Annotated in this window: 54 protein-coding genes, 12 tRNA genes, 3 rRNA genes and 1 pseudogene (2 of these 70 only partly in view); 15 read left to right on the top strand and 55 right to left on the bottom strand. The window is 38.6% G+C overall.

Going from position 1 to position 57,671, the window contains the following annotated elements; genetic code table 11:
* The 8 genes from MKY17_RS01815 to MKY17_RS01780 all read right to left on the bottom strand — a co-directional run.
* Nucleotides 1-427, bottom strand: the 5' end (the start) of a protein-coding gene (locus tag MKY17_RS01815; protein ID WP_098373495.1) for a hypothetical protein. Its footprint begins 1,058 nt before the window's first position; 427 of the gene's 1,485 nt are visible here — the first part of the coding sequence; the start codon lies at nt 425-427; its stop codon lies off the left edge, out of view.
* A 91-nt stretch (nt 428-518) separates the two neighbouring features.
* A complete protein-coding gene (locus tag MKY17_RS01810; protein ID WP_098373494.1) occupies nt 519-1,439 on the bottom strand; it encodes an FTR1 family protein in 921 nt (306 codons plus the stop codon).
* Between the two features lie 56 nt (nt 1,440-1,495).
* Nucleotides 1,496-2,251, bottom strand: coding sequence for a hypothetical protein (locus tag MKY17_RS01805; RefSeq protein ID WP_098373545.1), 756 nt, complete (start codon nt 2,249-2,251; stop codon nt 1,496-1,498).
* A 49-nt stretch (nt 2,252-2,300) separates the two neighbouring features.
* Entirely contained in the window at nt 2,301-3,101 is an 801-nt protein-coding gene (locus MKY17_RS01800) for a glycosyltransferase family 2 protein (protein WP_057219526.1), read from the bottom strand.
* On the bottom strand, nt 3,098-4,564 hold the full coding sequence (locus MKY17_RS01795; protein ID WP_098373493.1) for an alkaline phosphatase family protein: 1,467 nt from the start codon (nt 4,562-4,564) through the stop codon (nt 3,098-3,100). Before MKY17_RS01795 ends, MKY17_RS01800 begins: the two co-directional genes overlap by 4 nt.
* On the bottom strand, nt 4,561-5,490 hold the full coding sequence (locus tag MKY17_RS01790) for a lysylphosphatidylglycerol synthase transmembrane domain-containing protein (RefSeq protein WP_098373492.1): 930 nt from the start codon (nt 5,488-5,490) through the stop codon (nt 4,561-4,563). Before MKY17_RS01790 ends, MKY17_RS01795 begins: the two co-directional genes overlap by 4 nt.
* Entirely contained in the window at nt 5,474-6,421 is a 948-nt protein-coding gene (locus MKY17_RS01785) for an NAD-dependent epimerase/dehydratase family protein (RefSeq protein ID WP_098373491.1), read from the bottom strand. The genes MKY17_RS01790 and MKY17_RS01785 overlap by 17 nt, the downstream gene beginning before the upstream one ends.
* Before the next feature lie 105 nt (nt 6,422-6,526).
* Nucleotides 6,527-7,678 (bottom strand): hypothetical protein, encoded by a 1,152-nt coding sequence (locus MKY17_RS01780; RefSeq protein ID WP_098373544.1) that lies wholly within the window; start codon nt 7,676-7,678, stop codon nt 6,527-6,529.
* 268 nt (nt 7,679-7,946) lie between these two features.
* On the opposite strand from MKY17_RS01780, the gene MKY17_RS01775 reads away from it, so the two are divergent.
* Nucleotides 7,947-9,281, top strand: coding sequence for a UDP-glucose/GDP-mannose dehydrogenase family protein (locus MKY17_RS01775; RefSeq protein ID WP_098373490.1), 1,335 nt, complete (start codon nt 7,947-7,949; stop codon nt 9,279-9,281).
* 451 nt (nt 9,282-9,732) lie between these two features.
* On the opposite strand, the gene MKY17_RS01770 is transcribed toward MKY17_RS01775, so the two are convergent.
* Both MKY17_RS01770 and MKY17_RS01765 read right to left on the bottom strand, forming a co-directional pair.
* Nucleotides 9,733-10,272 (bottom strand): DoxX family protein, encoded by a 540-nt coding sequence (locus MKY17_RS01770; RefSeq protein ID WP_098373489.1) that lies wholly within the window; start codon nt 10,270-10,272, stop codon nt 9,733-9,735.
* Between the two features lie 66 nt (nt 10,273-10,338).
* A complete protein-coding gene (locus MKY17_RS01765) occupies nt 10,339-10,941 on the bottom strand; it encodes an iron transporter (RefSeq protein WP_098373488.1) in 603 nt (200 codons plus the stop codon).
* Between the two features lie 627 nt (nt 10,942-11,568).
* Here MKY17_RS01765 and MKY17_RS01760 point away from each other — a divergent pair.
* Complete coding sequence (locus MKY17_RS01760) at nt 11,569-12,243, top strand: response regulator transcription factor (RefSeq protein WP_098373487.1); 675 nt, start codon at nt 11,569-11,571, stop codon at nt 12,241-12,243.
* 6 nt (nt 12,244-12,249) lie between these two features.
* On the top strand, nt 12,250-13,647 hold the full coding sequence (locus tag MKY17_RS01755) for an ATP-binding protein (RefSeq protein ID WP_098373486.1): 1,398 nt from the start codon (nt 12,250-12,252) through the stop codon (nt 13,645-13,647).
* A 286-nt stretch (nt 13,648-13,933) separates the two neighbouring features.
* On the opposite strand, the gene MKY17_RS01750 is transcribed toward MKY17_RS01755, so the two are convergent.
* The 3 genes from MKY17_RS01750 to MKY17_RS01740 form a co-directional block, all read right to left on the bottom strand.
* Nucleotides 13,934-14,617 (bottom strand): excalibur calcium-binding domain-containing protein, encoded by a 684-nt coding sequence (locus tag MKY17_RS01750; protein ID WP_339201262.1) that lies wholly within the window; start codon nt 14,615-14,617, stop codon nt 13,934-13,936.
* Nucleotides 14,618-14,627: 10 nt separating this feature from the next.
* Entirely contained in the window at nt 14,628-15,347 is a 720-nt protein-coding gene (locus MKY17_RS01745; RefSeq protein ID WP_098373484.1) for an SHOCT domain-containing protein, read from the bottom strand.
* A gap of 864 nt (nt 15,348-16,211) precedes the next feature.
* Nucleotides 16,212-16,481: a YolD-like family protein gene (locus MKY17_RS01740; protein ID WP_339201261.1), complete on the bottom strand. Its 270-nt coding sequence runs from the start codon at nt 16,479-16,481 to the stop codon at nt 16,212-16,214.
* A 502-nt stretch (nt 16,482-16,983) separates the two neighbouring features.
* Between MKY17_RS01740 and MKY17_RS01735 the strand changes: the two genes are divergently transcribed.
* Together MKY17_RS01735 and MKY17_RS01730 are read left to right on the top strand one after the other, a co-directional pair.
* Nucleotides 16,984-17,136 (top strand): hypothetical protein, encoded by a 153-nt coding sequence (locus tag MKY17_RS01735; RefSeq protein ID WP_176432013.1) that lies wholly within the window; start codon nt 16,984-16,986, stop codon nt 17,134-17,136.
* A 180-nt stretch (nt 17,137-17,316) separates the two neighbouring features.
* A complete protein-coding gene (locus MKY17_RS01730; RefSeq protein ID WP_098373482.1) occupies nt 17,317-17,844 on the top strand; it encodes an acyl-CoA thioesterase in 528 nt (175 codons plus the stop codon).
* A gap of 392 nt (nt 17,845-18,236) precedes the next feature.
* Here the strand turns inward: MKY17_RS01730 and MKY17_RS01725 are convergent, their stop codons facing one another.
* Together MKY17_RS01725 and MKY17_RS01720 are read right to left on the bottom strand one after the other, a co-directional pair.
* On the bottom strand, nt 18,237-18,368 hold the full coding sequence (locus MKY17_RS01725) for a hypothetical protein (RefSeq protein WP_262871547.1): 132 nt from the start codon (nt 18,366-18,368) through the stop codon (nt 18,237-18,239).
* 639 nt (nt 18,369-19,007) lie between these two features.
* Nucleotides 19,008-19,658 (bottom strand): GntR family transcriptional regulator, encoded by a 651-nt coding sequence (locus MKY17_RS01720; RefSeq protein WP_098373481.1) that lies wholly within the window; start codon nt 19,656-19,658, stop codon nt 19,008-19,010.
* 196 nt (nt 19,659-19,854) lie between these two features.
* On the opposite strand from MKY17_RS01720, the gene MKY17_RS01715 reads away from it, so the two are divergent.
* The 5 genes from MKY17_RS01715 (at nt 19,855) to MKY17_RS01695 (ending at nt 26,585) form a co-directional block, all read left to right on the top strand.
* Nucleotides 19,855-20,571 (top strand): RraA family protein, encoded by a 717-nt coding sequence (locus MKY17_RS01715; RefSeq protein ID WP_339201254.1) that lies wholly within the window; start codon nt 19,855-19,857, stop codon nt 20,569-20,571.
* Nucleotides 20,572-20,671: 100 nt separating this feature from the next.
* Complete coding sequence (locus tag MKY17_RS01710; protein ID WP_098373479.1) at nt 20,672-21,988, top strand: MFS transporter; 1,317 nt, start codon at nt 20,672-20,674, stop codon at nt 21,986-21,988.
* Nucleotides 21,989-22,033: 45 nt separating this feature from the next.
* Nucleotides 22,034-23,215 carry an aminotransferase A gene (locus MKY17_RS01705; RefSeq protein WP_098373478.1) on the top strand — a complete coding sequence of 394 codons (1,182 nt, stop codon included), beginning with the start codon at nt 22,034-22,036 and terminating at the stop codon, nt 23,213-23,215.
* 27 nt (nt 23,216-23,242) lie between these two features.
* Nucleotides 23,243-24,919, top strand: coding sequence for a M20/M25/M40 family metallo-hydrolase (locus MKY17_RS01700; RefSeq protein ID WP_339201252.1), 1,677 nt, complete (start codon nt 23,243-23,245; stop codon nt 24,917-24,919).
* A 241-nt stretch (nt 24,920-25,160) separates the two neighbouring features.
* Complete coding sequence (locus tag MKY17_RS01695) at nt 25,161-26,585, top strand: amino acid permease (RefSeq protein ID WP_339201251.1); 1,425 nt, start codon at nt 25,161-25,163, stop codon at nt 26,583-26,585.
* 213 nt (nt 26,586-26,798) lie between these two features.
* Here MKY17_RS01695 and MKY17_RS01690 read toward each other — a convergent pair.
* The 7 genes and pseudogenes from MKY17_RS01690 to MKY17_RS01660 all read right to left on the bottom strand — a co-directional run.
* Nucleotides 26,799-27,173, bottom strand: a pseudogene (locus MKY17_RS01690) (Ger(x)C family spore germination C-terminal domain-containing protein); the annotation flags it as partial.
* A gap of 772 nt (nt 27,174-27,945) precedes the next feature.
* Nucleotides 27,946-28,551 (bottom strand): AAA family ATPase, encoded by a 606-nt coding sequence (locus MKY17_RS01685; RefSeq protein ID WP_098373475.1) that lies wholly within the window; start codon nt 28,549-28,551, stop codon nt 27,946-27,948.
* A gap of 113 nt (nt 28,552-28,664) precedes the next feature.
* Nucleotides 28,665-29,531, bottom strand: coding sequence for a class II fructose-bisphosphate aldolase (locus MKY17_RS01680; protein WP_098373474.1), 867 nt, complete (start codon nt 29,529-29,531; stop codon nt 28,665-28,667).
* 40 nt (nt 29,532-29,571) lie between these two features.
* Nucleotides 29,572-29,970 carry a tetratricopeptide repeat protein gene (locus tag MKY17_RS01675; protein WP_141993395.1) on the bottom strand — a complete coding sequence of 133 codons (399 nt, stop codon included), beginning with the start codon at nt 29,968-29,970 and terminating at the stop codon, nt 29,572-29,574.
* Nucleotides 29,971-30,000: 30 nt separating this feature from the next.
* Nucleotides 30,001-31,290, bottom strand: a complete 1,290-nt coding sequence (locus tag MKY17_RS01670) for a PTS sugar transporter subunit IIC (RefSeq protein WP_098373472.1) — start codon at nt 31,288-31,290, stop codon at nt 30,001-30,003.
* A 35-nt stretch (nt 31,291-31,325) separates the two neighbouring features.
* Complete coding sequence (locus MKY17_RS01665; protein WP_098373543.1) at nt 31,326-31,634, bottom strand: PTS sugar transporter subunit IIB; 309 nt, start codon at nt 31,632-31,634, stop codon at nt 31,326-31,328.
* A gap of 87 nt (nt 31,635-31,721) precedes the next feature.
* Nucleotides 31,722-33,830: a PTS sugar transporter subunit IIA gene (locus MKY17_RS01660; RefSeq protein ID WP_141993393.1), complete on the bottom strand. Its 2,109-nt coding sequence runs from the start codon at nt 33,828-33,830 to the stop codon at nt 31,722-31,724.
* A 324-nt stretch (nt 33,831-34,154) separates the two neighbouring features.
* Between MKY17_RS01660 and MKY17_RS01655 the strand changes: the two genes are divergently transcribed.
* A complete protein-coding gene (locus MKY17_RS01655; RefSeq protein ID WP_339201248.1) occupies nt 34,155-34,433 on the top strand; it encodes a hypothetical protein in 279 nt (92 codons plus the stop codon).
* 140 nt (nt 34,434-34,573) lie between these two features.
* Here MKY17_RS01655 and groL read toward each other — a convergent pair whose 3' ends face one another.
* The gene (gene groL, locus MKY17_RS01650; protein ID WP_098373469.1) at nt 34,574-36,211 is read right to left on the bottom strand and encodes a chaperonin GroEL; all 1,638 of its coding nucleotides are present in this window, start codon (nt 36,209-36,211) and stop codon (nt 34,574-34,576) included.
* A 59-nt stretch (nt 36,212-36,270) separates the two neighbouring features.
* The gene (gene groES, locus MKY17_RS01645; RefSeq protein ID WP_034306337.1) at nt 36,271-36,555 is read right to left on the bottom strand and encodes a co-chaperone GroES; all 285 of its coding nucleotides are present in this window, start codon (nt 36,553-36,555) and stop codon (nt 36,271-36,273) included.
* Nucleotides 36,556-36,889: 334 nt separating this feature from the next.
* Here groES and MKY17_RS01640 point away from each other — a divergent pair, with 334 nt between their 5' ends.
* Entirely contained in the window at nt 36,890-37,615 is a 726-nt protein-coding gene (locus tag MKY17_RS01640; protein WP_098373468.1) for a CPBP family intramembrane glutamic endopeptidase, read from the top strand.
* Nucleotides 37,612-37,824 carry a YdiK family protein gene (locus tag MKY17_RS01635; protein ID WP_034306342.1) on the top strand — a complete coding sequence of 71 codons (213 nt, stop codon included), beginning with the start codon at nt 37,612-37,614 and terminating at the stop codon, nt 37,822-37,824. Before MKY17_RS01640 ends, MKY17_RS01635 begins: the two co-directional genes overlap by 4 nt.
* A 28-nt stretch (nt 37,825-37,852) precedes the next feature.
* On the opposite strand, the gene MKY17_RS01630 is transcribed toward MKY17_RS01635, so the two are convergent.
* Nucleotides 37,853-38,512 (bottom strand): redox-sensing transcriptional repressor Rex, encoded by a 660-nt coding sequence (locus tag MKY17_RS01630; RefSeq protein ID WP_034306345.1) that lies wholly within the window; start codon nt 38,510-38,512, stop codon nt 37,853-37,855.
* A 33-nt stretch (nt 38,513-38,545) separates the two neighbouring features.
* Entirely contained in the window at nt 38,546-39,052 is a 507-nt protein-coding gene (moaC, locus tag MKY17_RS01625) for a cyclic pyranopterin monophosphate synthase MoaC (protein WP_098373467.1), read from the bottom strand.
* A gap of 133 nt (nt 39,053-39,185) precedes the next feature.
* Between moaC and MKY17_RS01620 the strand changes: the two genes are divergently transcribed.
* Nucleotides 39,186-41,105, top strand: coding sequence for an ATP-binding cassette domain-containing protein (locus MKY17_RS01620; protein WP_098373466.1), 1,920 nt, complete (start codon nt 39,186-39,188; stop codon nt 41,103-41,105).
* A gap of 279 nt (nt 41,106-41,384) precedes the next feature.
* Here MKY17_RS01620 and tsaD read toward each other — a convergent pair whose 3' ends face one another.
* The 20 genes from tsaD to MKY17_RS01520 form a co-directional block, all read right to left on the bottom strand.
* Nucleotides 41,385-42,398, bottom strand: coding sequence for a tRNA (adenosine(37)-N6)-threonylcarbamoyltransferase complex transferase subunit TsaD (tsaD, locus tag MKY17_RS01615; protein WP_076372381.1), 1,014 nt, complete (start codon nt 42,396-42,398; stop codon nt 41,385-41,387).
* The gene (rimI, locus tag MKY17_RS01610; protein ID WP_098373465.1) at nt 42,395-42,847 is read right to left on the bottom strand and encodes a ribosomal protein S18-alanine N-acetyltransferase; all 453 of its coding nucleotides are present in this window, start codon (nt 42,845-42,847) and stop codon (nt 42,395-42,397) included. The genes tsaD and rimI overlap by 4 nt, the downstream gene beginning before the upstream one ends.
* 22 nt (nt 42,848-42,869) lie before the next feature.
* Nucleotides 42,870-43,562 carry a tRNA (adenosine(37)-N6)-threonylcarbamoyltransferase complex dimerization subunit type 1 TsaB gene (gene tsaB, locus MKY17_RS01605; RefSeq protein ID WP_098373464.1) on the bottom strand — a complete coding sequence of 231 codons (693 nt, stop codon included), beginning with the start codon at nt 43,560-43,562 and terminating at the stop codon, nt 42,870-42,872.
* The gene (gene tsaE / locus MKY17_RS01600; RefSeq protein ID WP_098373463.1) at nt 43,562-44,014 is read right to left on the bottom strand and encodes a tRNA (adenosine(37)-N6)-threonylcarbamoyltransferase complex ATPase subunit type 1 TsaE; all 453 of its coding nucleotides are present in this window, start codon (nt 44,012-44,014) and stop codon (nt 43,562-43,564) included. Before tsaE ends, tsaB begins: the two co-directional genes overlap by 1 nt.
* Before the next feature lie 198 nt (nt 44,015-44,212).
* Nucleotides 44,213-44,286: transfer RNA gene (locus tag MKY17_RS01595), tRNA-Met, on the bottom strand.
* A 66-nt stretch (nt 44,287-44,352) separates the two neighbouring features.
* Nucleotides 44,353-44,468 (bottom strand): 5S ribosomal RNA (rrf, locus tag MKY17_RS01590).
* A 118-nt stretch (nt 44,469-44,586) separates the two neighbouring features.
* A 23S ribosomal RNA gene (locus MKY17_RS01585) occupies nt 44,587-47,519 on the bottom strand.
* A gap of 175 nt (nt 47,520-47,694) precedes the next feature.
* Nucleotides 47,695-49,245, bottom strand: a 16S ribosomal RNA gene (locus tag MKY17_RS01580).
* Together the 16S, 23S and 5S rRNA genes with 12 tRNA genes alongside form the textbook arrangement of a ribosomal RNA operon.
* 96 nt (nt 49,246-49,341) lie before the next feature.
* Nucleotides 49,342-49,415: transfer RNA gene (locus MKY17_RS01575), tRNA-Gly, on the bottom strand.
* A 29-nt stretch (nt 49,416-49,444) separates the two neighbouring features.
* A tRNA-Pro gene (locus tag MKY17_RS01570) sits at nt 49,445-49,521 on the bottom strand.
* A gap of 7 nt (nt 49,522-49,528) precedes the next feature.
* Nucleotides 49,529-49,605: transfer RNA gene (locus MKY17_RS01565), tRNA-Arg, on the bottom strand.
* Nucleotides 49,606-49,623: 18 nt separating this feature from the next.
* Nucleotides 49,624-49,709, bottom strand: a tRNA-Leu gene (locus tag MKY17_RS01560).
* A gap of 58 nt (nt 49,710-49,767) precedes the next feature.
* Nucleotides 49,768-49,849: transfer RNA gene (locus tag MKY17_RS01555), tRNA-Leu, on the bottom strand.
* A 9-nt stretch (nt 49,850-49,858) separates the two neighbouring features.
* A tRNA-Lys gene (locus tag MKY17_RS01550) sits at nt 49,859-49,934 on the bottom strand.
* Between the two features lie 9 nt (nt 49,935-49,943).
* Nucleotides 49,944-50,018, bottom strand: a tRNA-Gln gene (locus MKY17_RS01545).
* A 77-nt stretch (nt 50,019-50,095) separates the two neighbouring features.
* A tRNA-Asp gene (locus MKY17_RS01540) sits at nt 50,096-50,171 on the bottom strand.
* 25 nt (nt 50,172-50,196) lie between these two features.
* Nucleotides 50,197-50,268, bottom strand: a tRNA-Glu gene (locus MKY17_RS01535).
* Between the two features lie 18 nt (nt 50,269-50,286).
* Nucleotides 50,287-50,377, bottom strand: a tRNA-Ser gene (locus tag MKY17_RS01530).
* A gap of 7 nt (nt 50,378-50,384) precedes the next feature.
* Nucleotides 50,385-50,459: transfer RNA gene (locus tag MKY17_RS01525), tRNA-Asn, on the bottom strand.
* A 146-nt stretch (nt 50,460-50,605) separates the two neighbouring features.
* Nucleotides 50,606-51,070, bottom strand: coding sequence for a SprT family protein (locus MKY17_RS01520; RefSeq protein WP_098372180.1), 465 nt, complete (start codon nt 51,068-51,070; stop codon nt 50,606-50,608).
* 83 nt (nt 51,071-51,153) lie between these two features.
* On the opposite strand from MKY17_RS01520, the gene cmpA reads away from it, so the two are divergent.
* Nucleotides 51,154-51,273 (top strand): cortex morphogenetic protein CmpA, encoded by a 120-nt coding sequence (cmpA, locus tag MKY17_RS01515; protein ID WP_098372179.1) that lies wholly within the window; start codon nt 51,154-51,156, stop codon nt 51,271-51,273.
* Nucleotides 51,274-51,347: 74 nt separating this feature from the next.
* Here the strand turns inward: cmpA and MKY17_RS01510 are convergent, their stop codons facing one another.
* The 9 genes from MKY17_RS01510 to MKY17_RS01470 all read right to left on the bottom strand — a co-directional run.
* The gene (locus tag MKY17_RS01510) at nt 51,348-53,531 is read right to left on the bottom strand and encodes a Tex family protein (RefSeq protein ID WP_098372178.1); all 2,184 of its coding nucleotides are present in this window, start codon (nt 53,529-53,531) and stop codon (nt 51,348-51,350) included.
* A 92-nt stretch (nt 53,532-53,623) separates the two neighbouring features.
* Nucleotides 53,624-54,235 carry a PP2C family serine/threonine-protein phosphatase gene (locus MKY17_RS01505; RefSeq protein ID WP_286177109.1) on the bottom strand — a complete coding sequence of 204 codons (612 nt, stop codon included), beginning with the start codon at nt 54,233-54,235 and terminating at the stop codon, nt 53,624-53,626.
* Entirely contained in the window at nt 54,232-55,020 is a 789-nt protein-coding gene (gene sigB, locus MKY17_RS01500; protein ID WP_034306363.1) for an RNA polymerase sigma factor SigB, read from the bottom strand. The genes MKY17_RS01505 and sigB overlap by 4 nt, the downstream gene beginning before the upstream one ends.
* Complete coding sequence (rsbW, locus tag MKY17_RS01495; protein ID WP_098372177.1) at nt 54,998-55,471, bottom strand: anti-sigma B factor RsbW; 474 nt, start codon at nt 55,469-55,471, stop codon at nt 54,998-55,000. The genes sigB and rsbW overlap by 23 nt, the downstream gene beginning before the upstream one ends.
* Nucleotides 55,468-55,800 carry an anti-sigma factor antagonist gene (locus MKY17_RS01490; protein WP_098372176.1) on the bottom strand — a complete coding sequence of 111 codons (333 nt, stop codon included), beginning with the start codon at nt 55,798-55,800 and terminating at the stop codon, nt 55,468-55,470. Before MKY17_RS01490 ends, rsbW begins: the two co-directional genes overlap by 4 nt.
* A 59-nt stretch (nt 55,801-55,859) precedes the next feature.
* Nucleotides 55,860-56,870: a PP2C family protein-serine/threonine phosphatase gene (locus MKY17_RS01485; protein ID WP_098372175.1), complete on the bottom strand. Its 1,011-nt coding sequence runs from the start codon at nt 56,868-56,870 to the stop codon at nt 55,860-55,862.
* Nucleotides 56,871-56,879: 9 nt separating this feature from the next.
* A complete protein-coding gene (locus MKY17_RS01480) occupies nt 56,880-57,281 on the bottom strand; it encodes an anti-sigma regulatory factor (RefSeq protein ID WP_048682056.1) in 402 nt (133 codons plus the stop codon).
* 3 nt (nt 57,282-57,284) lie between these two features.
* Nucleotides 57,285-57,641, bottom strand: a complete 357-nt coding sequence (locus MKY17_RS01475) for an STAS domain-containing protein (RefSeq protein ID WP_076373142.1) — start codon at nt 57,639-57,641, stop codon at nt 57,285-57,287.
* Between the two features lie 2 nt (nt 57,642-57,643).
* Nucleotides 57,644-57,671 carry the 3' end of an RsbT co-antagonist protein RsbRA gene (locus MKY17_RS01470; protein WP_048682050.1) on the bottom strand. Its footprint extends 800 nt past the window's final position, so the window shows 28 of its 828 coding nt (coding positions 801-828); its start codon lies beyond the right edge, outside the window — the gene reads right to left on this strand; the stop codon is at nt 57,644-57,646.

Genomic DNA, 57,671 nt, shown 5'->3' with positions numbered 1-57,671 from the left:
CGGCGCCTTCTGATATTGGTTGATTTACTATCACCATAACATAGGTCGAGGAGTATACTATTGAAATAATCCCTAAACTATATGATCTTGAAACATAATGCCTAGCCAATTTATACATTGGAAACAAAGCACTAAAGTAAAACAAAATATTAAAAGTAGTCAGTGAAGACACCTTATTATCGACAAATTGATGAATAAAATAACCGCCTAAAATAAAATAAGGGTACCCTGGGAAATGCGGTTGCATAGCCATCAAATCATATCGATCTAATGCAAGCGCATAATCCACCTGATCCCATGTAGAAGCAAAAGAATTGACATGAGTTAATTGAGTCCAAAATAGAAACATTATCGAAAATATGCTAATAAGAGCAATACCTATATTGAATATTTTAATTGGTGTAACCAGTTGATCTTTCCTTTTCATACTCAATCACCATTTTCTAATTAATTAGCCTTCACATGGAAAAAGCACAAGGAAAAAACCTTGTACTTTTTTATCAGAGGAGAAAAATAATTTATTTTGCCTGTGCTTTTAATTCTTTTTCCTGTTCGATCTTGTTGGTACTCTCATTGTTCCCATTTGACTTAAATGAAGTTAATAGATAGATACCAACAAAGTAACCAATATAGGCAATAACCTCTTCTAAAGATGGCATAGAAGAATATCCGAATAATGCTTTAAGGAAAATTCCAATATCTCCTGACAAAATGGGAGCCGTCCCGTGATCACGCAAATAGTGATCATAATCAATTGGATGTTCTGGAAGAAACCAAGTCAAATCATACAAATGCGGTATAACACTTCCAATAATATTTAAATCTTGCATTATCGAAATCGCTTGAACTAAAAGACCTGCCGCAATCAATATGATAAAAATGCCAGTTACTTTAAAGAACGTTTTAAGAGAAACCTTCATAGTTCCTTTAAAGAAGATATAAGAAACAATGGCAGCAATAATTACTCCAGTAATGGCACCCCAGCCTTTCATGGCAGCGCCAATATCTCCACCAGTAATTGCCGCAAAGAAGAAAACTGTCTCAACCCCCTCACGAAGGACAACCAGAAATGAGTGAATCACCATACCGACTACATTGCCCGTTGTAATAAAACGTTCCATCTTTCCTTCCATATTACCTTTCATATCTCTGCTGTGCTTAGACATCCAAAAAACCATTTGCGTTAACAACATAGCAGAAACCAGCATAATCCCTATCTTCAAATACATCTCGCTGCCCATTGAAGCAAAGCCTGTAAGTACAATCTGGAATAGCATCGCTACACCTACACTAGCAAGTACAGCAAGACCTGCCCCTAACCATACATACTTTGTAAAATGGTTTTGGCCCATTCTTTTTAGATACGTTGTAATGATACCAACAATGAGCAACGCTTCCAAGACTTCACGGAAGGTAATTAATAAAGCTTGTATCTCCACAGATTATTCTCCTCTCCCCATATAAGAAAATCTAAAGCGTTCTTAATAAACCTTTATTATTTGATTTTCTTTTTGCGAATCGTATAAATTACAACAGCTCCAATGATTACAACAATTATCATTAGCGGAAGCCAATTTCGTAAATTGGAGATATCTGTCCAATCCTTTTTTTTGGTACTAGTATTAGCGGAATCCCCTGTAAAATGTCCAACCTTCAAACTCTTTAAGTTAAATTCTTTTTTTAGTAAAGAAAATATTTTATCTTTACTCGCATCAAAGGCCTTCTTATCAGCCTCTTTTTGGCCAACGCCAAAAAGTCCTGGATTTCCTAATGAATTTAGAGCTATATCAAATTCTGATCTAATCTCTTTATCCATTTCAGGATTTCTTGCTTCAACTTTTGGTGATAAAGCTTCATATGTAGCAAATCCCTTTGCTAATAAACGCTTGCTTGTTTCGTACTCCGAGAAGTTTTCATCGATATTTTCCAAACGTCTTGCGATATTTAATACAAGGAGTTTATCCATATTATTAATCACTTGTTCTTTATCATTATTTTCAAGATTTTGAAGAATAACTTTTGTCGGCTCTGATCCCATATGCATGTCGACTTCTTCTTTGACTGTATTAAAATGATTTTCCGCTGTGACATAGTCTGGAGGATTTTTGTCTAGTTCAATAAGCATTTTTTTATATACTTCTGCCAATGCCTCTTCATTTGGGTCTCCATATGTATAGGCTTTGGCGGAAATTGGAAATGATTGAGTAAGAACAAATATTAACATAAAACAATAAATTAATAGTTTTTTCATATATAATCCTCCTACATGATAATAATGGTATTTATTATCATTTATTTTGTCAATTTCTATTTGCAATGAATACATTTCCCCATTTATCTTCCTCTAATTTATATGTATTCATATTCTTCAACTGATGAGCATTTACATCTATCTTTACTTTTTGAACCGGTCTTTTTACTTCTTTCCAAATGGCCGGAATCACGGATGATAGGTAGCCTCTGAAAGTAATGAATGATTCTCCCGTCGAACGAACTTGATATTGAATCGGGACTTCCTTCACTCGAAAACCCTTTCTGACGAGATTTAAGGTTAAAACCTGTGCGTAATTATAATTATGGACGATTTCTGCATGTTCAAGAGCTTGTTTTGTAAAAGCCCTCATCCCTGACTGACCATCATAAATCCACCTTCTGAGTAACAAACTCTGAACGAAAGTAAAAAAATAATTACCGAGACGGCGATGAAGTTTCATCCCATTTATAGTTCCCAAAAAACGGGAACCCATTGTATAATCAGCTTCTCCTTTAAAAATGGGTTCCAATAAATCTGGTATTTGGCTAGAGGGGTATTCTCCATCTGCATCAATCATGACCGCGATATCTGCACCTAATTCATAACTTTCCTTTAAACCTGAACGAACTGCTGCTCCTAGACCTCGATTTTTCTCGAAACTGACAATATAGTCAGCTCCAGCTTTTCTAGCCACATGGACTGTATGATCCCTTGACCCATCATCGATAACTAAAACTTTAACCTCGACCTGTTGATGGAAGTGTCTAGGAATGCTTTCGATGACTTCCCCAATGGACTCTTCCTCATTATAGGCTGGTAAAAAGACAATCACTTGCTGTTTTCTCATGCTTGTTCCTCTTTCTTCTCCCTAATTGCATCTAACAATACTTTTCCCCGGCTATGACTAGGGAAAGGCGCTCCCAACAAGTACGATATAGTTGGTGCCATGGACACGAGGCTCTGTTTTTCTTGGACTTTTTTCCCCTTTTCAATATGAGGACCATGAACAATAAATGGCACAAATCTTTCACCTTCATCTAAATGTCCATGTCCTCCAATCCCATCTGCTTGGCCATGATCAGCACAAATGAATAAAGTCGTATTGTCCATCTTGCCTTCCTTTTTCAGCCAAGAAACGAAATCTTCAATTAACACATCAGCTTCATGGATTTTTTGCAAATATTCATCATAAAAAACTCCCTGGCTGTGACCGGTTTGATCTGTCCCAATCATTTGAACAACGAACAAATCGGGGTCCTGCTCTTTCATGATTTTCTTTGCCCTTTCCATAATATTAGGGTCAGCTTTATCTTTATGCATAACCGCGGTAACGGTTTCTACATCATCCCCCATCGAATCCACCAAGTGGGCGATTCCAAGAAGTCTGCCCTTTTTGCCTACTTTTCTTAACGAATCAAAGATACTTTCAACATTAATCCCTAATTTCCATACCATATTGGAGGTAATTCCATGCTCGAATGGATAGGTCCCTGTGAACATCGAGCTAAAGCATACGACGGTTCTTGCAGGATAGACGGTTTCCATATTCATATATTCTGTGCCGTTATCTTTTAAAGAGTCTAAAAAGGGCGTATTTGCTTCATAAAAGCGTTCCTTTCTCATTCCATCCACTACAATCACAATGACTTTATCAGAAATGGCTTCTCCTGGTTGAGGCCCCTGATCTTTTGAGTATGTCTCATAAACTTTTGGTTTCCAATCAAATAAATAACGATGAAGAATGTAGGCAAACACGAGTATAAAAGCATAAAAAATCAAAAGTGATAGATTATTGATGACCCCATCAGCCCGATTAGTTTCAAAAACCATTTCCCAAATAGATAGGATTAAAAAAAACTTTGGCAATTGCTCCTGGGCGTTTCCACTAGTAGAATCACTATTTTTTAATACAAGTTTCCAAAAACGAGTGAAATTCAACCAAGAAGTCCCTATTCTCAAGTGATAATATAAAGTCCCCCAAAAGAATACCGTAAAAAAGAAGTAAAGGGCCATTGAAAATAAAAGAAGCCCTATATCAATATCTTTCCAAATGATTATAAAAATAACAAAAGGAATCCACAAATAATTCCTTAAAAAGAGTGGAAAATCAAAAACAAAATAGATGATTAATAAAGGAATTACATAAATGAAGGCAAACATTAGGTCTTGGACCGCTTGCAGCGAGCCCAAAATCGCAGCATGGAATAAAACCATGGTTCCTAAGACAAAAATCGGTGTAAATGGCTTTCCTTCATTTAATAAGTTCCAACAGCGTGCAGCGATTTTTTCAAATTTTGATGCACTTTTCACTTTCTCCTCACTCCTTTTATCCAAACCCACCCTTTCACTGTTTTAAAAGAGACAGGATAAATTAATATAACAACTGCTCCAGCCATATAAGAAAATAAGAATTTCATAAAATGGGTTATGACCGCAATCGTATACCCTTCTATCAGAGGAAATCCAAATAAACCAAGAGCAAATACAAGAAAACTTTCATAATTACCGATACCACCAGGTGTAATTTGGAATATCTGCCCAGCAATGGTGATACTATTTGAAAACACAGTTTCAAAAAATGACAGGTCTCCTTTTAGCGCGAGGACCGTACCATAAAGAATTCCGCCTTCTAAGACCCAACTAAAAAAGGTAACTAGTATGATAGCCAGACCATTTCTCCCTGAAAAAGCATTTTTAAGCAAAGAGATATGTCTTTTTAAAAAGGCAGGAAAATATTTATGTAAAACAGATAAAGTAATCATACAAAAGATACTACCGGCTATGATGCTCCATACAGGAAATTTAAAGCTTACATCCAGGCCTAACAGGCCTGTCAAGGTAATCCCTATTAAGCAGAGCATATCCAGAACCCTTAATACAACGACTGAATGTAAAGCTTCCTCATAGTTTACCTTGTCGTCCCTTACACTTAAGATTTGGACCCTCACTAGATCACCCACTTTTATAGGAAGTAGGTGATTCACTAATAAGCTATATAAAATCCCCAAAAGACATGTTGAAAAACGAGCCTTTCCTTTTAAATAAAGCTGCCAAGCCCATCCTTTTAAACAAAAGGAAAGGAAATAAACGATCCACATTATTACAAGCAAAAAAGGATGCTTAAATAATTCACTTATACCTTTCCATACCTGTTTCCCATCAAAATAATGAATGGTTAAGAAAACAAAAACAATAAGTATCAAAAAAGCAGGACCCAGCTTAAAGAATCGTCTCATTTTCCTTAGCCCACTTTACCGTTTCTGATAGTCCTTTTATAAAGTCTACTTTTGGTTCAAAACCTAACAATCGTTTGGCTTTCCCGATATCTGCCCACGTATTTACAACATCTCCCACGCGAGAAGCTTCTTTGTTTATTTTCATGTCAGGGAAGTTCCGTTTCAATTCAGCTAATAGAGTATCCATTAATATTGGTCTTCCCGATCCAATATTGATGACTTCACTTTTCAATAGTTGATTGATTGACAAATAAATGCCATTCACGATGTCATCTATGTATGTAAAATCACGTGCTCTTCCATCACCAAAGAGGGTGATTTCCTCCCCATTCATTAACTTTTTGATAAAACTACCAATTGCCATGTCAGGACGTCCCCATGGACCATAAACGGTAAAAAACCTCAATATATTCACCTGAAAACCATATAGATATTCATAAACATGACAATAGGATTCAGCCGAATATTTGGAGGCAGCATACGGGGAAATAACCTTTCCGTTCGCCATCTCCTCCTTAAAGGGTCCTGATTGATTTCCATAAACTGAGGATGAAGAAGCAAATACAATTTTGGAAACACCTGCCTTACCTGAAGCTTCAAGCACATTAATCGTTGCTTTAATATCATAATCGACATATTTAAGAGGTTCTTCAATTGAATAAGCAACACCAGGTAAAGCTGCTAAATGAACAACTACATGCGGAGAAATCTGTTTAAATATGGACTCCATTTCATCTCTATCCAAAAGGTCCTTTTGAATAAAGTGAAAGGATCCGAAACTCGCTACATGATCCAATTGTTTCTCTTTTCTTTTTGGTGAATAATACGGATGAAGACAATCTATGACATATACATCGTGATTTTCCTGAATAAGCCTTTTGACAAGATGACTCCCTATAAAACCGGCACCACCCGTTACAATAATCTTCATGTGAACACCCCATTGTTGTGAATCTTTATCACAACCAGTATAACTCTATTAGCATAGAAAAAAACCTTGTTATTTCACAAGGTCTCCTCCCAAGCAAAATAATAATTATTTCGCCTTTTCAATGACTGTTTGTAAAGTGGATTGAAGTTCTTTCAGCAATGGCTCGCCAGCTTTTTTATCCTTCGCTTTAGCTGCTTCCAAATATTGTTGTGTTTTTTCCGTAAGCTCGCCATATTCTGCTTCACCTATTAACCCTTTAATATCTTCACCAATAATGTCGATAAATAGGGCACCTTCTAATGCTGTTATTGGAGATTTATCTTCTCCCCAAAATTCTTCACTTTCCTTATATTCATCAAGGGCAATTTTAGAGAATCCTCTAACGAACGCCTTATTAACCTCAGCAGGATCTAATTTCGCACTATCCGTTTGCAAATCGAATTGCTGTTGAATGAAGGCTGCTTCTTCTGGAGCATGCCCATTTAAATAACTGAATAAAGATTGATAGAAGGCCCAACCTTCTGCTTGCTCCACTTTTGCTTCTTCCTTATCCGCCTTTGCTGCCTCTGCCGCTTTTGTTGCATAGCCATTTGGAACGGCACCAGTTGCTAGATAAAAGGTTTTCATAATTGTTTTATCTACAACTTGCTTACCAAGTGCGAATCCTAATTGATCATCCGCTTCTACAGCTTTTTCCATCTCAGCAAATCCACCAGCAATCACGTCTACCATATTTGTTCCATATGCAGCATCACGTTTTTCAACTGTAGATTGAAGAATTGCGTAATATCCCTTCGCTTCTTCAATTTCCTTTGTTACATCTTCTTTATTACCCCATTTTTCATCTACTTCAGTAAAATCATGTTTCATCGTTGTATAAAAGACTTTTTGCATTAGTTTATCAAATATTTGCTTAACAACGACCTTGTCCATAGTACCTTCTTTACCAGCTTGTAATGCGGTTGTAATGTGCTGATCCAATTTATCTTCGAATTCTGCATCTCTGTCTTGCACTAAGCTTTGCAGATTATTTTTATAAAGGTCCGTCACTTTATCATAGTCTACTTCTTTTCCTTCTTTAGCCTTCTCCAACTCAGTAATAGCTTCTTGGAAAACCTGTGCGTAATTCACTTCTTTTACTTCTGATTCTTTCTTTGTTTCTTCTTTATTAACTGTTTGTTCTTGCTTTTTCTCTTCGGTACCTTCACTTGCCTGTTTCTCGCTAGTACTGCATGCTGTCAAAACCGTACCTGCCATTAAAAAACTAGCAAAGATAGCTGATAATTCTTTTTTTCTCACAATAGTATCCCCCGTCTATTTATACATAATTGATAATGAATATCATTTCTAATTACGATTATAATAGGGAATGATAATCAACGTCAATGTATTTTTTAAAAATCAACACTTTCCATTTTACATTTTTTAAAAAAATGGTTATAATTAAATATTTACCTTTAAAAAAGTTCATTATAAAATGGACTTTGTAAAATGTAAGGAAAACACGATAATGAGAGGAATAAATATGAAGAACATAACAATCGTTGGAACAGGTCATGTAGGACTAGTTACTGGCGTGACTTTAGCAGAAATAGGTCATCAAGTTGTGTGTTATGATATTAATGAAAATGATATTGCACTAATGAAAGCTGGGATATCTCCCTTTTATGAACCAGAGTTAGCGGATTTATTGAAAAAAAATCTTAATAAAGGTCAATTGTTTTTTACAGGCGATCCCAAACTAGCATTAGTAGATGCAGAAATTATATATATTGCGGTAGGAACACCTACTGCTGAAAATGGAAGTGTTGATCTTAGCTATATCAAAGAGGCTGCAAAAACCATTGCTGAAAACATCACGAAGCAAGAAGTAATAATAGTAACGAAAAGCACTGTCCCCGTTGGCACAAATAAATTAATCAAACAGTTAATTGTAACGAATTTAACAAATGAAGTTAATATAAATATTGTTTCTAATCCCGAGTTTTTAAGAGAGGGCTCCGCAATCTATGATACTTTTTCTGCAGATCGGATTGTTATAGGGTCCGATTGTGAAAAAGCAGCATCTATCATTGAAGAGATAAATATACCTTTTGGGAAAACTATTTTTATTACGGATCTATTAAGTGCTGAAATGATTAAATATAGCTCAAATGCTTTTTTGGCAACTAAGATCAGTTTCATTAATGAAATTGCAAACCTTTGTGAAAAGGTGGGTGCAAACATAGAAGATGTAGCACATGGAATGGGTCTAGATTTTCGAATAGGAACCCAATTCTTAAAAGCAGGAATCGGATTCGGGGGCTCTTGCTTCCCTAAAGACACTCGTGGTCTAATTCAACAAGCTAGTGAAGCTGGGCAATCGCTTGAAATTCTGGAAGCAGTAATAAAGGTAAATAAACAACAAAAGTATGTGTTAATAAATAAAGCAAAGCAACGTTTTGGTAACTTAAAAGACAAAAAGATTGCTATATTAGGATTGGCATTTAAACCGAATACAAACGACGTACGTGAATCAATTGCCATTGATATAGCTTCAGAGCTAACTATGCAAGGAGCATTGGTTATGGCTTATGATCCATTAGCACTTGAAGAAGCGAAGCAAATTTTGGGAGAAAACATTCATTACGCTTTATCCATAGAGGAAGCTATAACAAATACAGACATGGTTTTTATAGCTACTGATTGGGAGGAACTCAAAGACTTCCCCCTAGAAAAATATGAAATGCTAATGAAACACCCAATTATTTTCGATGGAAGAAATAGTTATTCCTTAGAAATGGTGTCGGAATATAATATTGAATATTACTCAATAGGCAGACCTTTTCATAATAAAAATAATTCTTATAGCCTGAATTAGTCTAAAAAAAGAACTAAGCCGAAGAAGTGATAATTAAATTTTAAAAGCACCTGCTTCATTGGCATATGCTTTTTTTCCTTTTTTAAAACTAATTTGAATGTGTTCATTCAAAAGGCCACCATTGGGTGGCCTTTTGCCGGACTAACAAAGTCGTTAGTTTAATACGAATGATCTTTTCTAAGACTTTTGTGACATCATTTCTAATGTGCTATGAAAATGGGGTTGACCGTGTGAAATGTCCAAAGAGTAAGACTAAGACAAACTTATCGTTCTATAATCCGTAAAAAAGCCTTCTAATTCAATTCTTGTAAAATAATGAAGAAACATATTTGAACTTTCATCATAAAACGTCTGCTTTGCTAATTGCATACTTCACTAGAGCTTTCTCTCTACCTGGTTCTTTATCATCAAAGGCATTAACATCTACCAACCCACTTTTTAAATTAGTTTTTTATTTTTGGAGCAAGGTTTCTTCTGTTTTATTCCATCTCACATAGTTAGGTTTCTTTACTTTGAAGAAATCTTCAATTCTAAAATATCGATCTAAACTTAAAATCAATGCATCTTTCCTAAAGAATAACAATCCGAACGCAGAAGTATAAAGAGTTAAGCTAAGCAAATTCATATTACCGGAAAGGATGAAATTAATTTGCATAAATAAGCAGATAAAAATAGCAGGTAATGTCATAAGGCCAACTATCAAGCATATGCCCATAATTATTTGGGTAATGGGTATTGTGTAATTTAAAAACGGCACATGATTTAAAGCTGCCCCCTCAATAAAGTTCTTATAAAATTCGGGTACATTTGGCTTATCCAATGATTTTGTCAAATATTCAGTAAGGAACACTGTGGGTTGTTCGTACCATGATACTTCACCTGTTTTACCTGTAATTTTAGTTAATCCCGCTAAAAACCACCCTACTCCAAATAATACCCTCATGAGCACTACTAGAGATTTAAATATCATATTATCGATTGATTTTTTCATATCCTCACCCCTTAATAAATTAAATTTTTCATGTTAACGTGAATTTCAAAGCTATAAAAAACTCCATTAATAATTTGACAATTCTTTAGATTCTTCATACTTGAATTTCCATTTGAATGTCATAGGTTCATAGAAACCTTTAACATCTTTAACGTGACGAGCTAAATCAGGTGCACTGATCTCATAAGTCAATTCATAATTCCCTGATTGCGGAATATAAACATTTGAGGCATAATGCGGATCGCCTGCCACCATTTGATAAAGTTTTCCTTCTTCTACCACTTTATTTGTATCTAGATGATGTATTTTATACTTAATTGATAGATATGGAATCCATTCACCTTCATGGAATCCAAAAGTATTATCCCCCGTTGCATGAATGTCTGCTTCTAAATGAATGTTACCTTCTTTTCCTCCATGTTCTACAGGTGCTACTTCAACTGAATGGGGCATATAAACAGCATTAATCTCCATACCGTTTTTATTTACATGACCAATTGTTACATCTTCTCCAGCTTCTTCATGTTGTTCATGTTTTTCATGTTGTTCATGTTTTTCCTGTTTTGCATTTTTTTCCTTTTGTTCAGAGGCCTTATCTTTTTGATTGGTACAAGCAACAGATAAGGCAAGAATTACGATTGATACCAAAATTAATAATAAGTTTCTCATAAGCTATACCTCCATATATGATCTAAAGTGTGTAAAAAATGATTTCATTCTTAACAGTTAATTCTTTCAATTATTTTATTTTTCTATCTATAGGTGTAATCCTTCTAACTCTTCCTGTTACACCATAAATTCATCCTACATAGTATAGAAAGCTAAAAATAATAATGATAATCATTATCAGATATTTAGTCGATGGTGGTATGCTACAAAAAAAAAATTAAAAATCCTTTAAAACAAAATTAAAAAAATTTAATTTTTCGCCCTGATGTTCCAAAATGCCTCCCTTATGATTCGTTTTTTTCTTTCATTTAATCGAGGTTTTAAATTTTCTTGTTCTAGTCAAATGATCATAAAGATAGTTATCATCATATTATTTAGTTTTATAGAGGCCTAGTATGCCAAGACTAGGTTATTAATCATTCTATTAAAAGATTATTTATCAGTTTTTGTAATAAATTCCACAGAGAAATAACAGTGGTACCAAAGTGTGTTTTCTTATTAACTTTTAAATGGAAACTATTGTTAGATTGACCAGGTCAGAATGTTAATCTAAGATATTGTTATAAATAATTTGATAATGATTATCATTATCTTATTGAAGTGAGTGAATTTGTTGGAGGAAATGGGATGCGGTTATTATTGGTGGAAGATGAGACAAAAGTAGCACGCTTTATATCTCAAGGGCTAAAAGAATACCATTATGTTGTAGATGTGGCGAATGATGGTGAAATGGCTTCTGAGCTGGCTTATGCAGAAGATTATGATCTTATTATTGTTGACCTAATGATTCCAAAAAAAAATGGAATGCGGTTAATTAAGGAACTAAGGTTGAATGGAAGAAATGTTCCTATTCTTATTCTCAGTGCCAAAGATTCAATAGTAGATAAAGTAGAGGGACTTGATTTCGGGGCGGATGATTATATGACAAAGCCTTTTGCTTTTACGGAGTTATTAGCACGTATACGGAGTCTGTTAAGACGAAATCAAGAGAAATCATCACCTCTTTTACAAGTCGCTGATTTGACGTTGAATCCTTCTACGAGAGAAGTGATTCGAGATGGACTCCATATATTCCTTTCCAATAAGGAATATGCAATTTTGGAATTTTTGATGAGAAATGCGGGTAAGACTTTGTCTCGAACCTTGATTCTAGAGCGTGTGTGGTTGGATGCTTATAATATAGGAACAAACGTGGTTGATGTTTATATTAATCATCTAAGGAATAAAGTCGATAAAAATTTTGATGTAAAACTAATACAAACGATTTATAGTGTAGGTTATATGATCAAAGGAGAAAAATAAACCATCATGAACTTTTTTAAAAGTATCGGATGGAGAATTACGATTTGGCATTCAATTATGTTTATGTTCATTTTATTCCTATTTAGCGCATTCTTATATTTTACATTTACTGATATGTTAACCAAAAAAGTTGATTCGATGTTGGCCAGAGAGCTCAGTTTAATTACATATTGTTTGGAAAAAAAAGATACGTTTTCTGAAATCGAACAGCACATTAACAGATCGCCAAGTTTTGAGATGGTTAACGAAGAAGAAATATATTGGCAAATTGAAAACAAACAAGGGCAAATCATCGCGGGATCTCATAACTTGCATGGCAAACGAATCAAACGTTCAGATGTGTTGGAGAAGAAGGATGAGAATGTTTTGATTTGGAATACAGAGTTGAATGGTACACCTCTACGCGCCATGTCAGCACCAATGAGTTCTAAGGGAATATTAAACTTTCAAATTACAGTTGCAACATACAGCAGAATATTAGAATTATCAATTTTGAATTTAAAAAGCATTCTTTTATTTTTTATTTTCGGGTTTGTGGGGATCTCACTGGTCATGGGACGGCTGATATCGAAAAAAACGTTACATCCGATTCATCAAATAATCAATACTACCAATCAAATTACCGCAACAAATTTACATGAACGGTTGCCTATTGAAGGGCCAGAAGATGAATTGCAGAGTTTATCTAAAACTCTTAATCAGATGATTAACAGATTAGAAACCTCTTTCACTCAAATCCAGCAGTTTACTTCCGATGTTTCTCATGAACTTCGTACTTCCTTAACGATTATGCGAGGGGAATTAGATGTTGCTTTTATTAGAAATAGATCAGAAGAGGAATATAAACGTGTCCTACATACTGTTTTGGAAGAAATCATCTATTTATCTGATATGGTTGAAAAATTCTTATATTTATCAAGAAATACCTCCAATTCAAATCAGATTGAACAAAAAACAGTCGACGGAATGTTGTTGTTCCAATATGTAAGGAATCATTTATTATCTTTGATTATGAAAAAACAGATTGAAATGCATATTCAAATACCTGATCCATTCATTTTATACGGGGATGAAGATCTCTTGCGAAGATTATTTATTAACTTGATAGAAAATGCGCTTAAGTACACCCCAGAAGGTGGTAAGGTAGAAATCAAAGCGTTCAGTAAAGAAAAATTCATTTATATCGAAGTGTATGATCATGGGATCGGGATTCCAGATGAACACTTGCCTTTTATTTTTCAGCGATTTTATCGTGTGGACGATTCCCGATCAAGAAGTCAAGGAGGAACAGGTTTAGGATTGTCTTTATGTAAATGGATTGTAGAAGCTCACAAAGGGACGATTGAGGTTTTTAGCAAGCCTGATGAAGGAACTAGAGTGATTGTAAAATTGCACGCTAGTTAATGGTATACAGACGACTCCCACTATCCAAGATTGTCTTCCAATTTCGAAACAAGTGTTCCAGGTTTGTTTTTTTCACTTCATATTAGGGTTCCTGCTAAGGTTTTGAGTTAGAGTGGTGTCTTACTCATATCTTACTGAGGAGCCCTATTTTTTTCAAAGCTAAAAAATAACGAACTACAGGAATGCTAACCTGACCCTTTAGTTTAATCAGAAAATCAACACTAATCTTTAACAGAGCCTTTTATTAAAAGAAAGTGGACCATCTACTAGTCCTCTCAGACTTACTTTACTTATCACAACCAATTCCATCACCATCACGGTCTAGATGCTTGCCGTAACCAGGACTTCCTTCATATACAGGCGCTGCACCGGCGGATCGTACGGCATCACAGTTCTCATAATAAACACTGTTGACCGCCTCTTGTTCCTTTTTTTCTTCAGCTAATCGAGCAGCTTCTTCCTTTTTCTTTTGTTCCTCAGCTAATTGAGCAGCTTCTTCCTTTTTCTTTTGTTCCTCAGCTAATCGAGCAGCTTCTTCCTTTTTCTTTTGTTCCTCAGCTAATCGAGCAGCTTCTTCCTTTTTCTTTTGTTCTTCAGCTAATCGAGCAGCTTCTTCCTTTTTCTTTTGTTCCTCAGCTAATCGAGCAGCTTCTTCCTTTTTCTTTTGTTCTCTCGCCAAATGTTCAGCTTCTTTTTGCTCTTGTTTAATAGTAATTTCTTTCTTTTCTTTAGGTACAGTTTCATTTACTGGTTCTACAAAAATCATAGCTAGTATGCAACTAAGTAAGAATCCTGCTACAACTACCCATCCAGGTTTTGAGAACGTCACTCTTCCTTTACTACGTTGAATCATTTGGTAAATACCAAACAAGAAAATTATTAGACCTATCCAAGCAAAAGGGGTAACGATAATAGTAGATAAAATTACAAATAGAGCAATAGCAATCATAATCCATTTAATAAACTTCAAAATTTCCACCTCATGAGTTTAAAATCTTTTGTTTTTCTATTTCAAATTCTTCTTGAGTTAGCACACCTTGATCACGTAATTTAGCAACTTGAGCAAGCTTTTCATACTTATCATCTGAACGTGTAGCTGCTTTATTTTTAGCTTTGCTTATTCCAGTAACCTGTTTTGACTCGTTCATTTTACTTCTAACAACGTTGAGAAATTGTTTGAATTGATCGTCGTTTGCTATGTCGTCAAAGATTTTGCGGGTTCGTCCATAATCGATTAATAACTCTTTTTGAGCAAATCCATCCGGAGCTAGTGAAATACCATTCATTTTTCGATAATCGAAAGCTTCGGTGAACTCACCGTGACCTATTCCACTAGTAACAAATATAAGTCTGTGGCTGGTTGCAATAAGCATGCCCTTGATTTCTCTTTTTTTCGTTTTATCATACTCGGCAGGTATAGCTATTAAAACTTCCTCATCGGGGGATTTAATATATTTTTCAAAATGGATAATTGTACTTTTATAGAGAGAAAAACCTACCCTAGTGAAAAAACCAGCACTCTTTCCGAAGTATTTCTCCATTAATTGCATGTCAGCAGCTTGCTTTTCTTTTTTTTGTTGTTGGGCGATCTGATATTCCGCTTCTCTTTGTTGACGTTTCTCCTCTTTGATTAAAAGTGCCTTTTCTTTTTCTTCTGGTGAAACGTACTCTTGCCCTAAAAGTTTTTTAAAAAAACTCAACACAATCACCTCCGTTTTTAATAAAGGCTATTTTTTATGTAGCGGAAGACGTTACTATTTAATAGCGATAAATAAAAAATACTACAAAAATCGAAAAAAATGCCTACACTTAATAAAATAAAAATTCTCATGGAGATAGGAAGGGGCGAATAATAACATATTTGAGCAATTTCCAAATTGGTGGATATTGCATTACAGATTAATTACCTCATAATTGGTTATCTTAAACAATAATGGATATTAAATACACGAAAAATAGACAATCATTGCGATGGTCTTCTTCAACTAGCTGCCCCGATAGTTGAATTAAGAAAAAGCAGCCTTAAAGACAGCCTCGATCTTAAAGAAAGAACCCTTAATTTAGTTAAGAAGTTGGTTTTTATCTTTAAAGATTGGGTGGGAACATCCAGTTATGTATGGTAGCACATAAAAAAGCACCTGTTTAAGGTGCTAAGCTTGTAACGTTTTATATAGTGGATTTTCTATATCAATTAGAGATTGCACAGTACCTGTGTACTAGCATAGGTTGCTACTCGCGGGGATCTAGCTAACTTCCTTAATTCCCCATACACCTATAAAAAACGCTATCATTTTTGGGCCTGCTTGTAGTCTTGTTGTGATGTCCGAGCGTGATAGGTTGCTACTCGCGATGATTTACTGCTTTCAGTACTATCGTAGGTTGGCCCTCATACACCCTTTTATTACGTACGAGTTTATTCTTCATCCTCAGTTTTAATAGTATAAATAAAAACACTGCAAAGCCCTCCTAAATTTTAAGAAGGGCTTATTTTTAATCCTCAACGATTACTTTAATAATTTCATTAAATTTAATTCTCTTAAAGGAACTATCTTTCTTCTGAATACTTAACTCTTTCGTGACAGGATCAATATACACACAGTATCCATGCAGTTCAATTGGATTTCCCTCGTTAGCAATCTAAAACTTATCGGTAAATGATATTCCATCGCATAATGAATGTTGTTTTCATATTCTTCAACCTGGTATTCATCTAGGACAGGTTTTTTATTTAAGAAATAATCGTCCTCATCCTTTTTTTTATTTAAAGCTTTATGTTCTGGTAACATCAATGCTGCTTGCCCTTTAATGATTCCTCTATCACGAATTGTACCCATTAGAAAGATCTCTTCTTTTTATTCATTATATACGAACGAGCGTTCTTACGGAAGGTAGGGAAAAAGGGCTATTCCAGAAAATAGATTTTTCCATTTTATAATTTATTTAAGTAACCTTATTAAAGTAAATTGGGTGGAATATACACAGCTTAATCTTTTTTGTGAAATTGGCAGATGGGTGCAAAAATATTTTGCTATCTCCACACTAAAATTATTCATGCAAAAAAATTTGGCAGTCTAAAGCCACTAATACTCTTTTAATTCTGCGAGTTACAAGTTGGCGCGATACTTGCATTGTAGATTGAGATAGATTTAAAAACTTAGGAGGTACACAAAATATGTCCTTAACCCTAAAATAATGAACCATTATAGACTAAGTCATCATGCGGATAGCAGCTTATTGTTTGGAAGAAGAAAGACCGCTGAATCTTCTCGTTTTCAGTGGTTATAAAATCATCTAATGGAAAAACAGATTTAAAAAACTTTTTATTGGAGGCCTTTTATGTGGGTAATCACTGTTCATTCAAAGAACAACTTTAAAATATATGAGTTTGACTCTGAAAAAGAAGCTAAAGATACTTTCAGGAGGATGCAAGGTTGTAAAATCCTAACAGAAGTAATTTATTTTAATGATTTTGATTTAGTTAAATCATAAAGATTCAGAATTTTTTGCTAATTATAACTTTTTACATTCCTTCTTTGAACTAGTCAGGATTATAAAAAGAAAGATAGACGTACTAGAACCTTGTTCAAAATCAAATCGATATGAGCGAGACAGTTTCACTATTTTAGGAATAGATATAAAGAGGTTTATAAATTAAAGGGAGATATGTAAATGGAAACTAAATACTGTAAAGAATCAAGAGTTATAAGAACAAGTCGTATTTTTCCAAATGATGTAAATAATCATAATACTTTGTTCGGTGGTCGTTTGATGAATCACTTGGATCAGGTATCCTCAACTTCTGCAGCGCGTCATAGCCGTAGGGAATGTGTAACTGCCTCTACAGATTCAGTTGATTTTTTACATCCAGTTCGAACAACAGATTCAGTCTCCTTTGAATCTTATGTAACATGGACAGGTACCTCGTCAATGGAAGTCTTTGTGAAAATTATTGCAGAAGACTTAAAAAGCGGTAATCGTAAAATCGCAGCAACTGCACTATTAACTTTTGTAGCACTTGATCAACATAACCGGCCAACACCTGTTCCACAAGTCATTCCAGAAACAGAAGAAGAGCGAAAATTACATGAAACCGCACCTGACCGAGCAAGAATTCGTAAGGAAAGGAAACAAAAAAGTAAGGAATTGGCTGCATTTTTAACCGCAAATTATCCCTGGGAACAATATAGTTCATGCTAAGCTATATCGATAAGTAGTAGAATGGGATAAATTAGATAAGAACCAATTCGTGAGGGCATGGTAGTCCTAGTGACTCTTACAATCAGGTTGGAGCGAGAGGATATTGTGTCAGTCTTATAGATTAGTGAAATTTTCGCGATGTTTTTAACGGACAAGCGTATCTACGAAAAATAAAATGATAAATTCTTACCTTTACTCCCATGGAGCAAAGGCTTTTTTTTGACGAGTTTCTTCTACATGATAACGATTATATTCTTTAATAATAAGTTCTAACTTTTTGATTGAATTCACAGAGGTATACAAGAACATATAGGGAAACAAATCGTTAATTTTGGGACGGTAATTTTTGTATCCCCCAAAAAACATCATTTTTTTGAGGGACAGTTTGCAAGTCACATATGCTTACTTTTTTTGCGTTCCTGGGCTTTTAATGCTATTTTTTCAAGTCCTTTATTCGCAAATTCTACATCTGTTTTAGGTAAAGCATCATTATTCTTAAATTGCTTATTTTTATTTTTAGACATTTTTCACCACCCTGTAGTTTGATTTAGTTATACGAATTGGATGCCAACAAAAATAAATTTAAAGATACTGTGTAATTTTTATCCTTTTTCCTTATCGGCAACCAGTATTTTTAGTTTGCGTTCTTTTTTGCAGGCTATGCTATTTGAGATTCTTCTTCAACCTCATGATTTTAACTTACCAATAATTCTAATTTGGATTTAACAAGTAATCCCTATGAAGATTACACTTCTTTTCGTTCAGAAATCGAAAACATTATAGAAAACGATGATGAAATACAAGATATTCTGGAAAAATAGATTTGGAAGGAAGAACCATACTTATACCTACAAAACTGTCCTATCTAGTTTTTTTAGTTTTAAAACTTCCTCTGTTGGTATTTTTAAACTATATTGATTGTTTCTATTCAAGATTGAAAAAGTATTTGGGGAAACCAAAAACCCTGAACCTATACACTTTAACCAGCTTTCCTTTCAAAGGTACTCAAAAATTGCATGTGATTTTTCGTCTATCGTATTTTAGTCAAAAAACTGCACCTCCGATTGTTAGAGTTGTCTAACAATTGGAGGTGCAGATCAAAGTCAGTCCATTTTTATGTTTTTTTAGAAACTAGTATCATTTAACACCTTTTGCCGTACTGTTCATGGATCCAGAAGCGTTTTTCTGCCATATTGTATGTGTTCTTCAATATTTCGAACTACTTCTTCCATGTTGCCTTTTTCCAGGGCCTCTACAATTAATACGTGTTCATCATATGTTTGCTTTAGGCGATCTATTTTTTTCTTTAATACTTCTTTTCCGTAAAATTTCAGTTTTTCTCTAATGCTTTTAAACATCTCTAACATTTGTTCATTTTTATTAAACTCCATTATTCTAAGATGGAACCTCATATCGTATTCAAGTGCTGAATAGGAATCTTCATTTTTTATATACTCGTATTGCTTATTTAAGATGTCATATAGTTCTTCGAGTTGGTGTTTTTCAATACTATGTGAAAGTTTTCGTAACGCAAATGTTTCAAGTGCAATTCGTATTTCATACACTTCACTGACTTGTTTTACAGAAATATCACATATATAGATACCTTGCTTTGGATGAATACGAACCAATCCATCATGTTCTAAACGCTGAAGGGCTGACCGAATAGGAGTCCTGCTCATTTCTAACTGTTCACTAAGATCCCCCTCTTTAACAAATTCTCCTGGCGATAACTCTCCGTTCATAAGTAGTTTCTTAATCATCTCATAAGCTCGATCTTTTAAAAATTGTCGTTTGGGTTGGTGTATGCTCATTTTATCTATCCTTTTAAAAAGTATTAATACTACTAATGGTATATAAAAAATAAACAACAAGGAATTTCTTTAACTTACTATATTCTATCATATAAATCGCGTATTTAAATTTCAGAATAGATTGACTAATAAGTTTACCTGTTGTATACATATAATATACAACATAAATACAACAAGTCACAAGAGGTATTAGTAAGTGATTGATAGCGTTTACAAAGAAAGGATGAATGTAATGATAACGGTAAATTCTAAAACTCCAAGACCAAAACTTGAAGAAGTAAAGCAATTGGGAACTATTTCACCAAGTGATTATGGGCATCATTTAAATTTCCAATTAATCAGTACTAAGAAAATCAAGCCTTTATTCCCGATTGAAAACACATTTGCTGGTCCTGCAGTGACAGTCCGAATCCCTCCAAACGACGGTCTATTAGTTTATAAGGCACTGGATTTAGTACAGCCTGGTGATGTCGTTGTGATTGATATGAACGAAGAAGAGCGTTTTGCATGTTGGGGGGAAATTACAACAAGAGTTGCGATGGAAAAAGGAGCCATTGCTGCGATCATTAACGGGCCTGTCACCGACACCAAAATAATTAATAATTTGCAATTCACCGTGTTTTCTTACGCAATTTCACCTTTAACTACCAAAGTCTATAGTATTGGTGGCGACGTAAATGTACCTGTATCTATTTCAGGATGCATCATTAACCCTGGGGATATTATTGTTGGAAGTAATGATGGCCTGTTAGTTGTTCCACAAGAAGAAACATTAAGTTTTGTTGAAATCGGCAAGAAGGAAGAAGAAGCAGATGAAAAACGACGTCAAGAGTTGCAAGCGTTAGGTGTTGAAAAATACCTTCGTCGGTTCGATCCTCTTTGGGAAAAGATGTTAGTTAATAATCAGAATTAATCGATTTGCTAAAAATACTTATTTCTCACCTAGGCTCCCAGCATAATCCTGTTTTATACTTTTTCAGTTATCAATTCTTATAAAGGAAGTGGATAAAAAGATGAAACAAGTGAAGATCGAAAAGCAGGTAGAATTAATCGCCGAATCTCAGGGGAAGGAAAGAAAAATTGGATTACGTTGGGGAATGGGTTTGATCTTTTTTATTATAGGTTTGATAGCGTACATGGACCGAGCCAATCTATCTGTGGTCGCAAAACCGATGATGGATGCTCTAAATATGAACAAAGTTGAATTTGGACTTTTGTCTTCCCTCTTTTACGCAGGATATTGTATTGCTCAAATTCCAGGGGGGATGCTTGCAGAAAGGTTCGGGTCAAGGAAAATCATTATAATTGCGATTACCTGGTGGTCTGCATTTACAGCACTTACAGCGGCCTCTACGTCTTACGTTGTATTATGCATTGTAAGGTTTTTATTTGGTGTTGGAGAGGGTCCAATGTATCCAGCCAACGCTGTCTTCAATTCATACTGGTTCCAAAAACATGAAAAGGGACGAGCAGCAAGTGCATTATTAGCTGGTTCTTTCTTCGGACCTGTTATAGCACCAGGAGTTTCAGTGGCTATCTTGCTGCTTTTTGGATGGCAAGGCGTTTTCTACAGTTTCGCTATTCTCGGTATTGGGATTGGCTTAGTTTGGTTTATTGTGGGGCGTGATAAACCAGAACTTCATCCTTGGATTTCTGAAAAAGAAAAAGTGCTTATTTGTGAAAATCGAAGCATCACCGGAACTGTAAAAAAGGCCGCCCCATGGAAGCTATATCTAAGAAACATCCAATTTTGGGCTGTTGGAATTCAATACTTTGTCGTTATCTATATGAACACCTTCTTTTTAACATGGTTACCTACTTATTTAATGGAAGCACGAAATTTCTCCTTAAAAGAAATGGGGATAGCGGCAAGTTTCCCTTGGCTGGCTATTTGTTTCACTGTTCTAGCTGGAGGCGCCCTATCAGATATCATCTTACAAAGAACAAACTCACGAATGAAGGCTCGAGGTAGTCTAGCCTTGATCGGATTCATTTTTTTCATTATCGGTTTGTATTTCGCTGCCTACTCCACAAGCCCTTGGATGAACGTTGTCTGGTTGACACTAGCACTTGGCGCTCTTGGGCTGCCAATCGTTACTTCTTGGGCAATCGCAAACGATTTAGGTCAAGAATACGCAGGATCTGTCAGTGGTTGGATGAACCTTTGGGGAAGCATTGGAGGAATAACGTCTCCAATTATCTGCGGATGGTTTGCGCAGGAAATGGGTTGGAATACAACCCTTTTAATCAACATCATCCCTATAGGACTTGCTATTTTCTTGTGGTTTATCATCAAACCTGATCGTCCATTAATTTCGTCTGAAAACTAGAAACATTATGTAAGGTCAAAAATTTCAAAAAAGGTGATAGGACAAATGGAAAATTCGATAAATAAAAGCGTCTCAACCATCAAGATTCCCGGCATACGGACATTTTCCAATATGGTGATCCATTATACCGATGCGATCAATCTTACCCTAGGTCAGCCAGATTTCACAACACCTGAACATATAAAAGAAGCTGCAATAACAGCGATTAGACAAGATCATACAGCCTATACACATAATGCGGGTCTATTGGGCCTCCGGAAGGCTGCTGCAGATTATGTATTCCAAAAGTACAATCTTACCTACAATCCTGAGGATGAAATCATTGTTACAAACGGTGCAACTGAAGCCATTGACAGTGCGTTCCGAACCATTTTACAAGCAGGGGATGAAGTCATTCTTCCCTCTCCAATTTATCCTGGATACGAACCGTTAATTACATTATGCGGAGCAGTTCCGGTTTACGTTGATACGTCAAAAAATTCTTTCAAAATGAATGCTGAAATGATTAAGAATAAACTAACGAAACGAACACGCTGCATTGTTCTTTGTTCACCTTCAAATCCTACCGGAAGTATGTTAAGTGAAGAAGATATCGTTGAAATTGCTAATGTACTTAGAAATAAAAACATCTTTGTTGTATCAGATGAAATCTACAGTGAACTGTCTTATGATAAAAAACATTTTTCAATTGCCTCTGTTCCAGGTATGAGAGAGAAAACTATCGTCGTTAACGGACTTGCAAAATCCCATTCTATGACAGGTTGGAGAATTGGTTTTACTTTTTCGCCTTCCTATTTATCTAGCCAAATGTTAAAAGTCCATCTTTATAATTCAGTATGTGCCAGCACAATTAGCCAATATGCCGCAATCGAAGCATTAACCCAAGGGAAGGATGATCCGAGCCAGATGGTTGAAGCGTATCGAAAACGAAGAGAGTACATCTGCAAACGGCTTACCGACATGGGATTAGATGTTGTCAAACCAGATGGTGCCTTTTACGTTTTCCCTTCTATAAAAAGTACAAAGATGAAATCGTTTGATTTTGCGTTGAAGCTACTCCAAGAGACAAGTGTTGCAGTTGTTCCTGGCGACGCGTTTTCAGAGTTTGGAGAAGGGTACGTTAGGATTTCTTATGCGGCATCTATTGAAACACTTGAAGAAGGATTAAACCGAATGGAGCAATTTGTCCATTCAATAAGGCGTAAGTCGCTAGCAACTAATAAATAAATACATTTTTTTAAGGAGATAACAATCATGTACAACAAAATATACAACATGACAACGCCTGAAAAAGTAGAAACGCTTACACGTGCTCTTGTAGGTATTAACAGCATTAACGGAACAAGTGGCGAGGTGGAAGTGGCTAACTTTGTAAAAGAAACTCTTCTAGGCTTTCCGTATTTTCAACAAAACCCATCTCAAGTATGGGAACAGCCGGTTCCAAACGATATACTAGGCCGGAAAAATATTTTTGCTTTAGTCAAAGGGAAAACAGAGACTAAAGATACAATTATTTACCATTCGCATTTGGATACTGTTGGTATTGAAGATTATAGCAGCATGAAAAAAGATGCGATGAATCCCGATGCGTTAGAGGATTTTTTCAAAATGTATGCATTTGACAAAGATGTACAAAAAGATGCTCAATCAGGAGAGTGGCTGTTTGGAAGAGGGGCCGTTGATATGCAAAGCGGGATCGCAATACACATTGCAAATGTTCTCCACTTTTCCGAACATCCCGAAGAATTAACAGGTAATATTCTGTTAATGGTAAACCCAGATGAAGAAAGCCAGCATAAGGGAGTGATATCTGCCATTGCTGAGTTGAATCGATTGAAAGAGGAGCAAGGGTTGTCTTATACGGTAGCCATTAATGATGACTTTATTACTCCTTTATATGATAATGACCCTCACCGCTATATTTATACGGGAGCAGCAGGTAAGCTTCTACCGAGTTTCTATATTTATGGTCGCGAGGCCCACGTAGGTGAAACGTTATCCGGTATTGATCCAAACTTTATTGCGGCTGAGATAACGCGCCGTGTCCATAATAACCTGGATCTAGCCGAAAATATTGACGGTGAATTGGTTCTCCCCCCTTCTTGTTTGTATCAACGCGATACAAAAGAATTTTACAATGTACAAACCGCTACTAGTAGCTACCTCTATTTTAACTACTTTGTTTATAAAGCGACAACGAAAGAAGTCATGGATAAGTTAACTGCTGTTGCACTTGAGGCCTGCAGGGAAACAGAACATGTTCTATTCAAGCATTACAACGATTTTCTCATGCGCACAGGGTTGCCACCGAAAACACTATCCTGGAATATTGAAGTAACGAGTTTGGCCGATTATGTGGATGAGTTGGAAAAGATGGGTATTAATACAGCGGAAAGAATGAAGAAAGCGTTTAATGAGAATGAAAATTTAGAGCCAAGAATGCTTTGCTTCAAAATTGTCGAAGCCTTACAAGAACTTGATCCTAATAAAAAGCCGCGGGTTATCATCTTTTTCGCGCCACCTTATCTTCCACACAACTATTTAAATCAAGATAATGAGAGGGACGCTAATCTGGAAAATGCACTAAAAGAAGTATTAGATGAAGTAGCAAAAGAAACCGACGAAAAGTTTGCACTGAAAAAGTTCTTCCCTTATCTAGCAGATGGCAGCTTTTTATCCTTGCACGAAACCGACGAGGACATCCTGGCGTTATTAAATAATTTCCCGGAATGGGAGTCCATTTATCCTTTGCCTATAAAGGACATTCGTAATCTTAATATCCCATCTATCAATATCGGTGTATATGGAAAAGACGCTCATAAATGGACAGAACGGGTTTATAAGCCTTATACTTTTGGCGTTTTACCCGGACTTTTAAGAAATGTAACGCTTAAGTTATTAAAAAAAAATGAAGCGATTTTAAGCAAGTAGACCCGGTAATGTAATAGCTTCAGAGATTGGAGGGAGAAAGAAGCTTTTATTCTTTCCAATCTTCCCTATAAATTTGATGTTATTAAGCCTGTGTGTTTTTTAAACAGCTATCGAATTATTTTAATAGGTGATGCTAAATAGATTGTGTAGTTTACCTATTATCCTAGAAATATGCACGAAATAATTATCATAATATTCATATTTTTTGTTTCATTAATGATATAAGAAAGAGTGATAAAGAATGGGAATGATACCTAAGGAAAACGATGAATTAAGGCGCACGATGAAAAGCAGACATTTGTTCATGATTGCACTTGGTGGTGTCATTGGAACTGGATTATTTCTCGGTTCAGGATTTACAATTAGTCAGGCGGGACCCGGAGGAGCCGTTCTTGCTTATGTACTTGGTGGGTTTCTTATGTATCTTGTTATGCTTTGTCTCGGTGAATTAACAGTAGCTATGCCAAATTCGGGCTCTTTTCAAGCATATGCTACGAAATATATTAGTCCTTCAACTGGATTTACGATTGGCTGGCTTTACTGGTTAAGTTGGGCGAATACGATTGGATTAGAATTTACATCTGCAGGTATTCTTATGCAGCGTTGGTTTCCGGAAGTTCCTGTTTGGATTTGGTGTATGGTATTCGGAATTATCATATTCTCAATAAACGCATTGTCCACTCGTAGCTTTGCAGAAACAGAATTTTGGTTTTCTAGCATTAAGGTGACAGCTATTGTTCTCTTTATTATCCTTGGGGGGGCAGCTATGCTTGGTTTCCTTGACTTAAAAGGTAATGAATCTGCCCCGTTTTTTTCGAATTTCACAGGTGACGGTGGCCTCTTCCCAAATGGTATTCTCGCCATATTTTTAACAATGGTTACGGTGAACTATTCTTTCCAGGGAACTGAACTCATTGGTATAGCTGCTGGAGAAAGTGAAAATCCAGACAAGACGCTACCGCGTTCCATTCGAAATATCATTTGGCGTACCATGTTTTTCTTTGTTTTGGCGATGTTTGTACTTGTTGCACTAATACCGTGGAAAACTGCCGGATTAGTTGAAAGTCCGTTTGTTTCCGTATTTGACATGATTGGAATTCCATATGCTTCAGATATTATGAATTTTGTTATCCTTACCGCTGTTCTATCTGTAGCCAATTCAGGACTGTATGCAGCATCAAGAATGCTCTGGTCACTTTCTAAAACTGAAATGGCCCCATCTGCGGTCGGTAAATTATCTTCAAAAGGTATTCCGTTGAATGCACTGATTATCACAATATCCATATCGGCACTCTCACTTCTTACTAGTGTCGTGGCTGCAGAAACAGTCTATGTCTGGCTTATTTCTATTTCAGGTGTGATTACAATTGTCGTATGGATGTCTATTTGTGCATCACAGTTCTTTTTTCGAAAACGGTTTATAGCAGAAGGTGGCAATGTAAAAGATTTAAAATTCAGAACACCTCTTTATCCACTTGTTCCGATCTTGGGATTCGTGTCATACGGAATTGTGTTAATTAGCCTTATTTTCATTCCTAATCAAAGACTAGGGCTATACTGTGGTATACCATTTATGGTGGCCTGTTATATTTATTACCACGTAATAATAAAGAAGAGAAAAAAGCACAAAAGCGGTGAAGACAATGAACTTGGAAAAGCACAATGAGTTCATTGAGGAGTACCCGGTATGCCTTAGAACCATTTTATCTATAGTATCGAAACAGACTTTAAATATATTACTACTACCATTTTGAATAGATCATTAGGTTCTATGTGAAGAAGATGTTTAGACATTTTTAGTCTAAACATCTTCTTTTAATCTTTTCAATTTTCACGTCTATAGAGGATAAGAGGATCTAATCGTATTGAACTTAAAGTCTCACTTCTTTAATCCTGATGTTCCATAATCTTTAATAGTTAATTTTACATGGTAGTTGATCGGCATTTCACTAAATGTTTGGGCCCAATCCTTTTTGACCTTCTTCCATAATATAGGGGGTTTAATTCAATCGATTTCCGAAGCCAGCAACGTCGCCTTAGTATTCTTTCGCTTTTTTTCCACTGCATTCCTCACCAAGCGTTTCACTTCTTTTTCAGAAGTTTTTTCTGTTTATTTTAGAAATTCATTTTTATAAGAATTTCCCGCCCAATTTTCAGATAGCCTTCCCTCTGATTCAACGTTTACATCAAAAGAGATGTAGTTTCCTTTAACTCGAGGTTAAATACTGCTTTTCATAGACTCTCTATCTCATACACATTGAAGCTGAGGCAGGTGTAAAAAAGATTCAAGAATGATTAAGGCATTCAGATATAAACACGACGATGAACATTTACGCTCATATGACAAAAAATATTTTAAAAAAGACCTCTCATAAGTTCAGTGAACTTACGAAAGGTCTCCTCTAATTGGTGAAATTAAGTTGTTTCAAAAACTGAAAGTTAGCAAAAAGTTAGCATTTCACTAATCTCCACCTTACAAACCCCTATATACCAAGGGTTCTAGGCGATGATTACATCATGCCGCCCATTCATCTTTAAATAAAATAGAAAGTAATAGGATACAAAAAAGGACTATATATCAATATTTCGCAAGAATTCAACTAAATTAATTTAAATGCGATATTATTAAGAAGAGGACAAACCCGAGGACAAAAAAAGCCCTTCTCGTTTGAGATGGGCTCTAGTTATGCTGTTTCTTCTTATTCATTTCGAAAGCAAATCTAGATTTAATCACTTGATCATTTTAGGTATTTTTTGTTAAACTCATATATTCCATTTTCATCAGTACCCATCACATTTCCCATAAAATTTTCAAGGCCAGGCGTACTTCAAATTAATTGTAGGGCATATACAGCTCTTCCTGAAGAATTCCGTTTTAAAAAACATTTTGATGACTATCTCTTTAATAGTTACAATGATTTTTTTAACACATTGAACAAAAATGTGTGGAGGGAATTCAGCTTTTTGAAGAACAGCCTCTAAGTTTTGGATTTCACAATTCTTTGCTAGTTTCAGAAATGTACCTTTTAATGTATCCCCCGTTCTATATCTTCCAACAACCTAGAATAATTCACTTTTGTATAATCTGATACATCGACTTCATATAATTTCCCTAATTCAAATGTGTCATATCCTCTTGTTGTACATCTATTTATAAATTCCTCATAGATCAATAAATTATCTGCATTACTTCTATTAGCTAAATGATCCCCTTTTTTATAGGAAGTCACGATATGACTCAAATGCCTTGTCGGATCCAAATCTCGCTTTTTTTGCCGTTCAAACAAAATATCTAAATCTGCAATTAACCGAATAGTAACGATCTCATAACCATATCTATCTACTAATTGCTGAATATGAGGCTTTTGTTTCTGACTAAAAGGATAATCAGACATAATATTGTCGCCTACTTGCATTTGCTTTTCCATTATTTCATAGTACTTCGCCCATGCTATCTTTTCTATCTTCTGCTTTTCTTCTAAATTACGATAACCATATATATCACAATAATATTCTTTCAAGTCATCCTGAGAAAGATTATAAAATGACCCTAATTTACTATTGATGATATTACTCAAGTAGGTTTTCCCTGTTCCTGGTAAACCTGCTAATAAGATTAAGGCTTTATCCATCTTACCACCTCATAATCTAACGAATAAAGAAAGAGTACTAGGAATACCCCGTACTCTCTTTATTATCCATCTTCTCCAACTCTTACAAAAATGCCAAATGAACTTTTTTTTGACTATTTTACTTGAAGCGTACTGTCTTCTTTATTCATGAAGATTCCAATTTTATGTTTGACAATTTCTTTTACTGCCTTATTACATGGAATAATATTATGTCGTAATGATTTAGTTACTTTTGTTTCTCCGAATGTTTCTTTCGCTGCTTTCGTCCATGCTACTAACAACTCAGTACCAACATTAAATTTACGAATCCCATTATTTATTAATTCATGAATATCCATTTCATTAACACCTGTACCTCCATGAATAACTAAAGGTACATCTACTACAGCATTGATTTCTTTTAATAGCGGTAGATTTACTTCTGTTTTAGATTTATATTGACCATGATTAGTACCGATTGCAATGGCCAAAGCATCAACCCCTGTTGCTTTAACAAACTCTTCTGCATCTTTTGGGTCAGTATAAACCTTATCATCCTCATCTACATGAATCCCTTCTTCAGTACCACCAATTGTCCCTAGTTCGCCCTCTACCGAAACACCATATTTGTGTGCATATTCTACTACTGCTCTTGTTTTCATAATGTTCTCTTTGAATGGTAAATGAGAACCATCAAACATCACTGATGTATATCCTTTATTGATTGCCTCTTTAATATCATCAAAATCCCTTGCATGGTCTAAATGCAATACCACATCTACCATTTCATTTGTGGCCATAGTTTTACATACAGCAACAAAATTTTCATGACCAATGTATTTCGCAGTATCTATACTTGTTTGAATAATAATTGGTGCTCCTTGCTCTTTTGCTGCACGTATCATATCAGGTAACATCTCTAAATTATGTGCATTAAATGACCCAACTGTATAATTCAATTCTTCAGCCCTAAGTGTTACTTCTTTTAGTGTTATATACATAATCAATTACTCTCCCTTTATACTTCTTTTATTTTCTTCCTTATCGAACACCACGCGTAACCTCTTTAGAAACTTGCATCATTTGATCCATTTTCTTTAGATATATCTGTAATAATTCTTCATCATTCACTTTTGCTGCTTCTGCACGCTTCTTGTTATAAAGTTTTAATAAAGTTTTGTAACCTTCGCCTAATGACTTTTTAGCCTGAATACTTTTTTCTAACGAATCAATAGCATTATTTTCTTCACCAAGTTCATTAAATGCCAGGCCAATCTCCTCATGAATTTTTGCTTGTTCTTCTCCAACTGTTTGATTTACTTCTTCTTTTTTAGTGGAGATAATACGTACTAACTCTTCTTTTCGTTCTACTGTTAACACTACCTTTTCGGTTGTTTCTTTTTTCGGTTCTTTAGGTTTTTTCTTACCAAATCCAAACATTACTTGAACCTCCTTTTCTCTTTCAACGTCCTAGAAAGCTTTTAAAAGTGGACCAATGAGCCATGCATATAGTAAAGCAGCTGTTACTGTATCAACATCTGTAGCTGTTGCATTGACAAATCCCATAGAATTGAAAGTCGTTACTAACAGTGCTGGTAATAATGTAATGAAGAAACCATGTACAATACCACCAATAATTGCACCGCGAATACCACCTGTTAAGTTACCGAAGATACCGGCAGTCCCACCCGCGAAGAAGGCTGTCAGAATACCTGGTAAGATCATTGCCAACCCAAAGACTGGTAATACAAACATTGCAATAATTGAACCTATAGTAGTTGTGATAAACCCTACAATGACTGCATTAGGGCTAAATGGAAATAGGACTGGACAATCTAATGCAGGCTTTGCATTTGGAACCAACCGCATGGCAATCCCTCTAAATGCCGGAACAATTTCACCTAGTAATAAGCGAACCCCTGCTAGTAATACATACACTCCAACTACGAATTGGATAGATTGTAAGAAAGCAAACATTAAGTAGTTTGTATTTTCTGATATTTTAGAAGCGAACTCATCACCTGCGAACGCTGCTGTAATAATATAAAGAGGAGTCATTACCACCATCAAAGATAGATAGGTATCTTGTAAGAATTCAAATTGAGCTGGTAATTTCAAATCTTCAACAGATTTTTTCTTTTCGCCTTTTCCCCCAACTAGTTTTGCTACACCTGCTTCAAACACATACCCAACCGTACAAAAGTGTCCTAATGCAATATCATCCATACCAGTAATCTTCCGAACAAATGGTTGTGCAATCGCAGGCATTGCTACCGCAAAGACGCCCCCAATGAAACCGCCTACTAAAATCAATGCAACACCACGTAAACCTGCAAAGTAACCAAATACTGTTGTCATAGTAGCCATCCAAAGAATTGCCTGACCAGTTAAAAAGATGTATTTCCATTTAGTAAACCGGGCAATTAAAATATTAAAAACAAAGATAGCTAAGAAAGTTAGTGCGATATCACGACCCAAGCCTAACTCATTCATTGCTTGGCCATTAATGGCTTCAATTGAAGGAATAATCCCTTGCATATGGAAACCTTCTGTAAAAATTTTACCGAAATACATTAAACTACCAACTATAATGCTGGATCCGGCTGACAATACCATAAATCCTAACATCGTCTTTAACGAACCAGAAATAACTTGCCCTGTTGATTTCTTTTGCAAAATTAACCCCAACATAGCAATCAACGCGATTGTGACTGATGCCTGTGTCAAAATATTCTCTATAATAAAGTTGACTACACCCATTTTCTCCCCCCATCTCTAGCTATCTCTATTTATTTTTAAGCTAAAACGCCTTTTTCCCTTAATACCGGGGTGATTTTTTCTTCAATCTCTAGTTTAGATACAATATTTCTCAAATAAACAATTGTCGTTTGTTTTGGATCAACTGAAAATTTCTCAAATTGGGATTTGAAATTCTGTGCCGTAATAATAATATCGGGTTTTACTGAAACAGCAGACGAGATATCACTATGATCTAGCTTGGCATTAATACCCAACTTGCTTAATACATCCTCTGCCGCCATTTGACAAGCAAAACTGCTTCCTAAACCTGCTCCACATACAAATAAGATATTTACTTTTTTCATGTCACTCTCTCCTCTTTCGTTTTTTGTTTTATATAATTCATCTTCTCCTACTTGCATCTACACCAATTGTAATAACCACAGCTTTCCTCATTCCATTACTTCACTTCCATATAACACCTGATTAAACATGGTTACATCTTGTGCTGTAATTAACTGGTCTAATTTCTCTTCATCATTAATTAACTCAATCAGATTTTTCATCACATTTAGATGCGAATAAGAATCCACTGCAGCTAGACAAAAAACAATTTTCACCGGATCATTATCCGGATTTCCGAAATTCACCGGTTCCTTTAACGTCATGACACTAATACCTAATTTATTTACTCCATCTTCTGGCCTTGCGTGTGCTAACGCTAAATGCTTCCCTACTACTATATAAGGCCCATACTCTTCAACAGATTTAATCATGGCGTTTATATATCGCTCTTCAATGACCTCTTCTGTTAACAATATCTGGGCAGATTTCGTAATCGCTTCTTTCCAGTCTTTACATTCTTGCTTTAGTAGAATGTTGGAATCCCTCAAAATATCCTGCAACATTGGCTGTATCTCCCTTGTATTAATTTTTAAATGATGTTCTTTAAAAGTCTCTTCTACTTTCTGATAGCTTTCCTGTGTTACCGTACCGCCGCTTTCTACAATTAACATAAGAATATCCTGCATTAGCATTGTGGCATCTAACTTATTGGAAACGATCCTTCTCTTATTCTTATTTTTGAGTAAAAAATCTTTAATTTCCTTCTTATCACTTTCTCTTAATATTGGATTAAGCAATAATACGGGTTTTCTTGGATAATCAATTGAAATGGTCGTAAAAACTAAATCAACATCAAGCTTGTCAATAAAGGCTAATTCAAACGAACTCAATACTGCTACAATCTCGATATTGAATTGCTCTTTCAAATTCGCAGCCAATAGCTTTCCAGTTGAAATCCCATGATTACAAAGCACAACAGCCTGATAAACATATTGTTCTTTCTGTTTTATTTGGCTGGCAGAAGTTGAAAAATAAACGGTCAAAAACCCGATTTCATCTTCTGATAATGGTTTTTTTATATAGTCCTCTATTTGCTTACTAAAGCATGTGACTGCCTGATAAATCTCGGCAAAGGACTCCTTAATAGTTTCTTTCAACGGATTAAATACCTGTAAATCGTTCTTCGCCCTGCTTAATAACCCTGTGATATGCTTATATAAACCTTCATACAAATCTTCTTCTCTCTGAGAAAAGGGGATTCTGGTTACTTTTTCTACATGCTCAATTAATTGAATAGCTAATAATTGTGCGGTAACCCAATCGAATGAATTATTCATATCTTTTGGATTAAAAGATTCGATTGTAAAGGTAGTATATTTTATTTCATTTAATGATGGATATAAACCAAACTCCATACAGATGAAATCCACAAAATTTCTGACAGGATCTTCTTTTATCTCGGCTCTAACTTTGGCTAATTCCCTAAGGTTATTTCCCTCTTGCAACCGCCTTACCCATATACCTAAAAATAGAATGCTTTGATTTCGATATACATGATTAATCTCTACTCTAGACTTTTCAAAGACTTCGTCATAATGTTCTCCAATGACCCTCAATGCACTTGTATCCAAATAATCAAGGACAAATTGATCTGCAAAGGTATTCACAGTATCTCTATCTCGGTACCCCAATAGATTGGAAATATCTGTAACACTATTAATTACGTCGTACAACATAGTGCGTATTGATCGTTCATCTCCTTTTAATACAATCCCTTGCTTCGTTAAACTCACTACAGAAATACCATATTCCTTTAAAAACTGGCGAAGTCTTCTCATATCCTCATCCAATGTACTTTTCGATACCTGCAGTTTTTCTTCCATTTCAAAAAGCATTGTCCTTTTTGTGGTATCGGCAATATCTAAAAGTAAGGCAAGAAAACGTTCATTGGGCCTATAATAATCCGTTTCCCTATCATCACCAATTTTCAATTGGAGCTTTCCGCGGTCCACATCAGACAGGTCTAACTTCAACCCCTTTCCTCTTATCGTCGTAATGGATGGATAATTATTTTCAGACAGATATTTATTAATCAGAACCAATTCGTTTCGAAAAGTACGCTCACTAATATTGAACTCTTTACTTAAATCCTCACAAGTTAAAAAGGTATTTACTTTCAAAAATCTGGTAAGTACTCGTTGAGACCGTTCTTTCATGATAGTAACCCCTTTCATAATTTGATTATAAATGGACATATTCAAATAGTTTAGTACATCTTTTTGCAACTTCAATCTGCAAAAATGTAAGCGTTAACAATTTTATCGATCTACAAATCAAACATCCAACGAAATAAGGGAAAACCGCCTTTGGATGATCCTTCACTAAGTTAAAAACATTTTTAATCCAACTTTCAACAGTTCCTTTTACTTGAAAAAACTCTAGTAGTTGTTGTCCCCCCATCGCCCGGAACTATATGTATGTCTTTCGTTGAAATTGGATGTATGAAGTTTACCTTTACATCCCCTAGGCGATTTACCATTTTGATGGACGATCAGGTCATGAAGTTATTAAAAAGGCATCTACTACAGCAAAATAAAATGAAAATTCAAAACAGGCATCATTACATGGATGAAAACTTTGTCTTCACTTCACCAGAGGGATATACATTGGTGCAAAAACTGCCTGCAATACGATTACAACGTCTTCTTAAGAAATTACCGCATAACAACAAGAAAATTACGTTGCATCCATTCAGGCATACGCATACATCATTACAGATCAAGCAGGTACAGGAATTAAAAAAATCCAACAATGACTAGGACATACCGAATTCAAATATAAAGAAAAGGCCCCTCACAGTAAACTGTGAGAGGCCTTCAACTTTAAAGATATTCACATGTTAGGTGAGCATTCATTCTGAATCCTCGTTAAACCCCTTAATAAGGGATTTAGGCAATGATTACATCATGCCGCCCATTCCGCCCATGCCGCCCATATCAGGCATGCCCATGCCGCCAGCGCCAGCAGGTTCTGGTTTGTCAGCAACAACAGCTTCTGTTGTTAAGAACATAGCTGCTACAGAACCAGCGTTTTGTAGAGCTGAACGAGTTACTTTAGTAGGGTCGACGATACCGGATTCGATCATGTTCACCCATTGTCCAGTAGCTGCATTGAAGCCAGTGCCTACTGCTTCGCCTTTAAGGCGCTCTACGATTACAGAGCCTTCAAGACCGGCATTGTGAGCGATTTGACGAACAGGCTCTTCGATTGCACGAAGAACGATTTTCACGCCTGTTGCTACGTCGCCTTCCGCTTGAATTTCAGCGATTTTATTGTATACGTTAAGAAGCGCTGTACCACCACCGGCTACGATACCTTCTTCAACAGCGGCACGAGTGGAGTTCAATGCATCTTCAATACGAAGTTTACGTTCTTTTAATTCTGTTTCGGTAGCTGCACCGACTTTGATTACCGCTACACCACCAGCTAATTTAGCAAGGCGTTCTTGTAATTTTTCACGGTCGAATTCAGAAGTTGTTTCTTCTAATTGAACACGGATTTGGTTTACACGAGCTTGAATTTGAGCTGTATTTCCAGCACCTTCAACGATCGTTGTATTTTCTTTTGTAACAACCACTTTAGACGCACGGCCTAATGAATCGATTGTTGCAGATTTAAGATCAAGTCCGATTTCTTCAGTGATTACTTCGCCGCCTGTAAGAGCTGCGATGTCTTCAAGCATTGCTTTACGACGGTCACCGAATCCAGGAGCCTTAACCGCAACAGCGTTGAATGTTCCACGAAGTTTGTTTACAACAAGAGTTGCAAGCGCTTCGCCTTCTACATCTTCAGCAATCAATAATAGCGGTTTCCCTTGTTGAACAACTTGCTCAAGGACAGGAAGGATTTCTTGGATATTCGTGATTTTTTTATCTGTGATCAAGATATATGGATTTTCTAGGACAGCTTCCATTTTATCTGAATCAGTAACCATGTATGGAGATGCATATCCACGATCGAACTGCATACCTTCTACTACGTCCAATTCAGTTGTGAAACCTTTAGACTCTTCGATTGTGATGACGCCGTCGTTACCAACGCGCTCCATTGCTTCTGCAATCAGTTGGCCCACTTCTTCATCAGCTGAAGAGATGGCAGCAACTTGTGCGATTGATTCTTTGTTTTCAACAGGTTTGGAAATGGCTTTCAATTCTGCAATTGCTGAATTGACCGCTTTCTCGATTCCTTTACGGATACCCATTGGGTTAGCACCAGCTGTTACGTTTTTAAGACCTTCACGGATCATCGCTTGTGCAAGAACCGTTGCAGTAGTTGTACCGTCACCAGCTACGTCGTTTGTTTTGCTTGCTACTTCAGCAACCAATTTCGCACCCATGTTTTCGAATGCATCTTCCAATTCGATTTCTTTAGCGATCGTCACACCGTCATTTGTGATAAGCGGTGAACCGAATTTTTTCTCAAGAACCACGTTACGACCTTTTGGTCCAAGCGTTACTTTAACTGCATCTGCAAGTGCGTCCACACCACGAAGCATGGAACGGCGAGCTTCTTCACTAAATTTAATTTCTTTAGCCATTTATAAGTACCTCCCTAAAATTTTAAGAAAATTTTCGTTCAGTTAAGTATGATGTATAATTAGCCGATAACAGCTAGAATGTCGCTTTCACGTAAAATTAAGTATTCAGTGTCTTCGTATTTAACTTCAGTACCTGCATATTTTGAGAAGATAATTAGATCGCCTTGGGCAACCTCTAAAGCAACACGTTCGCCATTTTCAAGGACACGGCCAGTACCAACTGCTACTACCTTACCTTCTTGTGGCTTTTCTTTAGCAGTATCAGGAAGAACAATACCGCTTGCAGTTTTTTCTTCAGTTTGAACTAGTTCAATAATAACGCGATCACCTAATGGTTTTAACAAGTGAAACAACCTCCTCATATTCTCTTGATAATTTGTTTCATGATTATTAGCACTCTTCATCATCGAGTGCTAACACATTTATAATATTAAATAAACCGAGCCTTTTTTGCAAGTATCTTATTGAAAATTTTTTATTAATTTCTGATAAATTATGGGTAAACTACTTTAGCATAATGATTTCCTTAACAATGTAATTGAAATGTTATGCTAGGGGTACCTTTAAGTGGTGTTCTGCCTCAATATTTGATACCATTTTGGAGTATGCGTTTATAGATTGTCCCCATATCAGGAACGTTCCGAACGGGATGGGTGACTATAAAAGGAGTTTTCATTTTTGAAAAAAGAATATTGGTTCGTCATCATCACTTATATTGCCATGCAATTATCCAGTATTGTTGGGGTACCCATTTTCATGCTGATCGGGTCTTATACTGGAATGCCGGCAGATGAACTCGAAGTGAAGTCTGCAGCATACTGGATAGTTTTCAGTTTTCTCGTTACTTTATTATTGATTCTTTTTTTAATAAGAAAAGATATGAGGGAAAAGTTGGACACGAGAAATCAAACTTCCGTTTCGTTGTCCGTATTATGGGCAATTGCAGGAGTGTTCATGGCTCTTTTTGCACAAAGCATTGCCGGCAGCATTGAACAAATGCTTGGGGTGGAGTCTGAATCTGAAAATACGCAGCAACTTATTTCACTCATTTACAAAGTCCCCATGGTCATTTTCGTCACTTCAGTAATTGGACCTATATTGGAAGAATTAATTTTCCGGAAAATCATTTTCGGATCACTTCATAAACGCCTTAACTTCTTTATTTCAGCCTTAATCAGCTCAGTTATTTTCGGCTTGGCGCATGGTGAATTTGAACATCTTCTTTTATATACGGCAATGGGCTTCACCTTTGCTTTCCTTTATGCGAAAACAGGCCGCATTCTTGTTTCCATGAGCGCACATATTGCGATGAATACGCTTGTTATCATCCTTCAAGTGGTATATCGGGAGGATATTGAGAAGATGCTAGATACTGCACAGGCCTTCATTGGAGGTTTATTATGAAACGTCAATCACCATTATTCATGGGCATCATCTATGCAGGCTTAGGAGCTCTTTTTACCGCTATCGCGATTCAAACCGTCAATTCTTCCGGATGGGGACTCTTTGCCTACATACTTGTCCTTATTGCAACTCTTGATTTTGGATCGGGATTACGCATGATTATGCTGCACTTTAAGATTAAAGCAGCACAAAAAAATAAGAAAAAATAAAAAAACGCTGCAATGATGCAGCGTTTTTTCATTCCTCCAATGCGGCTTCTTCCACTACTGGATAATGTTTCAGGAAGTAGATGAGCGACTGAAGCTCCACGGCCAGGTCAATGTGGTGAACCCTTATGGATGGAGGCACGGTCAGCCGTGCAGGTGTGAAATTCAATATTCCTTTTATATCAGCTTTGACTAGACGATCGGTTATCGTCTGGGCTACCTGTGCAGGCACTGTCAATATAGCCGCAGTAATATTATTTTCCTGCAATAGTGTATCGATTTGATCCATATGATAGATGGGCACATCAGCTATTCGCTTGCCGACCTTTTCTTCAGAAACTTCGAAAGCCATTTCAATTTTAGTATTATTATTTTTCATGAAATTGTAATTTAAAAAAGCGGTTCCTAAATTTCCTACCCCGATTAAAGCGACTTTGGTCAATTCATCCTGATCTAGTGTTTTTCTAAAGAAGGATAATAAATAATTGACATTGTAGCCGTAGCCTTTTTTCCCAAGCGCGCCAAAGTAGGAAAAATCACGGCGAATTGTGGCAGAATCCACTTTTACAGCTTCACTTAGCTCTGCCGAGGAAACTCTTTGTTTGCCTGAGGAATGTAAGTTCTTTAAAAATCGATAATACAATGGCAACCTTTTGGCTGTCGCCTGCGGTATCTTTGGGTCATGGTTCATTGTTCTTCCCCGCTTTCACACATGCTTTTCAACTTAATCTCTATCTGTTTGTTTTACTTGCCTTTTATAATCGCTACTAGACACTCCGCCTGTTTTCTCCACTAAGAATGTAGGCCCGATCACCATTCCCTTATCAATGGCCTTACACATGTCATAAACAGTCAAGGCAGTCACGGATGCAGCTGTTAACGCTTCCATTTCCACACCTGTACTCCCTTTTGTCTTAGCTTCCGTTTCAATCCTAAGCCTATATCCTTGTTCTTCTTTTTCCCAATCAAAGGCTATATTGACCCCTTGCAGAGCAATGGGATGGCACATCGGAATTATATTGGATGTATTTTTGCTGGCCATTATTCCTGCAACTTGCGCAACAGCCAGTACATCACCTTTTTTCATTTTATGGTTCGTGACCAATTCATATATTTCATCATTCAATAAAATGCTCGATTGAGCTACTGCCGTCCGGGTTGTTTCAGGCTTAGCACTCACATCAACCATTTTGGCCCTGCCCTGTTCATTAAAATGCGTTAAGTCTCCCATTTAAGTAACCCCTCCTAAATCATACACTATTATTCCACTTTATGTAACAGCTTTTGTTTCAGCTTGGAACCAAGCTGTTGCCGATAATAACTAAAATACGTTACACTAACAATAATCAATTGAGGTGAAATCTATGATTTTATTACAAATCAATCAACTATCGAAATATTATGGAGCTGAACTTATTTTATCAAATATGAAGCTCGAAGTTCAAAATAAAGATCGAATTGCACTTGTCGGCCGAAATGGCGCCGGTAAATCCACTCTGCTTAAAATCATAGCTGGGCAGCTTTCCCATGATGGCGGTGAAATAATCAAACCAAAAGGCGTCACCATCGGCTATATGGCCCAGGATACGGGATTGGAATCCGAACTGACCATTTGGGATGAGATGCTGACTGTATTCACGGATCTTATAGAGCAAGAAAAGGAACTGCGTCGCCTTGAGGCTGATATGGCCAGACCTGACATCTTTGAAAACGAAACAATTTACCAAAAAGTGCTGAATGAATACGACACTTTGATGGTGACATTCAAAGAGAAGGGCGGTTATCAATATGAAGCGGATATCCGTTCCGTATTGCATGGACTTCAGTTTGCTGACTTTGACTATTCTACCCCAATTTCCACTTTAAGCGGTGGGCAAAAAACAAGGCTTGCATTAGGGAAGCTGCTTTTAAGGAAACCGGATATATTGATTCTGGATGAGCCGACGAACCATTTGGATATCGAAACCCTCTCTTGGCTTGAACAATATTTACAAGGCTACCAGGGAGCTGTCCTTATTGTTTCCCATGACCGCTATTTTTTAGATAAAGTAGTAAACCTCGTATATGAGATTTCCCGAAATAACATGAAAAAATACCATGGTAATTATAGTTCTTACCTAGAGGGAAAAGCGGAGGATTATGAGCGGGACATGAAACTGTTCGAGAAGCAACAAGGGGAAATTGAAAAGCTTCGCGACTTTGTCCAACGTAATATCACCAGGGCTTCCACCACGAAAAGAGCACAAAGCAGACGCAAACAGCTCGAAAAGATGGATGTATTGGACAAGCCGCAAGGTGATGAAAAATCTGCGAATTTTTCTTTCCAGATTGAAAGGCAAAGCGGAAATGAAGTACTTCACCTCCAGGACTTGGCTATTGGATACGAAGGGGAAACGGTATCAAAGAATATAAATTCCCGGATGACTAAAGGTGAGAGCATAGCACTTGTTGGCCCAAATGGAGTTGGAAAATCTACTTTATTGAAAACGATCATTTCTAAGCTGCCTGCACTTTCTGGGGGTTTCCGTTTTGGAACGAACGTAGAAGTCAGCTACTACGATCAAGAACAGGCTAACCTTGTTTCCAATAAACGCGTACTAAATGAATTATGGGACGACTATCCCCTTAAACCGGAAAAGGACATTCGCACCGTACTCGGTAATTTCCTTTTTAGCGGGGACGATGTTTTGAAAACCGTTTCCACACTAAGCGGGGGCGAAAAGGCCCGGCTTGCTCTAGCCAAAATGATGATGCAAAAAGGGAATTTTTTAATTCTTGATGAACCAACGAACCATTTGGACCTCGATAGTAAATTGGTGCTTGAAAACGCATTGATCGATTATCCGGGAACTATTCTTTTCGTTTCACATGACCGTTATTTCATAAATCGAATAGCAACGAAAGTGATAGAGCTCTCCAAAGACGGCAACGAAGAATTCCTCGGTGATTATGATTACTATCTAGAGAAGAAACAGGAGCAGGCTGAAATCCAAGCACTTGAACAGCAGGAACAGGCTAATACTTTAGATGCAGCTGTAGAAAAAACGAATTACAAAATTGATAAAGAAGCAAAAAAAGCTGAACGCCAGCGAAAACGGCGCATTGAGGAAATCGAGGCAGCCATGGAGCTTCTTGAAATCGAAATAAACGAATATAATGACCTCCTTTGTGATCCAAATGTTTTTCAGGACCATGAAAAAGTAATGGAGGTCCAAACAAAGCTTGATACTGCACAGGAAAGTTTGGACCAGCTTCTCGAAGAATGGACTGAACTGGAAGAATGACAAAAGACCGAGTCAATTGACTCGGTCTTTTTCTTTTCCATTCAAAACGTCGCTTGAAAGTTATCCACAAAATTGTTAACAAACCACTTACCGTTCACTAGCCATTAATTTGAGTTATACACATTATCCACAGAAACATATCCACTTATCCACAAAAACACCACTTTATACACATGCAGTATGATTATCAAAAAAACTTTATCCACAGAATATTCTATTTTTTTATAAACACGATAAAAAGACAGGATGCCAAAGTGAGGAATCCTGTCTTCTCTTCAATTAAAATGCTTCGATATCCAATCCAGGATTTCCGTTCAAATCCAAACCAGATCGTTTTCCCTTTTCAAACATGACACTGCCAGCAGCACCGATCATGGCGGCATTGTCCGTACAAAGATATAGGGGCGGAATGGATATATCCATAGGTAAATCCTTAAAAGCTTCCGTTAATGCTTCCCTAAGGCCTTTATTTGCGGCAACTCCTCCAGCAAGCAATACCTGCTTCACATTATATTCCTTTGCAGCCTTTACAGCTTTCATTACAAGCACTTCTATCACGCTAGCTTGGAAACTTGCCGCTAAATCTTTAGGTTCAATTTTTTCCCCGCGCTGTTCAGCATTATGCAAAGTGTTGATTACCGCTGATTTCAACCCGCTGAAAGAAAAGTCATAGCTGCCATCCAACCATGCCCGAGGCAGTTTCAAAGTTGGTGAGCCTTCTTGTGCCAGCCTATCGATATGAGGGCCGCCAGGATAAGGGAGCCCCAAGGTTCGGGCCACTTTATCATACGCCTCACCTGCTGCATCATCCCGCGTCTCCCCTATCACCTTGAAAGAACCTGGTTCTTCTAAAAGCACCAATTCCGTATGGCCTCCCGAAACGACTAAAGAAAGCGCAGGATATTCGATCTCCTGAATAAGCCGATTCGCATAAATATGACCCGCGATATGATGCGTACCGACAATAGGTATTCCATGTGCGAAAGCTACAGCCTTCGCCGCATTCACGCCTATTAATAGTGCCCCTACAAGTCCGGGACCTTCTGTAACGGCAATGGCATCCAAGTCTTCATATGTCACCCCTGCCTGAAGCAGTGCTTCTTCAAGAACGATCGTAATTTGTTCTACATGATGACGGGAAGCTATTTCCGGGACAACACCGCCAAAACGTTTATGGCTTTCGATTTGTGAAGCCACGACATTACTCAGTATCTCCGTTCCATTTTTTATGACAGCTGCCGCAGTTTCATCGCAGCTCGTTTCAATTCCTAATATAAATTGATCTTTTTTCATGAAAAATTCACCCACATAACATAAGCATCTTCTTGATTGTCTGTATAATAATTTTTTCGGATTCCACCCTTTTGGAAACCAAGTTTTTCATAAAGCGAAATGGCTACTGCATTACTGACACGGACCTCAAGCGTCATCCTCACCACACCCATCGAAATGGAGATTTCAATCATCTTCCTGAGCAAAGCTTCCCCAAGCTTTTGCCCTCGGTATTCTGGCAATATCGCTATATTGGTAATGTGCGATTCATCAATGACTATCCACGCACCGCAATAACCGGCAATTTTCCCTTCATCCTCTATCACCATGTATACAGCATATTGATTATGATTCAGTTCATTAAAAAAAGCTTCCCGGCTCCAAGGCAAAGTAAAGGACTGCTTTTCCACATTAAGCACTTGCTCGATATCTTCCGTATTCATTTTTCGGAACGTCAATGTTTTACTCATAATAATCGGTCGCTTTCCTTGTTTATTTCCCCTGCTGTTCAAGCCACTTAGCTTCTGCTTCAGCCATGCGGATATAATTCGGTACAAACTGGTGAACATCGACTTCAGCCTTATCAAGGCCAATGAAGGCCAGTTCGCTTGGTCTTGAGTTATATGACTGTACCGGAGCAAATACAGCTAAATCACCTAATGCTTCCGTAATTGCATCCCGGTGAATGTCCACATCTTGACCAACGAATAAAACAGGACGATTTAATTCCTTCAATTGATTCGCCCACTCAGAGGATAGAATATTACAATCTTCAATGACTGTCTTTAAAGAGTTATTTTCCATTTCATATAATCCAGTATAAATCTGCCCTCTTCTTGCATCGAACAATGGAGAGATCAACCCGTTAAAATAACGTCCATTAGCTGCTAAAACCTCTAAGCTGGAAACACCCGATAACGGAATCTGAAGTGTCCATGCCAAGCTTTTTGCAATCGTTACTCCAATCCTGACGCCTGTATAGGATCCCGGGCCTTGAGCGACCACTATCTTAGTCAAATCCTTCGGTTTAGTATCACAATCCCTCAGCAGTGTTTCAATTGCTGGCATAACCCGCACCGAATGATTTTTCTTTAGGTTCGTCGTATACTCACCAATTACTTGACTCCCGTTTACCAGGGCAACCCCTAATGTGAAATTCGATGTATCTATAGCTAAAACCTTCATCAAATAATCTCCTTACATAACTTTACATATCGTTCGCCTTTGGCTTCCAGAACAAAACGCCGGCTTGTATCGCTCAGACGATAAATATAGATGGTCAGGATTTCCTCTGGAAGGTGATCCTTTATTAAATGGGCCCATTCAACGACAGTCACACCATCACCATCAAAATATTCTTCAAAGCCTAAATCTTCTTCCGATTCACTTACCCGATATACATCCATATGATATAAAGGCAATCGACCCATGTATTCCTTTATTATCGTAAAGGTAGGGCTATTCACCATTCTGGTAACACCTAATCCTTTAGCCAACCCTTTTGTGAATGCCGTCTTTCCAGCACCCAAGTCACCTTCTAAAGCCAGCACATCGCCACTTGAAAGCTTTTGTGCCAATTCATGCGCAAATCGCGCTGTTTCTTCCTCATTCTGAGAAATCCATTCAACCTGATGCATATATCAATCACCTTTATCATTATTAGGAAAACGTCCTAAAGTTCATGTCGAGAACCATAAACGCAATATTATGGAACAAAAACCATTCTATATGTAGTTTACCTTGTTTCAAAAGAAGAAACAAATAAGTTAGGGACATAATTATTCGAATTTCGGATAAAACAAAAAAACGAAACCTAAGTTTCGTTTTTTTCATGATTGCGGGGACAGGATTTGAACCTGCGACCTTCGGGTTATGAGCCCGACGAGCTACCGGACTGCTCCACCCCGCGACGGTATAAATGTTTCTTTTATAAATATAGTATTCCCAATCACTCAAAAAGAATACAAAGATTATAGCTTGGCGGCGTCCTACTCTCACAGGGGGAAACCCCCAACTACCATCGGCGCTGAAGAGCTTAACTGCCGTGTTCGGAATGGGAACGGGTGTGACCTCTTCGCTATCGCCACCAAACATTTAATCTTTTTTGCACATTTACTATCATACCATGTATGAAACCAAAATGCAAGAAAAAATTTTCATTCCTTCAAAACTAGATAATAATAAGAAGGTATTTCATTTTTTTAAAGCGTTGGTTAAGTCCTCGATCTATTAGTATCAGTCAGCTCCACATGTCGCCACGCTTCCACCTCTGACCTATCAACCTGATCATCTTTCAGGGATCTTACTAGCTTGCGCCATGGGAAATCTCATCTTGAGGGGGGCTTCATGCTTAGATGCTTTCAGCACTTATCCCGTCCGCACGTAGCTACCCAGCTATGCCTTTGGCAAGACAACTGGTACACCAGCGGTGCGTCCATCCCGGTCCTCTCGTACTAAGGACAGCTCCTCTCAAATTTCCTGCGCCCGCGACGGATAGGGACCGAACTGTCTCACGACGTTCTGAACCCAGCTCGCGTACCGCTTTAATGGGCGAACAGCCCAACCCTTGGGACCGACTACAGCCCCAGGATGCGATGAGCCGACATCGAGGTGCCAAACCTCCCCGTCGATGTGGACTCTTGGGGGAGATAAGCCTGTTATCCCCGGGGTAGCTTTTATCCGTTGAGCGATGGCCCTTCCATGCGGAACCACCGGATCACTAAGCCCGACTTTCGTCCCTGCTCGACTTGTAGGTCTCGCAGTCAAGCTCCCTTGTGCCTTTACACTCTACGAATGATTTCCAACCATTCTGAGGGAACCTTTGGGCGCCTCCGTTACTCTTTAGGAGGCGACCGCCCCAGTCAAACTGCCCACCTGACACTGTCTCCCACCCCGATAAGGGGCGCGGGTTAGAATTTCAATACAGCCAGGGTAGTATCCCACCAACGCCTCCACCGAAGCTAGCGCTCCGGCTTCTCAGGCTCCTACCTATCCTGTACAAGCTGTACCAAAATTCAATATCAGGCTGCAGTAAAGCTCCACGGGGTCTTTCCGTCCTGTCGCGGGTAACCTGCATCTTCACAGGTACTATAATTTCACCGAGTCTCTCGTTGAGACAGTGCCCAGATCGTTACACCTTTCGTGCGGGTCGGAACTTACCCGACAAGGAATTTCGCTACCTTAGGACCGTTATAGTTACGGCCGCCGTTTACTGGGGCTTCGGTTCAAAGCTTCGCTTGCGCTAACCTCTCCCCTTAACCTTCCAGCACCGGGCAGGTGTCAGCCCCTATACTTCGCCTTGCGGCTTCGCAGAGACCTGTGTTTTTGCTAAACAGTCGCCTGGGCCTATTCACTGCGGCTTTTCTGGGCTATTCACCCTAAAAAGCACCCCTTCTCCCGAAGTTACGGGGTCATTTTGCCGAGTTCCTTAACGAGAGTTCTCTCGCACACCTTAGGATTCTCTCCTCGCCTACCTGTGTCGGTTTGCGGTACGGGCACCTTACATCTCACTAGAGGCTTTTCTTGGCAGCGTGGAATCAGGAACTTCGGTACTATATTTCCCTCGCCATCACAGCTCCGCCTTAATGGAAACGGGATTTGCCTCGTTTCCGGCCTAACTGCTTGGACGCGCATATCCAACAGCGCGCTTACCCTATCCTTCTGCGTCCCCCCATCGTTCAAACGATGTATAGGTGGTACAGGAATATCAACCTGTTGTCCATCGCCTACGCCTTTCGGCCTCGGCTTAGGTCCCGACTAACCCTGAGCGGACGAGCCTTCCTCAGGAAACCTTAGGCATTCGGTGGAAGGGATTCTCACCCTTCTTTCGCTACTCATACCGGCATTCTCACTTCTAAGCGCTCCACCAGTCCTTCCGGTCTGACTTCAACGCCCTTAGAACGCTCTCCTACCATCGACACCTAATGGTGTCAATCCACAGCTTCGGTGATACGTTTAGCCCCGGTACATTTTCGGCGCGGAGTCACTCGACCAGTGAGCTATTACGCACTCTTTAAATGGTGGCTGCTTCTAAGCCAACATCCTGGTTGTCTAAGCAACTCCACATCCTTTTCCACTTAACGTATACTTTGGGACCTTAGCTGGTGGTCTGGGCTGTTTCCCTTTCGACTACGGATCTTATCACTCGCAGTCTGACTCCCAAGAATAAGTATTTGGCATTCGGAGTTTGACTGAATTCGGTAACCCGTTGGGGGCCCCTAGTCCAATCAGTGCTCTACCTCCAATACTCTCATCTTGAGGCTAGCCCTAAAGCTATTTCGGAGAGAACCAGCTATCTCCAGGTTCGATTGGAATTTCTCCGCTACCCACACCTCATCCCCGCACTTTTCAACGTGCGTGGGTTCGGGCCTCCATTCAGTGTTACCTGAACTTCACCCTGGACATGGGTAGATCACCTGGTTTCGGGTCTACGACCTCATACTCATTCGCCCTATTCAGACTCGCTTTCGCTGCGGCTCCGTCTCATCAACTTAACCTCGCATGAAATCGTAACTCGCCGGTTCATTCTACAAAAGGCACGCCATTACCCATTAACGGGCTTTGACTACTTGTAGGCACACGGTTTCAGGATCTATTTCACTCCCCTTCCGGGGTGCTTTTCACCTTTCCCTCACGGTACTGGTTCACTATCGGTCACTAGGGAGTATTTAGCCTTGGGAGATGGTCCTCCCTGCTTCCGACGGGATTTCTCGTGTCCCGCCGTACTCAGGATCCACTCAGGAGGGAACGAAGTTTCAACTACAGGGTTTTTACCTTCTTCGACGGACCTTTCCAGGTCGCTTCATTTACCCCGTTCCTTTGTAACTCCATGTTGAGTGTCCTACAACCCCAAGAGGCAAGCCTCTTGGTTTGGGCTAATTCCGTTTCGCTCGCCGCTACTCAGGAAATCGCGTTTGCTTTCTCTTCCTCCGGGTACTTAGATGTTTCAGTTCCCCGGGTCTGCCTTCAGTACCCTATGTATTCAGGTAAAGATACTGTTCCATTACGAACAGTGGGTTTCCCCATTCGGAAATCTCCGGATCAAAGCTTACTTACAGCTCCCCGAAGCATATCGGTGTTAGTCCCGTCCTTCATCGGCTCCTAGTGCCAAGGCATCCACCGTGCGCCCTTTCTAACTTAACCGTTAAAAAAGTCTTACAGATGCTTTGAAAAAAATTAATTGCCTTCTATCTATTATCTAGTTTTCAAGGAACAAAGCAGAAAGAATCCATCACATCGTGATGCTTCTCTTTCCTATTTGAATGAATTACTCATTCAAAACTGAACAAAACAAAAGCGCTCTCGTAATTATCCTTAGAAAGGAGGTGATCCAGCCGCACCTTCCGATACGGCTACCTTGTTACGACTTCACCCCAATCATCTGTCCCACCTTAGGCGGCTGGCTCCATAAAGGTTACCTCACCGACTTCGGGTGTTACAAACTCTCGTGGTGTGACGGGCGGTGTGTACAAGGCCCGGGAACGTATTCACCGCGGCATGCTGATCCGCGATTACTAGCGATTCCGGCTTCATGCAGGCGAGTTGCAGCCTGCAATCCGAACTGAGAATGGCTTTATGGGATTCGCTTACCTTCGCAGGTTTGCAGCCCTTTGTACCATCCATTGTAGCACGTGTGTAGCCCAGGTCATAAGGGGCATGATGATTTGACGTCATCCCCACCTTCCTCCGGTTTGTCACCGGCAGTCACCTTAGAGTGCCCAACTGAATGCTGGCAACTAAGATCAAGGGTTGCGCTCGTTGCGGGACTTAACCCAACATCTCACGACACGAGCTGACGACAACCATGCACCACCTGTCACTCTGTCCCCCGAAGGGGAAAGCCCTATCTCTAGGGTTGTCAGAGGATGTCAAGACCTGGTAAGGTTCTTCGCGTTGCTTCGAATTAAACCACATGCTCCACCGCTTGTGCGGGCCCCCGTCAATTCCTTTGAGTTTCAGCCTTGCGGCCGTACTCCCCAGGCGGAGTGCTTAATGCGTTAGCTGCAGCACTAAAGGGCGGAAACCCTCTAACACTTAGCACTCATCGTTTACGGCGTGGACTACCAGGGTATCTAATCCTGTTTGCTCCCCACGCTTTCGCGCCTCAGTGTCAGTTACAGACCAGAAAGTCGCCTTCGCCACTGGTGTTCCTCCAAATCTCTACGCATTTCACCGCTACACTTGGAATTCCACTTTCCTCTTCTGCACTCAAGTTCCCCAGTTTCCAATGACCCTCCACGGTTGAGCCGTGGGCTTTCACATCAGACTTAAGGAACCACCTGCGCGCGCTTTACGCCCAATAATTCCGGACAACGCTTGCCACCTACGTATTACCGCGGCTGCTGGCACGTAGTTAGCCGTGGCTTTCTGGTTAGGTACCGTCAAGGTACCAGCAGTTACTCTGGTACTTGTTCTTCCCTAACAACAGAACTTTACGACCCGAAGGCCTTCTTCGTTCACGCGGCGTTGCTCCGTCAGACTTTCGTCCATTGCGGAAGATTCCCTACTGCTGCCTCCCGTAGGAGTCTGGGCCGTGTCTCAGTCCCAGTGTGGCCGATCACCCTCTCAGGTCGGCTACGCATCGTCGCCTTGGTGAGCCATTACCTCACCAACTAGCTAATGCGCCGCGGGCCCATCTATAAGTGACAGCGTAAACCGTCTTTCCATCTTCTCTCATGCGAGAAAAGAACGTATCCGGTATTAGCTCCGGTTTCCCGAAGTTATCCCAGTCTTATAGGCAGGTTGCCCACGTGTTACTCACCCGTCCGCCGCTAATCTCAGGGAGCAAGCTCCCGTCGATTCGCTCGACTTGCATGTATTAGGCACGCCGCCAGCGTTCGTCCTGAGCCAGGATCAAACTCTCCGAAGAAATGTTTGACTTGCTCATTTGCTTTTTTTGATAGTGTGTGCTCACTTAAAATTTAACGTTGGCGCTTTGTTTTGTTCAGTTTTCAAAGAGCAATAATGGAGCGGGTGAAGAGAATCGAACTCTCATCATCAGCTTGGAAGGCTGAGGTTTTACCACTAAACTACACCCGCATTTAATTTTGAAATATTTTAAGAAAGAATGGTCGGGAAGACAGGATTCGAACCTGCGACCCCTTGGTCCCAAACCAAGTGCTCTACCAAGCTGAGCTACTTCCCGTAAAATATGGTGCGCCCGGCGGGAGTCGAACCTACAACCTTCTGATTCGTAGTCAGATGCTCTATCCAATTGAGCTACGGGCGCTAATTTCTATGATGTTATTGGTGCGGCCGAGAGGAGTCGAACCTCCACGGGGTTTCCCCCACTAGGCCCTCAACCTAGCGCGTCTGCCATTCCGCCACGACCGCGAAAGCGACTTTGTAAGTTTAACACCTTTTCAACTTGATGTCAAGAAGAAAATATCAGTGCGGGTGAAGGGACTTGAACCCCCACGCCTTGCGGCGCCAGATCCTAAGTCTGGTGCGTCTGCCAATTCCGCCACACCCGCGAAAATTAATGGTGAGCCATGAAGGATTCGAACCTTCGACCCTCTGATTAAAAGTCAGATGCTCTACCAACTGAGCTAATGGCTCTAAATAAAATGGCTGGGCTAGAAGGGATCGAACCTTCGCATGACGGAATCAAAATCCGTTGCCTTACCGCTTGGCTATAGCCCAATAAACAATTACTAATTAACAGCCAGGATAATATTATATCACGATAATATTATTTTAGCAAGTGTTTTTTAAAAAAATGGCGGTCCCGACGGGAATCGAACCCGCGATCTCCTGCGTGACAGGCAGGCATGTTAACCGCTACACCACGGGACCAGCATTATGATCATGTATATGAAAGTGACCCATACGGGATTCGAACCCGTGTTACCGCCGTGAAAGGGCGGTGTCTTAACCGCTTGACCAATGGGCCTTGATTAAAATATGCAACTGGCGGAGAAGGAGGGATTTGAACCCTCGCGCCGCTTACGCGACCTACACCCTTAGCAGGGGCGCCTCTTCAGCCTCTTGAGTACTTCCCCAAAAAAATGGCTCCGCAGGTAGGACTCGAACCTACGACCGTTCGGTTAACAGCCGAATGCTCTACCACTGAGCTACTGCGGAATAATAAAAATTGGGTTCCTTTTTCACGCTCAAGGACCTTAGTGTTTGTCGTTAAGACAAGTTGTTATCTTGTCGACTCTTATGATTATAAAGAGGTTACAACTTAAAGTCAAGAGTTCTTTTGTGTTTTTTTATTTTTTTGTTATTCACTCCTTAAACCCTTGGTAAATCAATGATCCACGACATTTACCACACACGAAACGGGTAGTGTCGATTCGTTTTTTTCTTATATATACCTGCTGACAGTCTTCACATTTATATTGAATAGTATTCATCTTTTTCTTTAATTGGTTAGATGGCAGCGGCTCGCAAAATCTTGGTGCCCCCACTTTTTTGAGTAAATGCTTAAAGTCCGCATCACGATGCTGGTACCCTTTCTTCTCGATGTGCAAATGATAATGACACAATTCATGCTTAATGATTCCAATCATTTCTTCCACACCGCGTTCATCAAGATACTTCTTATTGATTTCTATATTGTGTGAACGGAGCAAGTATCGTCCTCCTGTTGTTCGGAGACGCGGATTAAAACTGGCTTCGTGTCTAAAGGCCTTTTTAAAGTCTTTCATCGAAATTTCTTCTACTAGTTTTTGCAATTGCCGATTATCCATTTCCCCCTCCCTTTCTTTGGTAACATGACAACCCATTATAACATAGACTAATAATACAATAGGAAACTAAGGGAGGAAAAGCTATGCCTAATTGGTTCCAGAATCAAATCCGCAAAGCCTTTTATGAAAAGGATTATTATCAAGTGAAGATGTTGAATCAATGTTGGTTTTTTTATCAAAAGAAAGAAAGTCTAAGGGTATAGATTCAACTGTGCTCAAAATATAAATACATCACTTCAAAAAAACCCCTTCTAATATAGAAGGAGTTTACCATAGGCTAGTTTTGATCCTTTGGCTCGAGCATCGTTAAAGATACCCTTTGCTTTTTGGGGTCAACCAGTTCGACCCAAACCGTCACAACATCCCCAACGGCAACTACATCCAATGGGTGTTTTACAAACCGGTTGCTCAGTTTGGAAATATGCACCAGACCATCCTGTTTGACACCGATGTCCACAAACGCACCGAAATCCACAACATTCCTCACTGTACCTTGTAATTCCATCCCAGTTTGCAGATCCTCCATTTTTAGTACATCCTGCTTAAGCAGTGGTTTTGATAATTCATCACGAGGATCTCTTCCCGGTTTCATCAAATCATCTATGATATCTTTAATCGTAATTTCCCCAATTTCCAATTCATCGACCAAATCAGCCGGATTTAGTTTACCTAACTCTTCATTCAATGCATCACTGCCTAAATCCTCAGATGTAAATCCCATTTTCTTTAATAATTTATTCACTGCACTATAGTTCTCAGGGTGTATCGCGGTTTGATCCAAAGGTTCATCTCCATTAATGATACGTAAGAACCCTATACATTGTTCATATGTTTTGGCACCAAGCCGGGGAATTTTCTTTAATTGCTTCCTGCTTGAAAACTTCCCTTCCTCTTCCCTTTTCTTCACAATATTTTGAGCAACCGATTTTGATAAACCAGCTACATATTGTAATAGAGACGATGAAGCGGTATTGACATTCACTCCTACTTGGTTAACAGCTGTTTCCACTACAAAGGTGAGGGATTCCGTTAACTTTTTCTGGGACACATCATGTTGATACTGACCTACCCCCACTGATTGGGGGTCAATTTTAACAAGTTCGGCAAGGGGATCTTGAAGCCTCCTGCCTATCGAAACTGCGCTTCTCTGTTCTACTTGAAGATCCGGAAACTCTTCACGGGCTATATCCGAGGCTGAATACACGCTGGCTCCCGCTTCATTAACAATTATATATGAAATGTTCCCTTTCACTTCTTTTATAATATCTGCGATGAATTGCTCTGATTCACGCGATGCCGTACCATTGCCGATTGCCACGATCTCAACCGAGAACCGCTGAAGTATTTCGATCGTTTTTTCACGGGCAGCATTAAGCTTCGCAGCAGGAGGATGTGGATAGATTACACTGATATCGAGTACCTTTCCGGTTTCATCGATGACAGCCAACTTACACCCAGTCCGATATGCCGGATCTAAGGCTAGGACCACTTTCCCTTTAAGCGGGGGCTGCAAGAGCAGGTTCCGGAGGTTTTCAGAGAAAATATGGATAGCTTGATCCTCAGCTTTTTCCGTCAGCTCTTTTCTGATTTCCCGTTCTACAGAAGGCATTATCAAACGTTTGAGTCCATCCTCAATCGCAGATTTAAGAACAACTTGGGCTTCAGATTTGTTGTTTTTAATGATTTTCCGTTCCAGATGACCAATGATGATTTCAGTCCGAGGATGAATGGAGATTCGTAAAACCTCTTCCTTTTCACCTCTATTCAACGCCAACACCCGATGTGGTACGATTCTTTGAACCGGCTCCTCATATTCATAGTACATCTCGAAGATTTTTTTCTCGTCCTTCTCTTCATTTTTCACAGTTGAAACCACTTTTCCAGCTTTGAAAATTTCAGCCCTTATCCACTTCCTTAATTCTGCATCATCGGAAATATGTTCAGCTATGATATCCTGCGCTCCCGTAATAGCCTCTTCAATAGATGAAACTTCTTTTTCTGCCGATATGAATTCTGCAGCCTTTTCGCTAACCCGAGCATGCAATTGACATTCCAAAAGCCAATTAGCCAATGGTTCAAGACCCTTTTCTTTAGCGACTGTTGCTTTCGTTCTCCTTTTTTGTTTGAATGGCCTGTATAAATCCTCGACTTCCTGCAGTTTTGTCGCTTTTTCGATTTGTCTTGTTAATTCTTCCGTCAATTTCCCCTGTTCACCAATCGAACGCGTAACTTCCGCTTTCCTCTGGCCAAGGTTTTCTAAATAGTTCCATCTTTCCATAATGGAACGAATCTGCACTTCATCAAGTGAACCCGTCATTTCTTTTCTATACCGCGCAATAAAGGGGACAGTATTACCCTCTTGAAGCATCTGTATGACGTTTTGGACTTGATGATTTTTCAAAGTTAGCTCATTTGATATTTGTTTAATCAATTCTTTTAATGTATCTTCTACAACGATCATTATGTTTACCTCCAACGTTTTGATCTGATATATATAGTCTAGCAAATGAGAGATGAAGTTGCGAATTCCATACAAAAAAGCTCACTTCCGAATTACGGCGAAAGTAAGCTTCCTAAAATGAAAGTTGTATCATCTGCAGTTAATGGACTGCTTTTTAATATGCTTTGGGCGTTCTTATCGATAGGGACCAGCCTTTTCAAAAAAGTTTTAGCTCCCTTAAGTTCTAAACCATCGGAATGAAGAATGAATTTTGCATTTGGTTCATATTTGTATCTCTGCGTCCTGTATTTTTGTTTCCTTCCTGATAAATACCCTGTAACAGGTAAAGGGTAAACGAGTTTATCGTCACTTGGATTATACAGGAAAAAGCGGATGTTACCAACTGAACTGTATACAAATTCATTCTTGTCATAAAAAATCTTCAAAATGGAAACGGCTGCTCCACGTTTATCGATTAAAACTTGATTGCACACTGCCATTAGTGACTCGACATCCAACTCATGATTACGTTTAACTTCCTCGATGACGGCATGGGAGGAATCGTAAGCATTTTTCCCGCTTCCCAGACCATCTGCCAGTACACAGACAAAGTATTCTTTCGTATGAAGAAAAAAGTAATCATCACCACAATAAACCATCCCGTTTTTAGACGATTGAGAGACAAGGACTTCTATTTTTTCTCCCCTCAGAATATCTTTGATCACTGAATTAACTCCGAGTTTTCAGCATTAATGGCTTCTTGAAGTTTCTTGATCGCGCGGCGTTGGAGCCTTGACACATGCATTTGGGAAATCCCAAGTTTATCGCCCGCTTCTTTCTGACTTAAATTCTCTAAATAAGTATGTTGAATGATCATCTTTTCACGGTCACTCAGCACATGCAGCACCTTTTCAAGTACAAGTCTCTGATTGACCTTTTCAAAACCTTCATCGACATTCCCGAATATATCAAGCAATGTGACAGTACCGCCATCAGAATCCGCCTCAATAGAATGATCCACGGATAAAGCTTGATAGCTTTTTCCCATTTCCATCGCCTCTAAAACTTCTTCTTCAGTCACGCCTATACTATCGGCTATTTCATCTATTCTTGGTGAACGATGCAGAGTTGTAGTTAATTCCTCGACAGTCACCCTGATTTTCGGACCAAGTTCCTTAATTCTCCTTGGCACATGGACACTCCATGTTTTGTCACGCAGGAACCTTTTGATCTCGCCGATTATAGTAGGGACAGCAAATGCCTCAAAGCTCTTACCGAAAGATTCATCATATCGTCGAATTGCACCTAACAAACCAATCATGCCGACTTGGGAGATATCCTCCTGAAATGATTTCCCTTTCGCATATTTACGGGAGATTGTTTCAACCAAACTTTTATAATGGATGACTAGATTGCTCTGTGCTTCCTCATCTTGATTCTGCTGGTAAGCTCTAATCCATTCATTTACCTGTTCTCTTTGTGCCTGGTTAGGTTGAGACTGTTTTTGCATCCATCTCCACCTGCTCTCCTTCTAAAAACTTAGTCATAAATACTGTAACCCCATCATGCTGATGAATTTTCACATCATCCATTAGAGTTTCAATAAGGTAAAGACCCAAGCCTCCTTCTCTCAAAAGTTCGACTTTTTGTCCATTTTCATATGGACCGATTCCTTGTCGAACCTCTTCGAAATTACAGCTCTTACCACTATCAGAAACCATGACCTCCAAGCGGTCAGGATAAAGGCCGAAACTTACTTTCACTTCACCTTTTTCAGAATCCTTATATGCATGCTGTACCGCATTTGTACAAGCTTCACTTGTAGCGATTTTCAAATCCTCAATTTCATCATACGCGAATCCCATCCGGCTTCCTATCCCAGAAAGCGTTAAACGAATGACACCGATGAATTCTGGTTTTGCAGGTATTTTCATTTCGATGTAATCATATACTTGACTCATTCTAACCCACCCTCTGTACCACTTTTTATATCAATGATATCTGCAAGACCTGTTATATCAAATAAACGTCGTAACCTTTCTGATAAGCCAACTAAAGTGAATTCGCCATTATGTGCCCTTACGCTTTTAAAAGCACCGACAAACACCCCAAGTCCCGTACTATCCATATAAGAAACTTCAGTTAAATCAATAGTAATCGAAACATTATCCTGCTCCGAAATCGGAAATAGTGATTCTCTTAATTTCGGTGCAGTATATGCATCGATTTCACCTTTCAGTTTTACAATAAATTCAGAATTTAATTCATTAACATCTACAGTTATATTCATCAATGACCCACCTCTTCAAATCCTCTTCATTCCTATATCTATACCCAGCAGAAAAGATACTAAACATTTGATTTTAAAATTATTAATGTAAAATCATCCCTCAGTTGGAAGTTCTGCATTTTCTCCAATTGTTTATATATATTATTCACCATTTCCTGGGCTTGCAAATGCATATTCTTTTTAATGAAACCAATAAGTGTTTCCCTTTCTATGAACCCATCATTCGTCCGGCACTCCGTTACTCCGTCAGATAATAAAATGATCATGTCTCCATGATTCACCGTTTTTTCATATTGGCGATACCTTGTTTTTTTATCAACTCCAAGCAACAAGCCCTTTGCATCCAAATCGCTAAAAGTACCCGTTGCGGCGTCATAGTAAAAACCAGGTTCATGTCCGGCTGAAGCATAGGAAAATTGCCTGTCATGCGGATCATATAAGCCATAGAACATGGTTATGAACATGCTTGGATCCACATTATGCTCCACAACACGGTTCAAACTCTCAAGCACACTATTCGGTTCATGACGATGCTCCGGAAGACTGTCCATCGCATATTTGATCATCGACATGCACAATGCAGCAGGGATCCCTTTTCCAATGACATCTGCTATCCCTACCCCTATCCGCTCATTTTCATCTTGGACGAAGTGATAGTAATCCCCGTTCATCTGCCTAGCCGGAACACTGATCGCTCCAATTTCAAGAGCTTTGATATCAGGAATTTTCGTTTCCAAAAGAGTATGTTGAACGTTTGCCGCTATCTCGATTTCCGTTTTCAGTTCCTGCTGCTGATGTCTAAGGCTTTGATGTTCACGGTATGCAATGCCGTAGCCCATCATGACTTCTAGCAGAAAATCGAAAGAATCCAATACTTTTCCCGGTAATTCTGGGTAAAGTTCCATCAAGTTATTTTTATGCATACTGATGATTTCTTCTGGAGATATATTGTATTTGATATGTAGGCGGCTAATCTTTTGCCCTTGGTAGAGTGCCTGCTCATTTTGGTCTTTAAGATAAGTAGAAAGCGCCTCATGATACTTTTTCTCCATGTTCTCCCTAATGTCCATAGTCCCCCCCTAACGGAGCCATTTCGTAGCGATAATCTTAGTCCCTTCACCTGGTATCGATTCGATATCAAAGTCATCCATTAAACGTTTGGCTCCAGGAAGGCCTGCGCCCAGTCCCCCCGAGGTGGTATATCCATCTTCCATGACTCTGCGGATATCCTCAATTCCCGGCCCTTGGTCCTCTGCAATGATTTTCAATCCTGACTTCCCATTTATATTTAGCTTTTCTATGCTAACACTGCCTTGTCCAGCATATAGGTATATGTTTCGGGCCAATTCGCTAATGGCCGTCGTGATCCTGGCCTGGTCTACAGTACCGAACCCCAACTCTTTAGCGACATTTCTTCCGAGCTGCCTTGCAGCTACGATGTCCCATTCATTTATGATTTTTACGCAGGATTGGAACTCCATTCTTTAATCCCCCAATTCCTGTTGTAATTTCTCCAGGCCTTTCTCTAAGTCTAATGCTGTCAGAACATCTTCTAGACTAATTCCCAGTTCAATTAATGTTATTGCAACAGCTGGCTGGATCCCCGTAATTACAACTTTGGCCCCCATAAGCTTAGACATGCTAAAGACATCGCCTAATACCTTTGCGATAAAAGAATCAATAAAATCTATTGAGGTAATATCTATAACAACGCCATTTGCGCTTGTTTCATGAATCTTATGCAGTAAATCCTCTTGAAATTGAAGGGCTGTCACATCATCCAATTCCCACTGTATAGAGACTAACAAGCAGTCATAAAGCTTTAATATCGGAATCCTCATACTTATCCCTCCACCTTTACGATCTTACGG

The sequence above is a fragment of the Peribacillus sp. FSL P2-0133 genome, from assembly GCF_037975445.1.
Lineage (GTDB): Bacteria > Bacillota > Bacilli > Bacillales > DSM-1321 > Peribacillus > Peribacillus simplex_E.
This window is presented reverse-complemented; position numbering and strand designations above follow the sequence as displayed.

What these genes read in the sequence shown, in the direction of transcription:
- MKY17_RS01720 (WP_098373481.1), bottom strand. Translation starts at nt 19,658, where the DNA reads ATGAGCATACACCAACCCAAACGACAATTTTTAAAAGATCGAGCTTAT.
- MKY17_RS01485 (WP_098372175.1), bottom strand. Translation starts at nt 56,870, where the DNA reads ATGGACATTAGGGAGAACATGGAGAAAAAGTATCATGAGGCGCTTTCT.
- MKY17_RS01700 (WP_339201252.1), top strand. Translation starts at nt 23,243, where the DNA reads ATGTACAACAAAATATACAACATGACAACGCCTGAAAAAGTAGAAACG.
- groL (WP_098373469.1), bottom strand. Translation starts at nt 36,211, where the DNA reads ATGGCTAAAGAAATTAAATTTAGTGAAGAAGCTCGCCGTTCCATGCTT.
- MKY17_RS01730 (WP_098373482.1), top strand. Translation starts at nt 17,317, where the DNA reads ATGGAAACTAAATACTGTAAAGAATCAAGAGTTATAAGAACAAGTCGT.
- tsaD (WP_076372381.1), bottom strand. Translation starts at nt 42,398, where the DNA reads ATGAAAAAAGATCAATTTATATTAGGAATTGAAACGAGCTGCGATGAA.
- MKY17_RS01510 (WP_098372178.1), bottom strand. Translation starts at nt 53,531, where the DNA reads ATGATCGTTGTAGAAGATACATTAAAAGAATTGATTAAACAAATATCA.
- rimI (WP_098373465.1), bottom strand. Translation starts at nt 42,847, where the DNA reads ATGAGTAAAACATTGACGTTCCGAAAAATGAATACGGAAGATATCGAG.
- MKY17_RS01705 (WP_098373478.1), top strand. Translation starts at nt 22,034, where the DNA reads ATGGAAAATTCGATAAATAAAAGCGTCTCAACCATCAAGATTCCCGGC.
- rsbW (WP_098372177.1), bottom strand. Translation starts at nt 55,471, where the DNA reads ATGAGTCAAGTATATGATTACATCGAAATGAAAATACCTGCAAAACCA.
- MKY17_RS01475 (WP_076373142.1), bottom strand. Translation starts at nt 57,641, where the DNA reads ATGAGGATTCCGATATTAAAGCTTTATGACTGCTTGTTAGTCTCTATA.
- MKY17_RS01775 (WP_098373490.1), top strand. Translation starts at nt 7,947, where the DNA reads ATGAAGAACATAACAATCGTTGGAACAGGTCATGTAGGACTAGTTACT.
- MKY17_RS01800 (WP_057219526.1), bottom strand. Translation starts at nt 3,101, where the DNA reads ATGAGAAAACAGCAAGTGATTGTCTTTTTACCAGCCTATAATGAGGAA.
- MKY17_RS01665 (WP_098373543.1), bottom strand. Translation starts at nt 31,634, where the DNA reads ATGAAAAAAGTAAATATCTTATTTGTATGTGGAGCAGGTTTAGGAAGC.
- MKY17_RS01770 (WP_098373489.1), bottom strand. Translation starts at nt 10,272, where the DNA reads ATGAAAAAATCAATCGATAATATGATATTTAAATCTCTAGTAGTGCTC.
- MKY17_RS01670 (WP_098373472.1), bottom strand. Translation starts at nt 31,290, where the DNA reads ATGGGTGTAGTCAACTTTATTATAGAGAATATTTTGACACAGGCATCA.
- MKY17_RS01520 (WP_098372180.1), bottom strand. Translation starts at nt 51,070, where the DNA reads ATGGATAATCGGCAATTGCAAAAACTAGTAGAAGAAATTTCGATGAAA.
- MKY17_RS01675 (WP_141993395.1), bottom strand. Translation starts at nt 29,970, where the DNA reads ATGTTTGGATTTGGTAAGAAAAAACCTAAAGAACCGAAAAAAGAAACA.
- MKY17_RS01480 (WP_048682056.1), bottom strand. Translation starts at nt 57,281, where the DNA reads ATGGAGTTCCAATCCTGCGTAAAAATCATAAATGAATGGGACATCGTA.
- sigB (WP_034306363.1), bottom strand. Translation starts at nt 55,020, where the DNA reads ATGCAAAAACAGTCTCAACCTAACCAGGCACAAAGAGAACAGGTAAAT.
- MKY17_RS01740 (WP_339201261.1), bottom strand. Translation starts at nt 16,481, where the DNA reads ATGGGTACAATTCGTGATAGAGGAATCATTAAAGGGCAAGCAGCATTG.
- MKY17_RS01695 (WP_339201251.1), top strand. Translation starts at nt 25,161, where the DNA reads ATGGGAATGATACCTAAGGAAAACGATGAATTAAGGCGCACGATGAAA.
- MKY17_RS01765 (WP_098373488.1), bottom strand. Translation starts at nt 10,941, where the DNA reads ATGAGAAACTTATTATTAATTTTGGTATCAATCGTAATTCTTGCCTTA.
- cmpA (WP_098372179.1), top strand. Translation starts at nt 51,154, where the DNA reads ATGCCTAATTGGTTCCAGAATCAAATCCGCAAAGCCTTTTATGAAAAG.
- MKY17_RS01635 (WP_034306342.1), top strand. Translation starts at nt 37,612, where the DNA reads ATGAAACGTCAATCACCATTATTCATGGGCATCATCTATGCAGGCTTA.
- moaC (WP_098373467.1), bottom strand. Translation starts at nt 39,052, where the DNA reads ATGGGAGACTTAACGCATTTTAATGAACAGGGCAGGGCCAAAATGGTT.
- MKY17_RS01785 (WP_098373491.1), bottom strand. Translation starts at nt 6,421, where the DNA reads ATGAAGATTATTGTAACGGGTGGTGCCGGTTTTATAGGGAGTCATCTT.
- MKY17_RS01805 (WP_098373545.1), bottom strand. Translation starts at nt 2,251, where the DNA reads ATGAAAAAACTATTAATTTATTGTTTTATGTTAATATTTGTTCTTACT.
- MKY17_RS01760 (WP_098373487.1), top strand. Translation starts at nt 11,569, where the DNA reads ATGCGGTTATTATTGGTGGAAGATGAGACAAAAGTAGCACGCTTTATA.
- MKY17_RS01620 (WP_098373466.1), top strand. Translation starts at nt 39,186, where the DNA reads ATGATTTTATTACAAATCAATCAACTATCGAAATATTATGGAGCTGAA.
- MKY17_RS01735 (WP_176432013.1), top strand. Translation starts at nt 16,984, where the DNA reads ATGTGGGTAATCACTGTTCATTCAAAGAACAACTTTAAAATATATGAG.
- MKY17_RS01490 (WP_098372176.1), bottom strand. Translation starts at nt 55,800, where the DNA reads ATGAATATAACTGTAGATGTTAATGAATTAAATTCTGAATTTATTGTA.
- MKY17_RS01630 (WP_034306345.1), bottom strand. Translation starts at nt 38,512, where the DNA reads ATGAACCATGACCCAAAGATACCGCAGGCGACAGCCAAAAGGTTGCCA.
- MKY17_RS01685 (WP_098373475.1), bottom strand. Translation starts at nt 28,551, where the DNA reads ATGGATAAAGCCTTAATCTTATTAGCAGGTTTACCAGGAACAGGGAAA.
- MKY17_RS01780 (WP_098373544.1), bottom strand. Translation starts at nt 7,678, where the DNA reads ATGGCAGGTACGGTTTTGACAGCATGCAGTACTAGCGAGAAACAGGCA.
- MKY17_RS01725 (WP_262871547.1), bottom strand. Translation starts at nt 18,368, where the DNA reads ATGTCTAAAAATAAAAATAAGCAATTTAAGAATAATGATGCTTTACCT.
- tsaB (WP_098373464.1), bottom strand. Translation starts at nt 43,562, where the DNA reads ATGAAGGTTTTAGCTATAGATACATCGAATTTCACATTAGGGGTTGCC.
- MKY17_RS01710 (WP_098373479.1), top strand. Translation starts at nt 20,672, where the DNA reads ATGAAACAAGTGAAGATCGAAAAGCAGGTAGAATTAATCGCCGAATCT.
- MKY17_RS01660 (WP_141993393.1), bottom strand. Translation starts at nt 33,830, where the DNA reads ATGAAAGAACGGTCTCAACGAGTACTTACCAGATTTTTGAAAGTAAAT.
- MKY17_RS01755 (WP_098373486.1), top strand. Translation starts at nt 12,250, where the DNA reads ATGAACTTTTTTAAAAGTATCGGATGGAGAATTACGATTTGGCATTCA.
- MKY17_RS01790 (WP_098373492.1), bottom strand. Translation starts at nt 5,490, where the DNA reads ATGAGACGATTCTTTAAGCTGGGTCCTGCTTTTTTGATACTTATTGTT.
- MKY17_RS01680 (WP_098373474.1), bottom strand. Translation starts at nt 29,531, where the DNA reads ATGTATATAACACTAAAAGAAGTAACACTTAGGGCTGAAGAATTGAAT.
- tsaE (WP_098373463.1), bottom strand. Translation starts at nt 44,014, where the DNA reads ATGCATCAGGTTGAATGGATTTCTCAGAATGAGGAAGAAACAGCGCGA.